A 55,776-nucleotide genomic window follows, 5' to 3' on the forward strand; every position below is an offset into this window, starting at 1 on the left:
GCGCCGACGTGGCGGCCGTGCTCGGCGGCACGCTGCTGGTGGGCCTGTGCTTCGTGGTGCTCAACACCGCGTCCGACGTGTTCGGCTACCTGATGGACCCGAGGGCCCGGTCATGATGCTTCGACAGGATTGGTGGCTCAGCGAGACGCCCGCGTCGGCCTTCCAGGCGCGCTGCGGGCGCTGGTACCGCATGGGCCTGCGCGCGGTGCGCAGCCCGGCCATGGTGTTCGGCCTGGTGATCCTGGCGGCGATGGTGCTGTCGGCCGTGTTCGCGCCCTGGCTCGCGCCCTTCGACCCCAATGCGCAGGACGTGCGGCAGCGCCTGCTGCCGCCGGGCGCCACGCACTGGCTCGGCACCGACCAGCTCGGGCGCGACCTGCTCAGCCGGGTCGTCTACGGCACGCGGCCCACGCTGCTCATCGTGTCGCTCGTGGCCTTGCTGTCGGCGCCGCTGGGGCTGCTGCTGGGCATGTGCGCGGGCTACTTCGGCGGCTGGATCGACACGGTGCTGATGCGCGTCACCGACGTCTTCATGGCCTTTCCGCGGCTGGTGCTGGCGCTGGCGCTCGTGGCCGTGCTGGGGCCGGGCATCGTGAACGCGGTGATCGCCATCGCCATCACCGCCTGGCCGGCCTACGCGCGCATTGCGCGCACCGAGACCCGCACCGTGCGCGGCAGCGACTTCATCCAGGCCGCCAGGGTGCAGGGGCTGCGCACATCGCGCATTCTGTTCGGCCACCTGCTGCCGATCTGCCTGCCCTCGACCGTGGTGCGTGTCACGCTGGACATGGCGGGCATCATCCTGACGGCCGCCGGCCTGGGCTTCCTGGGGCTGGGTGCGCAGCCGCCGATGTCGGAGTGGGGCGCCATGATCTCCACCGGCCGGCAGTACATCTTCGACCAGTGGTGGGTGGCGGCCGTGCCCGGCGTGGCCATCCTGCTGGGCTGCCTGGCCTTCAACCTCGTGGGCGACGGCCTGCGCGACGTGCTGGACCCGAAAAATGGCTGAGCTTCTCATCGAAGATCTCACGGTGACCTACCCGACGGCGAGCGGGCCGCTCGACGTGGTGAAGTCGCTGTCGCTGCGCATGGGCGCCGAGCGCATCGGCATCGTGGGCGAGTCGGGTTCGGGCAAGTCGATGACGGCGCGCGCCATCCTGGGCCTGGTGCGTTCGCCCGGCCGGGCCACGGCGCGCCGCATGACGTACGACGGTGTCGACCTGGCGCGGCAGACGCCTTCGGGTTGGCGCGCCATTCGCGGGCGCCGCATCGCCATGGTGCTGCAGGACCCGAAGTTCTCGCTGAACCCGGTGCTGCGCGTGGGCAGGCAGATTGCCGAGGCCGGGCTGCTGCACGGCGTGTTCAAGCCGGCCCAGGCGCGCGCCCGCGTGCTCGAGATGCTGCAGACCGTGGGCGTGGACCACCCCGAGCGGGTGTGCGACGCCTATCCGCACCAGCTCTCGGGCGGCATCGGCCAGCGCGTGATGATCGCCGCGATGATGATCGCCGAGCCCGGCCTGCTCATCGCCGACGAGCCCACCTCCGCGCTCGACGTGATGGTGCGCGGCCAGGTGCTGGAAATGATGGACCGCGAGATCCGCAAGCGCGGCATGGGCCTGCTCATGATCAGCCACGACCTGAAGATGGTGGCGAACTTCTGCGACCGCGTGCTGGTGATGTACCGCGGGCAGGTGGTGGAGTCGTGCGACGCGAAGGACCTGTTCCAGTCGCAGCACCCGTACACGCGCGGCCTGCTCAACTGCATGCCCACGGGCCGCAACCCCGGGCAGCCGCTGCCCACCATCGACCGGCAACTCATCCAGGAAACGGTGGCCCGCCATGCCCAGTGAAGCCGCCATCCGCTGCCAGGGGCTGGACGTGTTCTACGGCCATGGCGCCGAGCGCCACCAGGCGGTGAAGCAGGCCTCGTTCGAGGTGTTCAAGGGCGAATCTTTCGGCGTGGTCGGCGGCTCCGGCAGCGGCAAGTCGACCATCCTGCGCGTGCTCGCGGGGCTCGACGGCGACTGGCAAGGCAATGTCGACGTGCTGGGCCACCGGCGCGCGGCCGGCGTGGCGCCGCAGCGCGCCTACAGGCTGAAGGTGCAGATGATCTTCCAGGACCCGTTCGGTTCCCTGCATCCGCGCCACACCATCGACCGCTGCCTGACGGAAGCCATGCGCTTCCACGGCTTCGACCGCATCGAGCAGCGCGTGGTGTCCGCGCTCGAGCGGGTCGGCCTGGGCAAGAGCTTCCGCTTCAGGTTTCCGCATCAGTTGAGCGGCGGGCAGCGCCAGCGCGTGGCCATTGCGCGCGCCCTCGTGCTGGAGCCCGACGTGCTGCTGCTCGACGAGCCGACCTCGGCGCTGGACGCCTCCATCCAGGCCGAGGTGCTCAACCTGCTGATGGAAGTGCGCCGCGACCTGGGCACCACCTTCCTCTTCGTGAGCCACGACCTGGGCGTGATCGCCCACATGTGCGACCGCGTCGCGGTGATGCGCCAGGGCGTGATCGTGGAGACGCTGGCCGCGGCGCAGATCACCGCGGGCCAGGTGGCGCACCCGTACACCCGCGAGCTGCTGGCGAACTGCTACGCCGCGCAGCCGACGGACCTTGTCGTTGCCTGAACGGAGCTTTGCCATGACCGCTGCATCCTCGTACCGCACGCCCTTCGAAAGCGGCAACGGCAACCAGACCTCCACCTGGGCCGAGTGCATCGCCTTCTACGAAGGCCTGGCCGAACGCTTCCCCGGCGTGCTGCGGTGGCGCCAGATCGGCGTGTCCGACACCGGCGTGCCCATGCATGCCGGCGTGGTCACCGCGGACGGCATGTTCGAGCGCGAGGCGCTCCAGCAGCAGGGCCGGCCCGTGTTCTTCAACAACAACGGCATCCACCCCGGCGAGCCCGAGGGCATCGACACCTGCATGGCGCTGGTGCGCGACTTCTGCACGCAGGCCGAGCGGCTGGCGGCGCTGGGCGACACGGTCTTTTTGTTCATCCCGGTCTACAACGTGGACGGCTGCGTGAACCGCCAGAGCACCTCGCGGGTGAACCAGCTCGGCCCCGAGTCCTTCGGCTTTCGCGGCAACGGCCTGCACCTGGACCTGAACCGCGACTTCATCAAGTGCGACAGCCTGGCCGCGCAGGTGTTCAACCGCTTCTTCACCGCATGGGACCCCGACGTGATGGTCGACACCCACACGTCGAACGGCGCCGACTACGCCTGCACCATGACGCTGATCCCGACCCAGCCCGACAAGCTGGGCGGCGCGCTGGGCGGCTTCCTGCGCGAGCACATGCTGCCCGCCATCTACGGCGACATGGCGCAGCGCGGCTGGCCCACCTGCCCGTACGTGAACCTGCTGGGCGAGACGCCGGACGACGGCATCGAGGACTTTCTCGACCTGCCGCGCTTTTCCACCGGCTACGCCGCGCTGCACCACACCATCGGCTTCATGCCCGAGACCCACATGCTCAAGCCCTACGCCGACCGCGTGGCCGCCATGCGCACGCTGGTGGACGTGGTGCTGGCGTTCACCGTGGCGCATGCGGCGCGCATCCAGGCGCTGCGCCGCGACGCCCGTGCCGCCGCCGCGCAGCAGGCGCGCTGGCCGCTGACATGGCGCAACGACCACGCCCGCCCGGCCAGCCTGCGCTTCAAGGGCTACCAGGCGGTTCGCACGCCCAGCCAGCTCGGCAGCTACCAGCGCCTGGCCTACGACCGCAACCAGCCGTGGGAGAAGGACATCGTGCATTTCGACCGCTGCGTGGAAGACGTGGCGGTCGCCGCACCCAAGGCCTACCTGGTGCCGCAGGCCTGGCGCGAAGTGATCGAGCGGCTGGCGTGGAACGGCGTCGCGCTGCGGCGCCTCGATGCCGACCGGCTGTTCGACGCGGCCCGGGTCTATCGCGTGCAGAGCGTGACCTCCCGCGCGAACGCCTATGAAGGCCGCATGTTCCACGACCAGGTGGTGCTCGCCGCGCACACCGAGGCCTTCCAGGCGCGCGCGGGCGACGTGTGGGTGTCGCTGGACCAGCCCCAAGCGCGCTACGTGGTGGAGACGCTGGAGCCCGAAGCCCACGACAGTTTCTTTCGCTGGGGCTTCTTCAACAGCGTGCTGGATAAGAAAGAGGCCTTCTCTGACTACGTCTTCGAAGACACCGCGATGCAGATGCTGCAAGACGAGCCCGCGTTGAAACGCGCGTTCGAACAGTGGAAGGTGGACCACCCCGAGAAGCTGTCCGACCCGCAGGCGGTGCTGGGCTTTCTGTTCGCGCACGGGCAGCGCCACGCGGAGGCCGCGTGGCGGCGCTACCCGGTGGTCGCGCTGACGTAGGTCGGGTCGATCACGCGGGCCGGAACCCCGGCAGCGCGTGCATGCGCAAGCGCAGCGCCTCGATGAACGCCGTGACGCGCGCCGGCCGGTACAGCCCCGGCGGCAGCGCAACGTACACGCCGATCGGCTCCAGCCACCAGTTCGGCAGCACGCGCTTCAGGCGGCCGGCCTGCATGTCGTCGTGGCACATCCAGGGCGCCGCCGCGCCGATGCCCGCGCCGTTGAGCACCGCGCGGTAGCTTGCGAGCAGGCTGTCGGTGCGCATGGGCGTGTCCAGCGCCACCATGCGGGAGCGCCCGCCGCGGTCGATCAGGCGCACGTTGCCCGTCACATACGGCACCAGGCCCACGCAGGGCAGCTGCGGCAGCCGCGCCAGCGTGACGGGGCCGATGCGCCTGAGCAGCGCGGGCGTGGCGATCAGCACGCGTTCCATGCGGCCCAGCGGCCGGCTCACCAGCCCGGGGTCGCGCACCTCGCCCACGCACACCCAGCATTCGGCGCCGGAGGCCGCGAGGTCGACCACGCGATCGGTCAGCGTGAGCTCCACGCGCACTTGCGGATGCGCGGCGCGCAGGTCGGTCACCGCGTCGGTCAGAAAGCCGGTGCCGTACCCCGACGGGCCGATCACGCGCAGCGTGCCCTCGGGCCGGCTCTGCCCGCCCTGGAGCCGCTGCGACAGGCCCGACCAGCGGTCGGTCAGGTCGTGCGCCTCGGCCAGCAGCGAGCGGCCCTCGTCGGTGAGCGAGAAGTTGGCCGTGTTGCGAATGGCCAGCTTGCAGCCCAGCAGGCGCTCCAGCTCCAGCAGGCGGCGGCTCACCGTGGGCTGCGTGGTGCCGAGCAGGCGCGCCGCCCTGCTGAGCGATCCGCTCTCGCCGATCTTGATGAAGGTGTCGAGCAGGTCGAGCCGGTCGTGGGTGTTCTTCATGCGCCAGACGTATAGCACTTCATCGCTCCATACGTCTACCCATGTGGGCGGGCCGTGCCTATCGTCGGGCCGTTCAAGACATGCGAATGGAATTTCACCGATGAGCGCCACGATCGAAGACGCCGCCCGCACCGTGGGCGACACGCCGCAGGGCGGCTCCGTGCTCGGCTTCTACGCCGCCAAGGGCACGCCCCGGCCGCCGCGCATCGCGCGCGGCGAAGGCATCTACCTGTGGGACGCGGGCGGGCGCCGCTTCCTCGACGCGACGGCCGGCGCGGTGGTCGCCAACATCGGCCACGGCAACCCGCGCGTGCTGGCGGCCATGCAGGCGCAGGCGGCGCAGGTGACGTTCGCCTACCCGCGCTTCTTCGAGAGCGAGCACAGCATCGAGCTGGCGGACCGCGTGTGCAAGCTGGCCGGCGAGGGCTTCGACCGCGCCTTCTTCGTCTCCGGCGGCTCGGAGGCCAACGAGTCGGCCCTCAAGCTGGCGCGGCAGTACGCGGTGGTCACGGGCCAGCCGCGCCGCGCCAAGGTCATCTCGCGCAACCCGAGCTACCACGGCTCCACGCTGGGCGCGCTGGCCGTCACGGGCGACGCGCACACGCAATCCCTCTACGGCCCGATGGTGCGCGAGATGCCGAAGGTGGCCGCACCGCTGTCGTACCGCGTGCCCGACGGCCACACGGTCGAGTCGCATGCCATGGCCTGCGCCGACGAACTCGAGGCCGCCATCGTGCGCGAAGGGCCCGACACCGTGCTGGCCTTCATCCTGGAGCCCATCGGCGGGTTGTCGACCGGCGCGGTGGTGTCGGGCGCGGGCTACTTCCAGCGCGTACGGCAAATCTGCGACCGCCACGGCGTGCTGCTGATCTACGACGAGATCATGAGCGGCGCGGGCCGCACCGGCGCCTTCCTGGCCGCGCACCACTGGGCCGGCGCGCGGCCCGACCTCGTCACGCTGGCCAAGGGACTGGCCGCGGGCTACACCCCGCTGGGCGCCATGCTCGCACCCAACCGCATCGTCGACGCCGTCGCCGCCAGCGGCGGCTTCGTGCACGGCCACACCTACTTCACCAACCCGCTGTCGTGCGCGGTGGCCAATGCGGTGGTGGGCGAGGTGATCGCGCAGGACCTGGTGACCCGCGCGCGCGACATGGGCGAACTGCTGATGGCCCGCCTGCGCGAGGTCGCCGGGCGCTCGCCCATCGTGGGCGACGTGCGCGGCAAGGGGCTGTTCACCGCCATCGAGATCGTGGCCGACAAGGCCACAAAGCGGCAGCTGCCGGCCAGCTTCAACGCGCCGGCGCGGCTCACCGGGCACGGTCTGAAGCACGGCATCGCGCTGTACAACCGGCGCGCCAACCTGGGCGCCTTCGGCGACTTCCAGATGATCACGCCGCCGCTGACCATCACGCCCGCGGAGATCGACGAGCTGGCCGATCTGCTGGAGCGCTCGCTGCGCGACCTGGCGAACGAAGTCGCGGCCCAGGGCATGGCCACCTCCGCGTGATGGAGGCCACCCCGATGCCGCAGACGCTCCCACCTCACCGCAGCCTGCACGTGCCCGGCGTGCACGGCTACACCGACCGCAAGAGCGTGGCCGCCGGCGAGACGGTGCGCTTTCACCTCAGCAGCGACGTGCCGTACACGCTGTCGGTGTGCCAGCTCGGCCCCGACGTCGAGGGCCGCTCGGCCGACACGGTGCTGCACGCCTTCGCGCCTTCGCCCGCGCGCGCGCATCCGATCCATCCCGGTTCGTACGTGCAGGTGGCGCGCGGGCTCGACCAGCCGCTGCGCGCGCTCACGCTGGAGTGCTGGGTGCAGGTGTGGAGCACGGGCACGCGCCAGAGCGTCATCGGCCAGTTCGACCTGCCGGGCGCCTGCGGCTACGGGCTGTTCGTCGATGAAGACGGGCGCGCGGCGTTCCATCTCGGCGACGGCGGTGCGTTCCGCGCGCAAGGCCGGCTCGCGGGCGGCGTGTTGCACCCCCGGCGCTGGCACCACCTGGCGGCCACCTGGGACGGCAGCGAGACGGTGCTGTGGGTCGACGGCGAAGCGGTCGCGCGCGGGTCCTTCGCCGGCCCCGTGCAGCCGGGGCGCGCCCCCTTGCGGTTGGGCAGCAGCGGCGTCGACGGCCTGGCGGATGCGTTCCTTGAGGGCGACATCGTCATGCCCGCCATCTATTCGCACGCCTTGCGGCCCGACGAGGTGCGCGCGCGTTTCGCCGACCGCGGCCTGCACACGCCGCGCGGGCGCACGGTGCTGGCGTGCTGGCCGCTGCGCGAGGAGCGCGGCGATACGGTGGCCGACGCCAGCGGGTACCAGCGCACCGGCCGCATCGTCAACCACGGCACCTGGATGATCGTCGGCCCGGCCTTCGAGCCGCGGCGCGTGCACGAGTTTTCGGACGACGGCTACGACCCGCTGGCCGACCCCACGCGCGGCCACGGCCTGCGGCTGGCCAGCGACGACCTGTACGACTGCCGCTGGCCCGAGAGCCATGCCTTTCGCATTCCGGCGAGCGCGAAGTCCGGCGTGTACGTGGGCCGCGTGCGGTTTTTGCTCGACGGCCGCAGCGCCGACTACGACATCACCTTCATCGTGCGCCGCGCCGCCCACCAGGCCGCGGCGCCGGTGCTGGTGCTGTGCGCCACCAACAGCTGGCTGGCCTATGCGAGCACGCCCTTCGCGAAGAACGTGGCGAGCGACCCGGTCTGGCCTCGGCGGTCGGCCGGCCTGGAAAACAGCCACCCCGGCGCGCCCGCGTACAGCAGCTACACGTACCACCGCGGCGGCCAGCCGAGCTACCAGGTCGGCCTGCGCATGCCGTGGCCCAACGCCAGCCCCAACGCGCTGTACGACCCGGCCGACGCGGGCTTCGGCCAATGGACCCGGCTGGAACGCCGCCTGCACGTGTGGCTCGACCAGGCCGGCTACGACTACGACGTGGTGAGCGACCTCGACCTGCACCGCGACCCGGGCCTGCTGAAGGCCTACAGGACCGTGATCGTCAACGGCCACAGCGAGTACTGGTCGCTGCCGGCGTGCGACGGGCTGGACGACTACCTGTGCGGCGGCGGCACGGCCATCGTGCTGTCGGGCAACACCATGTACCTGCGTGTGAGCTACGACGAAGAGGGCACGGTGATGGAGCAGCGCAAGGTGCTCGGGCCGCAAGACCAAGACGGCAAAGACACCGAAGACGCCGAACAGGCTGCCAAGGTCCGCCCGCCCGCGGGCCCCTTCGGCGAGCAGTACCACGCGCAGGACTGGGCGCGCGGCGGCCAGTTTCGCCAGGCCGGGCGTTCGTGCGCCGAGCTCATCGGGCTGGAGTCGGCGGGCTGGGCCTTTGCGGACGGCAGCGACTTCGGCGTGTACCACGCGACGCAGCCCGGTCACTTCCTGTTCACGCAGCCGCATGCGCTGGGGCTGACCGACGGCGCCACCTTCGGCCATGCGCCGGGCGGCGGGCTGCCACGCGCCATCGGCCACGAGTGGGACCTGAGCGTGGCCACGCTGCGCCGCATGACGCATGTGCTGCCGGCCGGCGAGCAATTGCCCGAGGCGCAGCGCGGCATCGAGGTCATCGCGCAGGGGCGTCGGCTGCAACCGGGCCGCCTCGATGCGTACCTGGACTATTTCTCCAACGTGACCGAGTCGCTCGACGGGCTCTCGGCCGAGATGATCTATTGGGAGCGCCCGCGCGGCGGCCGCGTGTTCAACGCCGGTGCCGTCGGCGCGAGCTGGGTGCTCGGTGTCGATCCCTGTTTCGAAGGGGTGCTGCGCAACGTGCTGCATCACTTCGGCGTCCGGCCCGCCGCGGGCACGGACCTTCCGGTTCAACCATCCCTGGAGCACGCAGCACCATGAGCACCCTCGCACCACGCACCGCCGCCCTGTCCGAATCCGCGGACCCCGCCGACCCCGCCACACCCGCCGCCCGGCAAAGCACGCTCAAGGTCATCACCGCCATCTCCATCGGCAATGCGCTGGAATGGTTCGAGATCGTGATCTACGGCTTCCTGGCCGTGACCATCTCCAAGCTGTTCTTTCCGGCGGAGAACGAGAGCGTGTCGCTGCTCATCACGCTGGGCACCTTCGGCGTGACCTTCGTGATGCGCCCGGTCGGCTCGCTGGTGCTCGGCGCCTACGCCGACGCGCGGGGACGCAAGAACGCGCTGACGCTGTCGATGGCGCTCATGCTGTGCGGCACGCTGCTGATCGCGGTGTCACCGACCTTCGCGCAGATCGGGCTGTGGGCGCCGGGGCTCGTGATCGCGGCGCGGCTGCTGCAGGGCTTTGCCGCGGGCGGCGAGTTCGGCAGCGCCACCGCGCTGCTGGCCGAGCAGGACCCGCGCCGGCGCGGCTTCTTCGCCAGCTGGCAGTTCGCGAGCCAGGGCATCACCACCTTCCTGGCGGCGGGCTTCGGCATGGCGCTCAGCACGCTGCTCACGCCCGAGCAGCTGCTGTCGTGGGGCTGGCGCATTCCGTTTTTCTTCGGCCTGCTGATCGGGCCGGCCGGCCTCTACATCCGCCGCCACCTGGACGAGGGCCAGGAGTTCAAGCGCGCGGCGCAGGAAGCCACGCCGGTGCGCACCACGCTGGTCGACCAGCGCGGGCGCACGCTGACGGCCATGGGACTCATCATCCTGGCCACCATCGTGGCGTACACGGGGCTGTTCATGCCCACCTTCGCGGTGCGCCAGCTGGGCCTGCCCGCGACCATGGCCTTCGCGGGCACCTTCTGGTTCGGCGTGCTGCAGTTCGCGCTGGTGCCGCTGTTCGGCAGCCTGTCGGACCGGGTGGGGCGCGTGGCGATCATGCGCGGCGCGGCCCTGGTCATGGGGGTGATGATCGTGCCGCTGTTCTACCTGCTGGTGAACCATCCGTCGGTGCCGGCGCTGATGCTGGCGCTCACCGCCATGGGCGTGGTGGCCTCGGCGTACTGGGGGCCGATCTCGGCGGCGATGTCCGAGCTGTTTCCGGCGGCCACCCGCGGCACCGGGCTGTCGGTGAGCTACAGCTTCGGCGTGGCGATCTTCGGCGGCTTCGCGCCGTTCATCAGCGCCTGGCTCATCACGGCCACGGGCAGCAAGATCGCGCCGTCGTTCTACGTGGCCTTCGGCGTGCTGGTGAGCCTGGTGGCGCTGAGGGCGGCGCGGCGCTACGGCGTCAAGTGACCGCGCGGCGCGGTAGCCGCTTTCTGCTTGAACGAACCTGCAGGTGTGCGGCGCACCCCGGCCGCACAGGCGGCTGCCGGCCATGCCGGCCCGCCGCGGTGCTTCGGGTACAGTGGGCGCCCCTTGCCGCAGCCCACCCCGCCCGAACCCCGCGCCACGCACAGCATCCGCCTCGAGGCGGTCACGCTGGTGCGCGGCAGCCAGCACGTTTTCGAGGGGCTGACGCTCGGCCTCGACGAGGCGCGCATCGGCCTCGTCGGCGACAACGGCGCGGGCAAGAGCAGCCTGTTTCGCCTGATCGCCGGGCTCGATCAGCCGCAGCAGGGGCGCGTGGTCGTTCACGGCTGCGACACGCAGACCGACCGCAGGCAGCTGTCGACGCACGTCGGCCTGATGTTCCAGAACCCCGACGACCAGATCATCTTTCCCACCGTGGCCGAAGAGCTGGCCTTCAGCCTCACCGCGCGCGGTGAAACGCGGCAGGCCGCGCGGCAGCAGGCACGCGACTTTCTTGCGCAGCGCGGGTTGCAGGACTGGGCCGGTCGCGCGATCGGCGAGCTGAGCCAGGGGCAGCGCCAGCAGGTGTGCCTGCTGGCCTTGCAGATCGGCCAGCCCGCCACGCTGCTGCTCGACGAGCCCTTCGCCAGCCTCGACCTGCTGAGCCAGGCGCGGCTCTCGGCGCAACTCGAGGCCACGGACCAGCAGATCGTGTTGTCCACGCACCTGCTCGCGCACGTGCACGACTTCGAGCGCGTGCTGTGGCTCGAACAAGGCAAGGTGCGCGCCGACGGCCCGGGCCGGGACGTGTGCGAGGCCTATGCCGAGAACGTGCGCGAGCGCGCCGCAGGGGAGCGGGCCCGCCGTGCGTAGCCTCTATTCGGACCAGCCGACGTGGATGCACGCCATCGCGGCGTGGGTCAAGCTGGCGGTGCTGTCGGCGTGCGGCACGCTGCTGGTGCTGGTCGAGCGGCCCGTGGTGCTGGCCGTGGCCTGTGCGGCGGTGCTGGCCCTCTTCGCGTCGCTCGGGCGGCCGGCATGGCGCCGCGTGCGCATGCTGCTGGGCGTGGCCGTCGCCGGGGCGATGATCGTCGGCTTCCACTGGGCCATGGGCACCACGCCGCTCGGCGTGGCCAGCGCGCTGCGCCTGGCCAGCGCGGCCACGCTGGCGCTGATGCTGACGCTCACCACCCGCTTCGAAGACCTGCTGGCGGTGCTGGAGGCCGTGCTGCATCCGCTGCAGCGGCTGGGCGTGCCGACCGAGCGCATCGCGCTGGGCCTTGGCCTGATGCTGCGCTTCGCCGAAAATTTCTACGTGCAGTGGCAGCGCCTGGACGACGCCTACCGCGCGCGCACCGGCCACGGCGGCGGCCTGCGGCTGCTGGCGCCGTTGACCATCCGCACGCTGCAGACGGCCGAACGCGTGGCCGACGCGCTGGCCGCGCGGCTCGGGCGCTGACTTTTCTTCCTCTTATCGATTGCGACCGCCATGACCACCACCACCGGCTCCCTCACTTCGTCCCGTTCGCTCTCGTACATCGCGCTGTTCGCCGCGCTGATGGCGGTGTTCGGCCTGATTCCGAAGATCGACCTGCCGTTCGGCGTGCCGATCACGCTGCAGTCGCTGGGCGTGATGCTGGCGGGCTGCCTGCTGGGCCAGCGCCGCGGTTTCCTGGCCATGGCGCTGTTCCTGCTGGCGGTTGCGCTCGGCCTGCCGCTGCTGCCGGGCGGGCGCGGCGGGTTGTCCGTTTTCGTGGGGCCGACGTCGGGCTTCCTGTTCGGCTGGATGTTCGGTGCGTTCACCTGCGGCCTGCTGATGCGCCTGGCCGTGCGCCGCATGGCGGGCGCAACGGGCCTGCCGTTGCTGGCGGCGGCTTTCCTGTCGTCGGTGGTCGGCGGGATTCTGGTGGTCTACGCCGTCGGCATCGCCGGGCTCTCGTGGGTCGCCCACATGTCGCTGCCGCAGGCCGCGCTGGCCATGCTGGTCTTCATTCCGGGCGACCTGGTCAAGTGCGGCATCTGCGCCATGCTCGTGCAGACTGTCATGCGCGGCATGCCGGGCTGGCGGCTCGATCGCGACTGATCGTCCAGGCGACCCGGGTTACCCGTCCCGCCGCCTGAAGACGGTGGCCGACAGATAGTCCTTGCGCGGGCCGCGCACCGTGTGGCGGATGCCGAAGGTGCCGTCCGCCAGGAAGCGGTAGCTGCTGTCGTAGGTGTCGCTCGTGCACAGGTGCACGGCCGACCCGGCGAGCGCATTGCCGTCGCGCACCACCGCGATGGGATGGAACAGGCGCGGCGGGGTCTCGGCAAAGTGAACCAGGAAGCCGTCCGGGGTGCGCTCGAACAGGTATTCGCGGTGCCCGTCGAACTCCTTGCCGTCGGCCAGGCGGATGCGGCCCTCTTCGCGGTACTTCAGCAGGCCCGCCTCGAAGGGGCTGAAAACCGCAATGCCCGTCATCGATGCCTGGCCTTCGATGGTTCGTTCCAGATGCCATGCGCCCGCGAGACCGTCGAAGACGGTGCCGGGGGTGCCCCACGGGGAGATGGAAGGCAGGGTGGAGAGGTCCGGGGCGCGCATCCGGCCACTCTACGGCAAGGCCGGAATCCACCTTTGAATCGGGTGATTGTTTCCAGAGTGTGAACACCGTGGTTCTGTTCAATAAGGGTTTTTACTTAGATGCGGGAGCACAATTCATTCACAGACCGGCCCCCAAGCTGATCTGGATGAACAGGGCCCCGAGCGAGGTGGCCGCCCCCCCGCAGGGACGGTGACCCACCCAAGACCGGTTCGACATCATCCAAGTGCAAGCAAGAACAAACGAATTGAAGGAAATCAAAATGACCGCCTCGAAGCTCCTCTCCGCCGTCGCCCTCGCCCTGCTGGCCGTTGCCGGTGGCGCACACGCTGAAACCTACAACGGCGTGCACCCTCTGACCTCGGGCGCCAGCCGCGCCGACGTGGCCAGCCAGGCCGTGGTTGCCGCGCACAGCGCCAACCCCTACGCCACCGGTGCCAACGCCGGCCCGGCACCGGTGACCGTGTCGGTAGCCAACCGCGCCGTCGTCCGCGCCGAAGCCGTTGCCGCAGCCCACACCGCCGACCCGTATGCCGAAGGCGCTTCCGCTGGTGTCGCGCCGATCGTGGCCAGCTCGGTGGACCGCGGTGCAGTGCGTGCCGCAGCCCGCGCTGCCGCCCACGGCGACGCACTGCCGCTGTAATCGTCGGTGTGGTGCCCGCTGAAAGCGGGCCCCGATCCGGACACGAAGACCGGGCCTCGCGAAAGCAGGGCCCGGTCTTTTTTTGCGTGTGCCGTGCCGCTTCCGGCCTTGCCTCGGGCGCGCAGCGCCAAGTCAGCGCGCCGGCAGCAGCCGCAGCGCCGCGACGACGAAGGGCGCGCCGCCCTCCACGGCGGTGTCGTGCAGTTCGACCGACCATTGCACAGCATCGGCCGCATCGGCGGCAGGTGCCGGGCGCGCGCACAGTTCGCAGGCATAGAGCAGCCGACCCTCGCGCGCATCCTCCCGATGCGCGACGGCTTCGTCGCAACATTCGTCCACCAGCGCCCCGCCGCCTTCGACCGTGCCGGGGAGGGAGCGCCGCACCAGGCGCATCACGATGCGCTGCGGTGCCACCGTGCGCTCGCCGTCCTGGGCGGCGGCCACCGTTGCACGCAGGCGCACGGCAAGCGGCTCGCCGACGCGAAAGCCTTCGCCACGCTCCAGCGACATGTTCGCAAGCGCCACGCGAATCCGCCGGCGCTCGCGCAGCCGGCCCACGACCAGCCGCACGCTCGTCACCGAAAAAATGCCGAACACCGGTGGGCCGACCGCCATCCAGAGCCAATGCCAGCCACCGCGCAGCGCCCAGGTGGTTGCCTGGAAGCCGAACGTCGCGAAGAACAGCAGCACCGCCAGCGCGATCAGCCAGGCGATCCAGTCGGCGATCGGTTTCTGCGCGCGTTCGGTGGCCTGTGGCGCAGCGGAAGTCCACTCGGTGGGCAAGTGCGCTTCCAGCGGCGGCAGGCCGACGGAAGGCGTCAGGTCGGTGGAAGGATGGCGCTGCGGCATGAAGAGCCGCCGAGCATAGCCAGTCGCGCGGCGTCGATGTCCTTTGACCCGGCCTCCGCCAAAGGGCGCATTGCCTTGCCGGGGCGCATCCTTCATGATCGCGACGCGCAGGCGAGGGGCTCAAGCCTTCATGCTTTTGCATTACTGCGCCACCGTGGGGCGGTGGGCGAAAATACGAAGGCGTTTCCGCCCGCAAACAAGAAAGCATGATCCGTTGCCGCCGAGGCGGCAGCCCCACACGCATGGCCCTCACTCTAGCCCCCGAAGACACGCGCGGACGCATCCACGACCTGGTGTGGAGCGGCTTCCATCCAGACGCCGATGTCGAATGGATGATCACCGACGAGTACCTCGATCCGGACGAGCTCACCGCAGAAGACCGGGCCTGGGTGAAGGCCGAGACCGCGCGTGCCTGCGCCGCCAAGCGTGCCGACGAGGCCGGCTGGCCCGTGCACACCGAGTACGACCGGCTCGAAGCGGTGTTCGCGCAGTTGCGCGGCGAAAAGATCATTGCGCTGCACCGCGCGGGCAACACGCTCGCCGACGGCCACGACGACGTGCGCGAACAGTGGCGCGCCGCAGGCCGCCAGGACTCGGGCATTCGCGGCTGCTGCTTCTATCACGCGCAGGACCTGGACACCGCAGTGCGCACCGGCCGCCTGCACCTGGCGTTCAGCGGCGGGATGATTCCCGAGATCGAACAGCGCGAAGCCAACACCGTGGCGCTCGGCCGTCGCATCGTCGAGCTGCTGCGCGCGGCCGGCTTCGGCGCGCAATGGAGCGGCAGCATCGACGAGCGCATCGAAGCCGACCTCGGCCAATGGCGCAAGCGCGGCCCGTCCGCGTGAGCGCGCGGGCATTGCCGCCGTCGCACTGCATCGAACACGCACCGCGCACGCGACGGCGCGCCGCCTGCATTCCTTGAACGGAGAACACACCTTGGCATCGATCGAACAGGCCCGCGCGGCCCTGGCCCCCCATGGGGCGCTGGCACCGCAAACGGCCGCGGCGCATTGGCGCGGCGACTTCGCATTGCCACCGGCCATCGCCACCTTCTACGAACAGGTCGGCCCGCTGGGCGAGTGGATCAACGAGCGCGTGGGCCACGCGGGCCTCACGGTGCCGACCAGCGGCAACCCCTTCAGCATTCCGCCGCTCGCGCGCCTGTGGCAACTGCAGGCGGGCTACCGCTGGCAGGGCATCACCGGCGAGCGCCTGGGCGACTGGCCCGACCACTGGCTGGTGGTGGCCGACCAGGGCGCCGACCCGTTCATCTTCGACCTGCGCACGGGCGCGATCCAGTTCGCGATGCATGGCGCGGGCGCCTGGAAAGACAACGGGCCGCTCTTTGCCGACATCTTCGAGATGGCCGCGTGCCTGGGCACCGTCGGCCAGGTGTGGGACGAGGCGGGCGACGACATCTTCACGGACGAGGACGACTGCGAGGTCGACCCTGTGCATCGGGCACGCCTGATCGAACGGCTCACGCCGTTGCTCGGCAGCACCGGCGCGGCCGAGCATATCGCCGACACCTTCGGCTGGTGAGAAGCGCCGCATGACCATCGACCTCCAGACGCTCAAGTGCGGCGAGTGCGGCAGCAGCGTGCTCACGCGCACGGGCCTGAACGAATACACCTGCGCGCATTGCGGCTCGGTCACGCTGGTGGAGGACAAGGTGTCCGATCGGCTCGAGCGCGTGCTCGATCAGGTGAGGAACGAAGCCGGCCGCCAGCTTGCGGCCGAAGGGGCGTTGCGTCAGAAGCTGATGCTGCGCAAGGCGGGCATCGCGGTGGCCATCGTGCTGGGCGCGGTGCTGTTGTTCCAGGTGGCGGGGCTGTTCTTCTTCGGTTCCCGCCATGCATCGGATGCTCGCGGGCCGGCGGTCGCGGCGCTGGTCGATCGCACCATCCCGACCGACGGGCTGAAGCTCGGCGAACCGCGCCAGGTGCTCGTGGGCAGTGGCAGCTCCGCGCAACCCAAGCTGCTGGTGGTGGCGCGAAACGACACCGGAAAGCCGCTGTCGCGCGCCAGCGTGCGCGCCGTGTACTACGACGGCGACAGCCGCCTCGACGAGCGCAGCGAGACGCTGCCCATCGCCGTGCTGGAGCCCGGCGAAAGCGCGCCCGCGCTCATCGACATGCCCAGCGGCAAAAACGTCACGCGGCAGGAATTGCGCGTGCAGAAGCTGAGCGAGCCCTACGACGCGGTGCAGGGGCCGCGCCTGGCCTTCACGCGGGCGCGGCTGGTCCAGCAGGGCGATCGGGTGCGGCTGGTGGGCCGCGTGAGCAACGACCGCAAGGACGCTGTTTCGATCGGCGGCATCGAGGTGCTGGCCACGCTGTACGACGACGCGGGCCAGGTGATCGGCTTCGGCCACGGCTATGGCCAGTCCAATGAGCTGCAGCCCGGCGCGCGGACCTCGGTGGACGTGAGCATTGCGCGCTTCGGCCGCGCGGCGGCCATCGCGGCGTGGGACTACCGCATCGGCTACAGCACGCTCCAGAGTTCGGGCGGGCGCACCACGGTGCGCAGCATCGACCGCGTGATTCGCACGGCCGGCGGCCCCGAGAGCTTCAACCCCGACCTGCGCCTGGGCACCGACGACCTGCTGGCCGACGACAGCGAGCGCTTCGACGACAGGCAGCTCGAGCTGCTGCCGCTGGTCGACGGGCGCAACAACATCCAGCAGCGGCTGTTCCTGGGCGAGCTGGTCAACCGCAGCGCCGACGCGGTGGTGCTCGCGCCCGGCGGCGTGATCTCGCGCTTCAGCGGCGACAAGTTCCACGGCACCACGAACATCGCGGGGCTGGCGTATCTGTATCCGGGCGAGCGCTTCCCGATCTTCCTGGAGCCGCAGGACATGGAGCGCATCACCCAGACACGCATCGAATGGAAGCCCATGCGCCGCGCCGCGCTGCCGGGCCCGCGCAAGCCCATGGAGGTGAAGGTGACGGGCACCAAGGCGGAGACCGGCAGCGTGCTGCTCAACTTCAGCCAGCGCTTCAGCTACAAGAGCGTGCAGGTGACGGGCAGCGTGAAGAACCCGGGCGAGGGCATCGTCGGCAAGGTGCGCCTGTGGGTGAGTCTGCGCGACCGCAGCGGGCAGCTCACGGGCTTCAAGCTGGTGGACAACCTGCCGGCCATCGCGCCGGGCGAGAGCGTGCCGTTCCAGGTGAACGTGGAGCAGAACGGGCGCGACTTCGCGACCGTGACCACGCTATACCAAACCGAATAGCCCCTCCGGTGACGCCGCCGGGCGGTTCGGGACATGATCGACGCATGATTCCGTTATCGATCCTCGACCTTTCCCCGATCACCGAGGGCAGCGACGCCGCGCAGTCGTTCCGCAACTCGCTCTCGCTGGCGCAGCACGGCGAGAAGCTCGGCTACACGCGCTACTGGCTGGCCGAGCATCACGGCATGCCGGGCATTGCGAGTGCGGCCACGGCCGTGCTGCTGTCGTACGTGGGAGCGGGCACCTCCACCATCCGCATCGGCGCGGGCGGCGTGATGCTGCCGAACCATTCGCCGCTGGTGATCGCCGAGCAGTTCGGCACGCTGGCGTCGCTGTACCCGGGGCGTGTGGACCTGGGGCTGGGCCGCGCGCCCGGCTCCGACCAGCGCACCGCGCGCGCCCTGCGGCGCAACCTCGAGTCGGACTCCGACCAGTTCCCGCAGGACGTGGTCGAGCTGATGGACTTCATGTCGAAGAACCCGCAGCAGGCCGTGAGGGCCGTGCCGGGCGAGGGCCTCGAAGTGCCGGTGTGGATTTTGGGCTCCAGTACCTTCGGCGCACAGCTGGCGGCGCACCTGGGCTTGCCTTATGCCTTTGCCTCGCACTTCGCGCCGCAGCAGATCATGCAGGCCATCCAGATCTATCGCGAGACCTTCAAGCCCTCGGCGCAGCTGCAAAAGCCGCACGTGATGCTGGGCTTCAACGTGTTCGCGGCCGACACCGACGCCGAGGCCGAGTTCCGCGCCACCTCGTGGCAGCAGGCCTTCGTGAACCTGCGCAGCGGCCGCCCCGGGCGCCTGCCGCCGCCGGTGGAAAACTACCGCCAGAAGGTCGGACCGTCGGAGAACGCGCTGCTCGACTCGGTGCTGTCGTGCTCCGCAGTCGGCTCGGTCGAGACGGTGAAGCAGGGCGTGGAAGCGTTCATTGCGCGCACCGGCGCCGACGAACTCATGATCACCTCGCAGGTGTTCGACCATGCCGCCCGGCTGCGCTCCTACGAGCTGCTGGCCAAGGCATTCGGGCAATCGAAGTAAGGGGCAAGGGCTACGCCCGCTTGCGGGCTTCCTCGTCCACCAGGTCTCTCTTCGAGAGCTTGCCCACGGCCGTCTTGGGCAGCTCCGCGCGAATCTCGAGCGCGCCGATCATCTCGTGCTTGCCCAGGCGGTCCTTCAGGAAGCTCTTGAGCGCATCGAGCGTCAGCTCGCCTGCGCCTTCCTTCAGCTTCACGAAGGCCTTGGGCGACTGGCCGCGGTAGTCGTCGGGGATGCCGATCACGCAGACCTCGGCCACCGCCGGGTGCTCGTACACCGCTTCTTCGAGCACGCGCGGGTACACGTTGTAGCCGCCGCACAGCAGCATGTCCTTGGTGCGGTCGACGATGTAGAGGTAGCCGTCGGCGTCCATCTTCGCGACGTCGCCGCTGCGAAAGTAGCCGTCCGCCGTCATCGACTCGGCCGTGGCCTTGGGGTTGTTCCAGTAGCCCTTCATGACGTTCGGGCCCTGGATGCACAGCTCGCCCGGCTCGCCGAAGGCGGTGACGTCTTTCGCCGGATCGTCCAGGCTCACGAGCTTGATGCGCACCCGCGGCAGCGGCATGCCGCACGAGCCCGCCTTGCGCACGCCGCGCGCGGGCGTGAAGGTGCCCACGGGCGAGGTCTCGGTCATGCCCCAGCCTTCGTTGAGGTGGCAGCCGGTCAGCTCGAAGAAGCGCTGCTCCACCTCCACCGGCAGCGGCGCGCCGCCCGAGCCGCAGAACTTGAGCGAGCGCAGGTCCATCTCCTTCGCCTTGGGGTGCGCCAGGATGGCGGTGTACATCGTCGGCACGCCGGGAAACACGCTGATCTTGCTGGCCGCGAGCTCGTTCATCACCGCGTCGACATCGAAGCGCGTGTGCAGCACCAGCGCCGCGCCCAGCCGCACGCCCAGCAGCATCGCGGCGCTGAGCGCGAAGATGTGGAACAGCGGCAGCACCACCAGAAAGCGTTCCTTGCCTTCGTCGAGGATGGGCGGCTCGCCCTTGGTCGACTCGAAGTACTGCGCGCTGGCCGACGTGAGGTTGGCGTGCGTGAGCATCGCGCCCTTGGGCAGGCCGGTGGTGCCGCCGGTGTACTGCAGCACCACGATTTCTTCGGCCAGGTCGCCGAGCGGATGCGTCCGGTGCGTGCCTTCGCTTTTCAGCAGGTCGGTGAAGCGCACGTGGCGCTCGTCCACGGGCACGGGCGCGATCTGCCCGGCGGCCTGCAGCTGGGCCTGCACCTTGTCGCCGGCCGCGCCGTAGTCGCCGAGGCTGCCGACCACCAGCGTCTTCAGGCGCGAGTGGTCGAGCAGGCGCGCCATCAGTGGATACAGGTTGACGAGGTCGAGCGTGACCAGGATGTCGGTGCGGCTGTCCTCGATCTTGTGGGCCAGCACGCGCTCGGCGTCGAGCGGCGAGTAGTTCACCACCGTGCCGCCGGCCTTGAGCACGGCGAAGAAGGCGATCGGGTAGTGCGGTGTGTTGGGCAGGTAGAGGCCCACGTGCACGCCGGGCTTCACCCCCAGGTCCTGCAGGCCCTTGGCGGCGCGGTCGACCGCCGCGCCGAGTTCGCGGTAGGTGAGGGACTGGCCCATGAACTCGACCGCGGAATGGCCGGGCCAGCGCGCGACGGCCTCGTCGAGCATCTGCTGCACGGGCATGACGGGCAGATCGGCGTCCCAGCGCATGCCGGGCGGGTATGCGCGTGTCCAAGGGGTGTTGTCGCCAGAGGGGGCGGAGGAAGAAGAGGTGGCCATGCGTTGTCTCCGCTGTGCTGATGTTGCAAATCGCGTGGGCGGGTCTGCGCCGCCCTTCAGGGGCACTGTAGCGCCGGCCCTTCGCGCGGTGGGCCTGCGGCTGACAAGCTGGCGACACGGGTTTTCCCGATTTCCCACACGCGGGAAGCCCTTACCCCGAGGCTGGGACAATCGCCCTCTTATGGCAAAGCAACGGATCGTGGTGGGACTGAGCGGCGGAGTGGACTCCGCGGTCACGGCGCACCTGCTCAAGCAGCAGGGGCACGAGGTGATCGGCATCTTCATGAAGAACTGGGAAGACGACGACGACAGCGAATACTGCTCGTCGAACATCGACTTCATCGACGCCGCCAGCGTGGCCGACGTGCTGGGCATCGAGATCGAGCACGTCAACTTCGCGGCCGACTACAAGGACCGCGTGTTCGCCGAGTTCCTGCGCGAGTACAAGGCCGGCCGCACGCCCAACCCCGACGTGCTGTGCAACGCCGAGATCAAGTTCAAGGCCTTCCTCGACCACGCCATGCGCCTGGGCGCCGAGAAGATCGCCACCGGCCATTACGCGCGCGTGCGCCTGAACGAGGCCACCGGCAGGCACGAATTGCTGAAGGGGCTCGATGCGTCGAAGGACCAGAGCTACTTCCTGCACCGCCTGAACCAGGCGCAGCTGTCGAAGACGCTGTTCCCGGTGGGCGAGTTGCACAAGACCGAGGTGCGCCGCATCGCGGAAGACATCGGCCTGCCCAATGCGAAGAAGAAGGACTCGACCGGCATCTGCTTCATCGGCGAGCGGCCTTTTCGCGACTTCCTGAACCGCTACATCTCCAAGGAGCCGGGCCCGATCAGGGACGACCGGGGCCGCAAGCTGGGCGAGCACCAGGGGCTGAGCTTCTATACGCTGGGCCAGCGCCAGGGGCTGGGCATCGGCGGCGTCAAGGAAAAGGGCGCGCAGCGCGGCTCGGGCGACCATTCGCCCTGGTTCGTGGCGCGCAAGGATGTCGAGAAAAATACGCTGTGGGTGGTGCAGGGGCACGACCATCCGTGGCTGCTGTCGTCGGCGCTGAAGGCGGACGATGCGAGCTGGGTGGCGGGCGAGGCGCCCATTCCCGGCGCGTACGGATCGAAGGCGCGCTACCGGCAGGCGGATGCAGCCTGCGAGATGGGGGCAGGCGATGCGGGGGCCGCATTCAGCCTGCGCTTCGGCGCCCCGCAATGGGCGGTGACGCCGGGGCAGTCCGCCGTGCTGTACGACGGTGAACGCTGCCTCGGCGGCGGCGTCATCGTCTGAAGGTCGTCTGATTCAGGGTGCCGACCGCACCGATGGGTCGAGCTGGACGACGTCGAGCGGATACCGCTTGCCGGCCAGATAGTCCTCGATGCATTGCAGCAGCAGCGGGCTGCGGTGGCGGGCTGCACTCGCGCGGATTTCGTCCAGCGTCATCCACAGGGTGCGCACGATGCCTTCGTCGAGCGAACGGCCTTCCTCGAACGCACCCAGCGTGCCGGTGAACGCGAAGCGCATGTAGGTGATGTCCTCGCCCCGCTCGGCCAGCGGCCGCGCCCTGGCCATGTAGATGCCGACGAGAGCGGTGGGCGTGAAATGGTGGGCGGTTTCCTCGAGGGTTTCGCGCGCGCAGCCCTCGGCAGGCGATTCGCCGGGGTCGAGATGCCCAGCGGGGGTATTGAGCCGGAGGCCGTCGCCGGCATGCTCTTCGACGAGCAGAAAGCGCCCGTCGCGTTCGATCACCGCAGCCACGGTGACATTGGGTTTCCAGCGGGGACCGGCCATGACCCGGGGTTTTATCTCAACACGTAGCCGGTGAAGCGCCAGATGCGGTCGCGGTCGAGGTGAAAGCTCACGAGCTCGCGCAGCGTGCCGTCGGGCTTGTTGGCGAAGCGGGTTTCGTATTCGATGCTGACGTACTGGCCGGCCAGGTCGCCGTCGGGGTCCGTGGCGACCTGCCGGTTGACCGTGACCCAGGTGCGCATCTGGGGGGCGCCGAGCGCAGCCCGGCTCTTGGTGGTCTGACTCAGGAAGTCGGCGCGGGTCTCGCGTTTGCGGGCGGCTGCCGTGGCGCCGTCCCACAGTTCACCGGCCTTGCCCTGGTCGATCATCTGGATGGCCTGCATGCCACCGCGCACCATGTCGCTGGCCTCGACATCCTGGGCGGCGGCCGGGCCGAACAAGCCCCACAGCAACGTGGCGGCAAACAGCAGCCGGATCATGGGTTTCATTTGTCTCGTTCCTTTGAATGAGTCCGGGCCTCTTGCCCAGCGCCTTGCGATAAAGAAGCTGTTGGAGTTTGGCATGCGCGAGAGATTCCCCCGAGCGGTGTTCAGCCGCTCAGGGGGTGGGGCGCCGGTCCTTAACGCGGGCCAATTTTTGGCAAAGTGTTCTCATCGATGGCTTCCAGCCGGTATCCGAGGCCATAGATGGCCAGCAGCAGGAAGCCGTTGGCCGGACGCAGGTCCAGCTTGGTTCGCAGTCGCGAGACATGCGTGTCAAGCGAGCGTGACAACGCCTCGATGCCGAGTCCCCAGACGGCCTCGTGCAGATGCGCCCGCGAAAGCAGCCGCCCGAGGTTCTGGAAGAGGAACAGCGCAAGCTCGTACTCGCGGTTCTTCAGTTCGACCTGCATGCCCCGAACCTTCAGCACGCGCGAAGGCGGATAGAAGTGATACGGGCCGAAAATCAGCTCGGCCTCGTGGCGCGCCGGATAGGAGCGGCGCAGCAACGCGTTGATGCGGGCCTCGAGTTCGCCTGCGCGAACGGGCTTGGCCATGAAATCGTCGGCGCCCGCATTGAGACCTTCGACCATGTCGGCTTCGTCGCGCCGGTCGGTCACGAAAAGAATGGGAAGCCGGCTCTTGAGGTCGCGCCGGATGACTTTCACCACTTCCGGGCCGGGCATGTCCGGCAGGCCCCAGTCGAGAATCAGGAAGTCGTACGTTTGCCGGCGCAAGGCATGCAGCAGCGCTCGTCCTTCGTTGAACAAATGACACTCGTGTCCGAGAGTCGCCAAGGTTCGATGAATCAGCGCGAGTTGATCCGGGCCGTCATCGAGTACAGCAATACGCATTTCATCCCCCTTCTTCATCCCTTCGCCAGTCTCTTTGAACAGGCGATTTCGAGCAGAAGTGTATCTATCTGCGTCCGAGCCGGATTTTGGAGTTTGCAACTAATGCACGCAAATCAGGATTTAAAAAAGTGTGCTCGGAACAGTTAACAACAGTTAGATACAAAGGACGCTGGCAGCGGCGACCTTGGACGGCAAGCCCCGCCTTGGAAGGATGGTTCCGGGCTTTGCAAACAGACGATGGTGGTCACCACCGATCCCCGACCTGCCATTCCTCTGAAATTGCTATTAATTAAATAGCAAACTTTGCAGCATCCATCGGCGCTCGAAGCGAGACTCGGCGGGGTGTTTCGGCGACACCGTACGCCTGTAATCTTGCTGTAAGCTCTGCGCGCGTTCCGTGTGCCCCCTTGCTCTGAGGAGATCTCTATGCTGATAGGCGTGCCTGCCGAGACACTGGCTGGCGAAACCCGAGTGGCCGTAACACCCGAGACCGTGAAAAAGCTGGTCGCCTCGGGACATGCGGTGCGTGTGCAGGCGGGGGCGGGCATTGCCGCCAGCGTCACCGATGCCGCCTACCAGGCCGCGGGCGCGGAGATCACCGATCAAACGGGTGCGTTCTCCGCCGATACGGTGCTCAAGGTGCGCACGCCCACCGAGACCGAGGCCGCGCTGCTCAAGCCCGGCGCCGTCGTCATCGGCATGCTCAACCCCTTCGACGCGGCCGGCCTGCAACGCCTGGCGTCGGCCGGCGTCACCGGCTTCGCTCTCGAGGCCGCCCCGCGCACCACCCGTGCCCAGAGCATGGACGTGCTCTCTTCCCAGGCCAACATCGCCGGCTACAAGGCCGTGATGATCGCGGCGGACAAGTACCAGCGCTTCTTCCCGATGCTCATGACCGCCGCTGGCACCGTGAAGGCCGCGCGCGTCGTCATCCTGGGCGTGGGCGTGGCGGGCCTGCAGGCCATCGCCACGGCCAAGCGGCTGGGTGCCGTCATCGAGGCCTCCGACGTGCGCCCGAGCGTCAAGGAGCAGATCGAGTCGCTCGGCGGCAAGTTCATCGAAGTCTCCTACGACACCGATGAAGAAAAAGAAGCCGCCGTCGGCGTCGGCGGCTACGCCAAGCCCATGCCCGCGAGCTGGCTGGCGCGCCAGCAGGTCGAGGTGGCCAAGCGCGTGGCGCTGGCCGACATCGTCATCAGCACCGCGCTCATTCCCGGTCGCGCCGCGCCCACGCTCATCACCGAGGACATGGTCAAGGCCATGAAGCCGGGCTCGGTGATCGTCGACATCGCAGCCGGCAAGGGCCCTGGCGGCGTGGGCGGCAACTGCCCGATCTCCGAAGCCGACCAAACGGTGGTCAAGCACGGCGTGACCATCGTGGGCGAGACCAACCTCGCAGCGCTGGTGGCGGCCGACGCCTCGGCGCTCTATGCGCGCAACGTGCTCGACTTCCTCAAGCTGATCGTCACCAAGGAGGGTGCGCTGAAGATCGACCTCGAGGACGACATCGTCGCCGCCTGCCGGATGACGCAGGACGGCCAGGTCACCAAGAAATAAGCGAGGAGAGAAAAGCCATGGATCCCGTTTCCCATACCGTCATCAACCTGATCATCTTCGTGCTGGCCATCTACGTCGGCTACCACGTGGTCTGGACCGTGACCCCCGCGCTGCACACGCCGCTGATGGCCGTGACCAACGCCATCTCGGCCATCGTGATCGTGGGCGCCATGCTCGCAGCCGCGCTCACCACCACGCCGCTGGGCAAGACCATGGGCGTGCTGGCCGTGGCGCTGGCGGCGGTGAACGTCTTCGGCGGCTTCCTGGTCACCCGGCGCATGCTGGAGATGTTCAAGAAGAAAGAGAAGAAAGCCGTCGCCCCGAAGGCTGAAGAGGCAGACAAAGGAGTGGCCAAGTGAGCATGAACCTCGTCACGCTGCTGTACCTCGTTGCCAGCGTCTGCTTCATCCAGGCCTTGAAGGGCCTGAGCCATCCCACCACGTCCATCCGCGGCAACGTCTTCGGCATGACCGGCATGGCCATTGCCGTGCTGACGACCATTGCGCTCATTCATGGGCAGGCGAAATCGCTCAACGTCGATTTCGGCACCGGCATCGCCTATGTGCTGGCGGCCGTGGTGGTCGGCGGTGGTCTGGGCGCCTTCATGGCCAACAAGGTCGAGATGACCAAGATGCCCGAGCTGGTCGCCTTCATGCACAGCATGATCGGCCTGGCGGCGGTGTTCATCGGTGTGGCCGCCGTGGCCGAGCCCTGGGCCTTCGGCATCACGCCGGCACCCGTGGCGGCCATCATCGGCGCCAACACGCCCGACGGCGCGGTGCTGCTCGACGGCTTCGTGCGCTACGCCATTCCGTACGGCAACCGGCTGGAGCTGTTCCTGGGCGCGGCCATCGGCGCCGTCACCTTCAGCGGCTCGGTCATCGCCTTCGGCAAGCTCAGCGGCAAGTACAAGTTCCGCCTGTTCCAGGGCGCGTCGGTGCAGTTCAAGGGCCAGCACATGCTGAACCTGGTGCTGGGCCTCCTGACCCTCGCGCTGGGCCTGCTGTTCGTCGCCACCGAAAGCTGGACGGCGTTCTTCGCGATGCTGGCGCTGGCCTTCGTGATGGGCGTGCTCATCATCATCCCCATCGGCGGGGCGGACATGCCGGTGGTGGTGTCGATGCTCAACAGCTACTCGGGCTGGGCGGCGGCGGGCATCGGCTTCAGCCTGAACAACGCGATGCTGATCGTGGCGGGCAGCCTGGTGGGCAGCTCGGGCGCGATCCTGAGCTACATCATGTGCAAGGCCATGAACCGCTCGTTCTTCAACGTGATCCTGGGCGGCTTCGGCGGCGAAGCCGTCACGGCCGGCGGCGCGGCCAAGGAGCAGCGCCCGGTGAAGACCGGCAGCGCGGACGACGCGGCCTTCGTGCTCGGCAATGCCGAGACGGTGGTGATCGTGCCGGGCTACGGCCTGGCGGTGGCCCGCGCGCAGCACGCCGTGAAAGAGCTGGCGGCCAAGCTCACCGAGAAGGGCATCATCGTGAAGTACGCCATCCATCCGGTGGCGGGCCGCATGCCCGGCCACATGAACGTGCTGCTGGCCGAGGCCGAGGTGCCCTACGACCAGGTCTTCGAGATGGAAGACATCAACGGCGAGTTCGGCCAGGTCGACGTGGCGATCATCCTGGGCGCCAACGACGTGGTGAACCCCGCCGCGCACACCAAGGGCAGCCCGATCTACGGCATGCCCATCCTGGAGGCCTACAAGGCCAAGACCGTCATCGTCAACAAGCGCTCCATGGCCGCAGGTTATGCCGGCCTGGACAACGAGCTGTTCTACATGGACAAGACCATGATGGTCTTTGGCGATGCCAAAAAAGTAGTGGAAGATATGGGCAAGGCCATCGAATAGGCCGAAGGTCCACGCCCGCCACGCGGGCGAGTCTTCGCGGCGCCATCTCGTGCGCCGTTTTCGTTTTCAACTGTCCGACTCCGGAGGAGACAACCCCAATGACCGACCGCCCCTGGCTCAGCAGCTACCCGCAAGGCGTGCCCGCCGACATCGATGCCTCGCAGTACCCCTCGCTGGTCGCGCTCATGGAGGAGAGCTTCAGGAAGTACGCCGACCGCACGGCCTACAGCTTCATGGGCAAGGACATCAGCTACGCCGAGACCGACAGGCAGAGCAAGTCCTTCGCGGCCTACCTGCAGGGCCTGGGCCTGGGCAAGGGCGACCGTGTCGCCGCGATGATGCCCAACTGCCCGCAGTACCCCATCGCGGTGGCGGCCATTCTTCGCGCGGGCCTGATCCTGGTCAACGTGAACCCGCTGTACACGCCGCGCGAACTCGAGCACCAGCTCAAGGACTCGGGCGCGAAGGCGATCGTCATCATGGAGAACTTCGGCACCACGCTGCAGCAATGCATCGCGGCCACGCCGATCAAGCACATCGTGCTGGCCTCGGTGGGCGACCGCCTCGGCTTCCTGAAGGGCGCGCTCGTCAACTACGTGGTGCGCAACGTCAAGAAGCTGGTGCCGCACTTCAGCCTGCCGGGCGCGGTGCGCTTCAACGACGCGCTCGACAAGGGCGCGAGCCTGTCGCCCAAGCCCGTGGCCATCGGCCCCGACGACGTGGCCGTGCTGCAGTACACCGGCGGCACCACGGGCGTGTCGAAGGGCGCCGTGCTGCTGCATCGCAACGTGATTGCGAACGTGCTGCAGTCCGAGGCGTGGAACGAGCCGGCCATGAACAAGGTGCCGGCCAACGAGCAGCCCACCAGCGTGTGCGCGCTGCCGCTGTATCACATCTTCGCGTTCACGGTCGGCATGATGTTGAACATGCGCACGGGCGGCAAGCTGATCCTGATCCCGAATCCGCGCGACCTCGCGGGCGTGCTGAAGGAGCTGTCCAAGCACACCATCCACAGCCTTCCCGCGGTCAACACGCTGTTCAACGGGCTGGCGAACCACCCCGACTTCAACACCGTCAACTGGAAGAATCTCAAGATCTCGGTGGGCGGCGGCATGGCGGTGCAGTCCGCCGTTGCCAAGCTCTGGCTCGAAAAAACCGGCTGCTCCATCTGCGAAGGCTACGGCCTGTCGGAGACCTCGCCCTCGACCACCTGCAACCCGACCGACAGCACGGCCTACACCGGCACCATCGGCCTGCCGCTGCCCAACACCTGGCTCAAGCTGATCGACGACGAGGGCAACGAGGTGGCCACCGGCGAGCGCGGCGAGATCGCCATCAAGGGCCCGCAGGTGATGGCCGGCTACTGGCAGCGCCCCGACGAAACCGCCAAGGTCATGACACCCGACGGCTACTTCAAGAGCGGTGACATCGGCGTGGTCGACGAGCGCGGCTACTTCAAGGTGGTCGACCGCAAGAAGGACATGATCCTGGTGTCGGGCTTCAACGTGTACCCGAACGAGATCGAAGACGTGGTCGCACTGATTCCGGGCGTGCTCGAGTGCGCCGCGGTGGGCGTGCTCGACGAGAAGACCGGCGAGGCCGTGAAGCTCGTCATCGTCAAGAAAGACCCCGCGCTCACCGAAGCGCAGGTGCGCGAGTACTGCAGAGCAAACCTTACGGGTTACAAGCAGCCGCGAATCGTGGAATTTCGTACCGACATGCCGAAGACGCCGGTCGGCAAGATCCTTCGCCGCGAGCTGCGCGACACCAAGAAGTAGCCGCGGAGTAAGGGTTCGGCCCGGGTAGGGCCACGGCATCGATCTTGCATATTCGCGGGTCGATGATTCGATTCCTCCTGACCCGGGTGAGCCTGCTGGTGCCGACCTTCATCGGCATGACGTTGCTCGCCTTCTTTCTCATCCGGCTGGTGCCGGGCGACCCCATCGAGACGATGGCCGGCGAGCGCGGCATCGACCCCGAGCGCCACGCCCAGCTGCGCACGGCCTACGGTTTCGACAAGCCCGTGATCGTGCAGTACGGCATCTACATCGGCCGCGTGCTGCACGGCGACCTGGGCAAGTCGCTCATCACGCAGGACACGGTGATGAGCGAGTTCCTCGCGCTCTTTCCGGCCACCATGGAACTCGCGGTGTGCGCCATTCTTTTCGCGCTGCTGCTGGGGCTGCCCGCGGGCATTCTGGCGGCGGTGCGGCGCAACTCCATCTTCGATCACGGCGTGATGGCCACGTCGCTCACCGGCTACTCGATGCCGATCTTCTGGTGGGGGCTGCTGCTGATCCTGTTCTTCTCGGTGCAGCTCGGATGGACGCCCGTGTCGGGGCGCATCTCGGTGCAGTACTTCATCGAGCCCGAGACCGGCTTCCTGCTGATCGATTCGCTGCGCGCGGGCGACACCGACGCCTTCTGGTCGGCGCTGCACCACCTCGTTCTTCCGGCCATCGTGCTGGGCACCGTGCCGCTCGCGGTGATCGCGCGCATGACGCGCTCGGCCATGCTCGAGGTGCTGGGCGAGGACTACATCCGCACCGCGCGCGCCAAGGGCCTGTCGCGCTTTCGCGTGGTGGGGCTGCACGCACTGCGCAACGCGCTCATTCCGGTGGTCACCGTCATCGGGCTGCAGGTGGGCGTGCTGTTCACGGGCGCGATCCTCACCGAGACCATCTTCTCCTGGCCCGGTGTCGGCAAGTGGCTCATCGAGGCGATAGGGCGGCGCGACTATCCGGTGCTGCAGGGGGGCATGCTGCTGCTGGGCGGGCTCGTGATGATGGTCAACCTGCTGGTGGACGTGGCCTACGGCGTCATCAACCCGCGCATCAGGCACTGAGCCCATGGCGACCCCGCACACAGTCTCCACAAGCACCCGTAGCACAGCACCGCCCGGCCCCTGGCGCGAGTTCTGGACGGCCTTCTCGGCCAATCGCGGCGCGGTCATCGGGCTGGTCACCATCGCCGTGCTGCTGCTGGTCGCGCTGTTCGCGCCGTGGATCGCGCCGCACGCGCCCAACGAAACCAACAGCGCCGTCTTCCTGCTGCCGCCGGCATGGCAGCACGGCGGCTCGGTGAGCTACCTGCTCGGCACCGACGCCATCGGGCGCGACATCCTCTCGCGGCTGATGTACGGCGCGCGGCTGTCGCTGTCGATCGGTGTCGCGGTGGTTGCGATCTCGGTGGTCGTGGGCGTGGTGCTCGGGCTGGTGGCGAGCTTTTTCCGCGGCGTGCTCGAGATCGCGATCATGCGGCTCATGGACATCGTGCTCACGATGCCGAGCCTGCTGATGGCCATCGTGATCGTGGCGATCCTCGGGCCGGGACTCGTCAACGCGATGGTCGCCGTGGCCATCGTGGTGTTGCCGCACTACGTGCGCATCACGCGCGCAGCCGTCATCGCCGAGGTTTCGCGCGACTACGTGACCGCCGCACGCGTGAGCGGCGCCGGCACGCTGCGCCTGATGTTCCACGAGGTGCTGCCCAACTGCGCCGCGCCGCTGATCGTGCAGGCCTCGCTCGGCATTTCGACGGCCATCCTCGACGCGGCCGCGCTGGGCTTCATCGGTCTCGGTGCGCAGCCGCCCTCGCCGGAATGGGGAACCATGCTGGCCGATGCGCGCGAGTTCGTGCTGCGCGCGTGGTGGGTCGTGACCTTTCCGGGGCTCGCGATTCTTGCGGCGGTGCTGGCCTTCAACTTGCTGGGCGACGGCTTGCGCGATGCGCTCGACCCCAAGCTCAAGCGCTGAGGCAAAGGAAAGAAAAGATGCCTTTGCTTGAAATACAAGACCTGCACGTCGAGTTCCCCACGCAAGGCGGCGTGCTGCATGCGGTCGACGGCGTGAGCCTCACGCTCGAAGAGGGCGAGGTGCTGGGCATCGTCGGCGAATCGGGCTCTGGCAAGAGCGTGACGATGATGGCGCTGATGGGCCTCGTCGGCTTTCCGGGCCGCGTGCGCGCGAACCACATGCGCTTCGCGGGCAAGGAGCTGCTCGGCATTTCCGACAAGGCGCGCCGCGCGCTGGTCGGCAAGGAGGTCGCGATGATCTTCCAGGAGCCGACCACCAGCCTGAACCCCTGCTTCACCATCGGTTTCCAGCTGATGGAGACGCTGCGGCTGCACCTGAAGCTCGACAGGCGCGATGCGAAGAAGCGCGCGACCGAGTTGCTGGAGCAGGTCGGCATTCCGGCCGCGTCGTCGCGCCTGGGCAGCTACCCGCACCAGCTGTCGGGCGGCATGAACCAGCGCGTGATGATCGCCATGGCCATCGCCTGCAACCCGCGCCTGCTGATCGCCGACGAGCCGACCACCGCGCTGGACGTGACCATCCAGGCGCAGATCCTCGACCTGCTGCGCGAGCTGCAGAAGGAGCGCGGCATGGCGCTGGTGCTCATCACGCACAACATGGGCGTGGTGAGCGAAATGGCGCAGCGCATCGCCGTGATGTATGCAGGGCAGGTCGTGGAGCACCAGCGCGTGGACCGCCTCTTCGCATCGCCGCAGCATCCGTACACCGAAGCACTGCTGGCTGCGTTGCCCGAGCGCGCCGCGCCCGAGGGGCGGCTCGCCACCATCGGCGGCGTGGTGCCAGGCGTGCACGACCGGCCCGCCGGCTGCCTGTTCGCGCCGCGCTGCGGCTACGTGACCGAGCGCGCCTGCCAGGTGCGCCCGGCACTGCGCGAATGGCAGGGCGCGGGAGCGCAGGCACAGGTGCGCTGTCACTTTCCGCTCGGCGAACCGGGGCGCCTGGCGGCCATCGCGCAAGACCCGCCGAAGCAGCAGGCGGTCGAGGTGCCGTCATGAGCGACGCATCGACCGACGTGGTCGTCGAGGCGACCAACCTCCAGCGCACCTACGACATCCGCCGCGGCCTGTTCCGCGCACCGGCGCACCTGCGCGCGGTGGGCGACATCTCGTTTCGCATCGAGCGCGGCCGCACGCTGGCCGTGGTCGGCGAATCGGGCTGCGGCAAGTCGACGCTGGCGCGCATGGTCGCGCTGATCGAGACGCCCACGGCGGGCCGGCTCACGTTGATCGGCGCCGATGCCGTGAACCCGCCGCCCGAGCGCAAGCGCGAGCTGCGCCAGGCCGTGCAGCTGGTGTTCCAGAACCCCTACGGCTCGCTCAATCCGCGCAAGAAGATCTCGGCCGTGCTCGAAGACCCGCTGGCCGTCAACACCACGCTGGGCAAGACCGAGCGCGCCGCCAGGGCCCGCGACATGCTCGCGCGCGTGGGCCTGCGGCCCGAGCACGCCAGCCGCTATCCGCACATGTTCTCGGGCGGGCAGCGCCAGCGCATTGCCATTGCACGCGCGCTGATGCTGTCGCCGCGCCTGCTGGTGGCCGACGAGCCGGTGTCGGCGCTCGACGTGTCCATTCAGGCCCAGGTGCTGAACCTGCTGGCCGACCTGCAGGCCGAGCTGGGCCTGGCGTATCTCTTCATCTCGCACGACCTCGGCGTGGTGCGCCACATTGCGCACGACGTGCTCGTGATGTACCTGGGCCATGCGGTGGAGCAGGGCCCGAAGTCGCGCATCTTCGCGCGGCCGCTGCATCCGTACACGCAGGCGCTGCTGGCCTCGACGCCGGGGCTCGGCAGCCAGCGCATCGTGCTCAAGGGCGAGCTGCCGTCGCCGCTGAATCCGCCCGCAGGCTGCGTGTTCAACACGCGCTGCGCGCACGTGGCGCCGCGCTGCCGTGAAGAGCGGCCGCTGCCGCGCATGCTCGACGAGCGGATGGTGGCCTGCCACTTCTCGGAAAAGTTTCTTGGCGGCGTGCCGGTGGTGCGCGCCGATGTGCCGATGGTGACGAGTTCCTAGCGTTCGCCTGTTCCCCGTTTTCTCAACCGTGTTTCAACCGTGCCTCAAGGAGTCCACATGACGACCCAGTCCACCGTTTCGCGCCGCTCACGAAGCCTGGCGCTCCTGGCACCGACAGCGCTCGCTGCCTTGACCCTGGCCTGCGGCGCCGTGTCCGCCAAGACGCTGGTGTATTGCTCGGAAGGCAGCCCCGAGAATTTCTATCCGGGCATGAACACCACCGGCACCTCGTTCGACGTGACCACACAGGTCTACAACACCATCGTCGAGTTCGAGCGCGGCGGCACCAAGGTCGTGCCGGGCCTGGCCGAGAAGTGGGACATCTCCGCCGACGGCACGCAGTACACCTTCCACCTGCGCAAGGGCGTGAAGTGGCACAGCACCAGCAAGAGCTTCAAGCCCACGCGCGACTTCAACGCCGACGACTTCATCTTCATGCTCGAGCGCCAGTGGAAGGAGAGCGACCCCTTCTTCAAGGTCACGAGCCAGAACCACTCGTACTTCAACGACATGGGCATGCCCAAGCTGCTGAAGACGGTGGACCGCGTGGACGACTACACGGTGAAGATCGTGCTCAACCAACCCGAGGCGCCGTTTCTCGCGAACCTGGCCATGCAGTACGCGGGCATCCAGTCGAAGGAGTACGCCATCGCGATGCTGAAGGCCGGCACGCCCGAGAAGGTCGACCAGGACCCGATCGGCACCGGCCCCTTCTACCTCGTGCAATACCAGAAGGACGCGATCATCCGCTTCAAGGCCTTTCCGCAGTACTGGGGCGGCAAGGCGAAGATCGACGACCTCGTGTTCGCGATCACGCCCGATGCGTCGGTGCGCTGGGCCAAGCTGCAAAAGGGTGAATGCCACGTCATGCCGTACCCCAACCCGGCCGACCTCGACGCGATCCGCAAGGACCGGAACGTGCAGGTGCTGGAGCAGCCCGGCCTGAACGTGGGCTACCTGTCGTTCAACACCACGAAGAAGCCCTTCGACGACGTGCGCGTGCGCAAGGCCGTGAGCATGGCGATCAACAAGAAGGCCATCATCGACGGCGTGTACCTGTCGACCGGCGTGGCCGCGAAGAACCCGATTCCGCCGAGCATGTGGTCCTACAACGACGCGGTGAAGGACGACCCGTACGACCCCGAGGCCGCGAAGAAGCTGCTGGAGCAGGCCGGCTTTCCCGACGGCTTTTCCACCGACCTGTGGGCCATGCCCGTGCAGCGCCCGTACAACCCGAACGCCAAGCGCATCGCCGAGCTGATGCAGGCCGACCTGGCCAAGATCAACGTGAAGGCCGAGATCAAGAGCTTCGAGTGGGGCGAGTACCGCAAGCGCCTGCAGGCCGGCGAGCACCAGATGGGCATGATGGGCTGGACCGGCGACAACGGCGACCCGGACAACTTTCTCTACACGCTGCTGGGCTGCGCCTCGGCCAAGTCGGCCAGCGGCAGCAATGTGTCGAAGTTCTGCTACCAGCCGTACGAAGACCTCGTGGTGAAGGCCAAGAGCACGACCAGGCAGGCCGACCGCGATGCGCTGTACAAGAAGGCGCAGGTCATCTTCAAGGAGCAGGCGCCGTGGTTCACCATCGCGCACGCGGTGCAGCTGAAGCCGGTGCGCAAGGAAGTGGTCGACTTCAAGCTGAGCCCGTTCGGGCGCCATACGTTCTACGGCGTGGACATGAAGTAAGCCATGGCCGCACCCGTCGCCATCGTTGCGGCCATGCATGAGGAGTTGGGCGCGCTGCTCGCGCAGATGCCCGACGAGCAGCGCGTGCGTGTCGCGGGGCGCGACTTCTGGGTCGGTCATCTGCACGGCCAGCCGGTCGTGGCGGTGCTGTCGCGCATCGGCAAGGTCGCGGCGGCGGTCACGGCCACGGTGCTGCTCGAGCGCTTCGGCGTGCGGGCCATCGTGTTCACCGGTGTCGCGGGCGGACTGGCGCCGGGCGTGAATGTGGGCGACGTGGTGGTGGCGACAGCGCTGCTGCAGCACGACATGGACGCCTCGCCGATCTTTCCGAAGCACGAGGTGCCGTTGATGGGGCTGTCGCGCTTTGCGGCGGACGCTGCGATCAGCGACGCACTGTCGGATGTCGTCGCGGGCGTGCTGCGCGACCCGGTGGCGTTGATCGGGCAGGCGGGCGTCGACGAGTTCGGCCTGTGGTCGCCGAAGGTGCACCGCGGCCTGCTGGTGAGCGGCGACCGCTTCGTGTCGACGACGGCCGAGAGCGCGGCGCTGCAGCGCGACCTGCCCGACGCGCTGGCCGTCGAGATGGAAGGCGCGGCGGTGGCGCAGGTGTGCCACGACTACGGCGTGCCCTTCGCGGCCATGCGCACGATTTCCGACCGGGCCGACGACGCGGCGCATGGCGACTTCGCGCGCTTCGTCGCCGTGGTCGCGAGCCGCTACAGCCTGGCGCTGGTCGGCGCGTGGCTGGCCACGCTGCCTGCTGCCGACAGCGCGGCTACTTGAGCCAGCCGCGCCGGCGGAAGTACCACATCGGCCCCAGCGCGCTCGCCGCCATCAGCACGAGGGCGTAGGGATAGCCCATGGACCAGTCCAGCTCGGGCATGAACTTGAAGTTCATGCCGTAGATGCTCGCGATCAGCGTGGGCGGCAGCAGCGCCACGCTGGCCACCGAGAAGATCTTGATGGTCTTGTTCTGGTTGATGTTGATGAAGCCGACGGTCGCATCCATCAGGAAGTTGATCTTGTCGAACAGGAAGGCCGTGTGGTTGTCCAGCGACTCGATGTCGCGCAGGATCTGGCGCGCTTCCTCGAACTGCTCGGCGTTGAGCATCTTGCTGCGCATCATGAAGCTCACGGCGCGGCGCGTGTCCATCACGTTGCGGCGGATGCGCCCGTTCAAGTCTTCCTGCCGCGCGATGAGGCCGAGCACTTCGCCGGCCAGCTCGTCGGTGACGTTGCCCGAGAGCACCTTCTTGCCCGCCACTTCGAGCTCGTCGTAGATGTTCTCCAGCGTGTCGGCCGAGTACTCGGCGTCGGCGTCGAAGAGCTTGAGCATCACTTCTTTCGCGTCTTCGATCAGCCCCGGCGCGCGGCGCGCGCGCATGCGCAGCAGGCGGAACACGGGCACGTCCTCGTCGTGGATCGAGAACAGCACGCCGCGACTGCGCAGGTCGGAGTTGTGCTGGTTCAGGATGAAGGCCACGCGAACGGTGCGGGGGTCTTCGTCGTCGTCGATCAAGAAGTCGGAGCGGATGTGCAGCTCGCCGTTGTCTTCTTCATAGAAGCGGGCCGATTCCTCGATGTCCTCGTCCATCGCGTCTTCGGGAATCGACAGGCCGTAGTACTGCTTGATCCAGCGTTTTTCTTCGAGCGTGGGCGACTCAAGGTCCACCCAGATCGGCTGGAACTTGGAGAGCTCTTCGAGCGACTCGATCTCTTCCTGAACGAGGCGGCCGTTGGCGAGCGTAAAGATGTTGAGCATGGGCTCACTCCCGGGTGTGACTGGAAACGTGGGGCGGGGGAGGGGCGCTTTCAATTCCCGGGCCCGACGCGCGCGAAAAACGTGTCAGTGAAAGGGAGTTGAAAGCTGCCGAGACGGGGCGGTTTCCATGGGAAGAATCTCTGGTTGCAGCGAGGCGCGATTATGTCACCGGCCATATGACGGCCGACGGCCGGACTGGACAGGCATACAGTAAAGTCGGGCGCATGCAGACCGCTGCGCCCCTTGCTTTTCCCGCCGCGCCGAAGACCCAGGCCGAGCGCCTGGCCGCCGCGCTGTCCATGCTCAACGAGGCGCAGCGCGCGGCGGTCGAGCACGGCGTGGGCGCCGCCATCGGTGATGCCGCCACCGAGCGCGACGAACGTCCGCTGCTCGTCATTGCCGGCGCCGGTTCGGGCAAGACCAGCACGCTGGCGCACCGCGTGGCGCACCTCATTGCCGGCGGCGTCGATCCGCAGCGCTTGCTGCTGTTGACCTTCTCGCGCCGGGCCGCGCAGGAAATGGAACGCCGCGCCGGCCAGGTGCTGGCCAGGGTGCTCGGGCTGAAGTCCGAAGCGCCGCCCGTGCTGCCATGGGCCGGCACCTTCCACGGCGTCGGCGCGCGGCTGCTGCGCGAATATGCCCCGCAGATCGGGCTGGACGAGAACTTCACCATCCACGACCGCGGCGACGCTGAAGACCTGATGGGGTGGGTGCGCCATGAACTCGGGCTGTCGTCCACCGTGAACCGCTTTCCGCGCAAGGGCACCTGCCTGTCGATCTACTCGCGCTGCGTGAACACGCGCGCGCCGCTGGCGCAGGTATTGAAGGAATCTTTTCCCTGGTGCGCCGAGTGGGAGGCCGAACTCAAGAAGCTGTTCGGCGGCTACGTCGAGGCCAAGCAGCAGCAGAACGTGCTCGACTACGACGACCTGCTGCTCTATTGGGCCGAAATGGCCGCCGAGCCCGCGCTGGCCGCGCAGATGGGCGCACGCTTCGACCATGTGCTGATCGACGAATACCAGGACACCAACCTGCTGCAGGCGTCGATCCTGCTGGGGCTCAAGCCCGACGGGCGCGGCGTGACGGTGGTGGGCGACGACGCGCAGTCGATCTATTCGTTTCGCGGCGCCACGGTGCGCAACATCCTCGACTTTCCCTCGCAGTTCACGCAGCAAGCCCGCGTGGTCACGCTGGAGCGCAACTACCGCTCGACGCAGCCGATCCTCGACGTGTCGAACCGCGTGATCGCGCAGGCGGCCGAGCGCCACGCCAAGACGCTGTGGACCGACAAGCCCTCGGCCGGCAAGCCGGTGCTGGTGCTCGTGGCGGACGAAGCGGGGCAGGCGCGCTGGGTGGCCGACAAGGTGTTGGCGCACCGCGAGGGCGGGCTCGCGCTGAAGTCGCAGGCGGTGCTGTTTCGCACCTCCTCGCACAGCGCGGGCCTCGAGCTGGAGCTGGCGCGGCGCAACATTCCGTTCGTGAAATTCGGCGGACTCAAGTTCCTGGAAGCCTCGCACGTGAAAGACCTGCTCGCGGTGCTGCGCTTTGCACAAAACCCGCGCGGGCGCATGGCGGGCTTTCGCGTGACGCAGCTCATTCCGGGCATCGGGCCCGCCACGGGTGCGCGGCTGCTGGATGCGATGGACAAGGCGACCGACCCGGCGGCGGCGGTGCGCGACTTCGTACCGCCTTCCGCCGCGCGCGCGCAGTGGGCCGAGTTCGCCGACGCGTATGCGGCCCTGCGCGCGCCGTCGCTGCCCTGGCCGGCCGACGTGGAGGTGGCGGTGAACTGGTACCTGCCGCACCTGGAGCGGCTGTACGAGGACACCTCCGGCGTGCGGCGCGCCGACGTGGAGCAGCTGGCGCGGCTGGCCGCGGGGTACGGCTCGCGCGAGCGCTTCCTGACCGAACTCACGCTCGATCCGCCCGAGGCCACCAGCGACCGCCCGGGCCCGCCGTTGCTCGACGAGGACTACCTGATCCTCTCGACCATCCACTCGGCCAAGGGGCAGGAGTGGAATTCGGTGCACGTGCTCAACGTGGTCGACGGCTGCATGCCGGCCGACGTGGCACAGGGCGCGCAAGAGCTGGAGGAAGAGCGTCGGCTGCTCTACGTGGCCATGACGCGGGCGCGCGACCACCTGCACCTGCTGGTGCCGCAGCGCTTCCACATCACGCAGCAGGCGGCGCGCGGCGACCGCCACCTGTACGCCAACCGCACGCGCTTCATCGCAGACGCCGACCTCGCGGGCTTCGAGCATCAGACCTGGCCGCCCCCGCCGGAACGTGCGCCCGCGGTGCCGCCGCCGAGCGCGGTGATCGACCTGCGCAACCGGATGCGCGCGGCCTGGCGCTGAAACCGGCTGGCCCTGTCGGCGGGAGGGACACCGGGTTTTTCGCCCTGACACACATCTGCGCAAAAAGCCTGCGAGGCCTGCCCCGCGCGCGTGCATTGCTATGGATTGATGAGCATGTGAAAAGCTGCGCCAAAGGCAGCCAGCGCTGCGGGCAACCCTGGTATTGCAATACCGTGACAGCTTGGGCATAGTGAATTGACTGCTTCAACTTCTGTCTCATTTCTCTTCTTCTCCCCCCGTCTCCCACGCACACCAGTTCCCCGGCCGCGTTTCATTCCGGAGCGCGGTCATTTCCCCAACCGTCAATTCCAGGAGGTCATTCATGAATTTGACGATCAGCGGCCATCACCTCGACGTCACACCTGCCTTGCGGACCTATGTCACAAGCAAGCTGGACCGGATCACCCGGCATTTCGACCAGGTGGTCGATGTGAAGGTGATCCTCACGGTGGAAAAGCAGAAGGAAAAGGAACGCCGCCAAAGGGCGGAATGCAACATCCACGTCAAGGGCAGCGACATGTTCGCCGAAGCTAGCCACGCTGATCTCTACGCCGCGGTCGACGACCTGGTCGACAAGCTGGACCGCCAGGTGGTGCGCCACAAGGACCGCCTGCAGGATCACCATCACGCCGCGCCCAAGCGCCTGATGTAAACCGGGCGCCTCGCGCTCCACCCACAGAGCCGCCCCCGGGCGGCTTTTTGTTTTCCGACTGCCGCGCAAGGGCTTTGGCAAGCATCTCAGGCTCCAAGGGGCCTGCGGGCAACATGTAGATAAAAAGTAAGTAGAGGGACTGGGGGTTTTTACCAAGCGGGTGCATAATCGCCCCCGCCCTGCACCCACCATGAATCGCCTCGCGTCCATCCTGCCGCCCGCTCAAGTGCTCGTGAGCGTTGACGCCACCAGCAAGAAACGTGCTTTCGAAGAAGCAGGTCTGCTGTTCGAAAGCCTTCACGGCTTGGGCCGCGCCCTCATCACCGACAGCCTGTTTGCGCGCGAGCGCCTCGGCTCCACCGGCCTCGGCCACGGCGTTGCCATTCCGCATGGCCGCATCAAGGGCCTCAAGGCGCCGATGGCCGCCGTGTTCCAGTTGGCCAATCCCATCGGTTTCGACGCACCCGACGAGCAACCTGTCGCGCTGCTGATCTTCCTGCTGGTGCCCGAAGCGGCCACGCAGAAGCACCTCGAAATCCTGTCTGAAATCGCCGAGCTGCTGAGCGACGCCAGCCTGCGCGAACAGATCAAGTCCAGCACCGACGCGGCCGTCCTGCACGGCCTGATCGCCGGCTGGCAATCCACTCAAGTCGCCTGAGCGCATGCGTCGGCACGCGCGGCTGCTGATAAGCTGCGCGGCTCTCTCCGTCACTCCAACGCAATGCTGGCGCCCGTGCGCCGGCGCCTGAATGCATGAAGCCGACCGTCATCAGTGCCGATGCCATGTTCGAGGAGTTCCGCGGCTCGCTCCGCTGGGAGTGGCTCGCAGGGCTTGGCGCGTCAGAACGCCAGTTCGACCCCGAGGTCATCAGCCGCGCGCAATCGGCGGCCGACCTGGTCGGCTACCTCAACTACATCCACCCGTACCGCGTGCAAATTTTGGGCGCCCGCGAGGTGGCCTACCTGACGCGCGGCAGCCCCGAAGACTGCGCCCGGCGCATTGCCCGCATCGTCACGCTGGAGCCGCCGATGCTGGTGCTGGCCGACGGCCAGGCCGCGCCGGACGAGCTGCTGTCGATCTGCGAGCGTGCCCAGCTGCCGCTCTTTGCCACGCGCGAGTCGTCGGCGTTCGTGATCGACCTGCTGCGCGCCTACCTGTCCAAGCACTTCGCCGAGCGCACCTCGATGCACGGCGTGTTCATGGACATCCTGGGCATGGGCGTGATGATCACGGGCGAGTCGGGCCTGGGCAAGAGCGAACTCGGGCTGGAACTGATCTCGCGCGGCAATGGCCTGGTGGCCGACGACGCGGTCGACCTGTACCGCATCAACCAGAACACCATCGAAGGACGCTGCCCCGACCTGCTGCTGAACCTGCTGGAGGTGCGCGGGATCGGCCTGCTGGACATCCGCGCGATCTTCGGCGAGACGGCGGTGCGCCGCAAGATGCGGCTCAAGCTCATCGTGCACCTGGTGCGCCGCGACAGCTTCGAGCGAGACTACGAGCGGATGCCCTCGGCGCCGCTCACCCAGGACGTGCTGGGCATTCCGGTGCGCAAGGTGATCATCCAGGTGGTGGCGGGGCGCAACATCGCCGTGCTGGTGGAGGCGGCGGTGCGCAATTCGATCCTGCAGCTGCGCGGGATCGACACCTACGCCGATTTCGTGGCGCGCCATCACAAGGCAATGGAAACCGGCCAGGACTGACGCGGCTTCGACTGAGCGGCTTCAGCGTTTCTTGACGCAGTCTCCGCAAAGACCGTAGAGCGACATGGCGTGGTCCTGCAGGATCCAGCCCTTGTCCTTGGAGATCATCTGCTGGCGGCGCTCGATCTCGGCGTCGTAGAACTCCTCGACCTTGCCGCACGAGGTGCAGATCAGGTGGTCGTGGTGCGTGCCTTCGTTCAATTCGTAGACCGCCTTGCCGCTTTCGAAGTGGCTGCGTTCGAGGATGCCGGCCTGCTCGAACTGCGTCAGCACGCGGTAGACCGTGGCCAGGCCGATGTCGGAGCGTTCGTTGAGCAGCACGCGGAACACGTCTTCCGCCGTCATGTGCCGTTGGCTGCCGGTCTGGAAGATCTCGAGGATCTTCAGGCGTGGCAGTGTGGCCTTGAGGCCGGTGTTCTTGAGTTCTTCGATGTTGGCCATGTTGGTTCCTGCGCCCTGGGCTGCGGCAAAGGCCCCGGAAAAGGGGCAGCCGCTACAATGGCCGATCATATCGCTACCCCCTTTTCCTCCCATGCCTGCCATTCTCCAACGCCGTTCCTGGCTGCTGGTCGCCGCCGTGGCCGCCACGCTCTGCCTCGGTGCCTGCAGCGGTTTCAGCGATCGCACGCGCAGCGCGCTGTCTGCGGTCACGCCCTACAAGGTCGAAGTGGTGCAGGGCAATTTCGTGTCGAAGGAGCAGGTCGCGGCGCTCAAGCCCGGCATGTCGCGCCAGCAGGTGCGTGAAATCCTCGGCACCTCGCTGTTGAGCGACGTTTTCCATACCAACCGCTGGGATTACGTGTTCACCATCCGCCGCCAGGGCGTCGAACCGCAGGAGCGCCACCTGACGGTGTTCTTCAACGGCGAACTGATGGACCGCTTCGAGGGCGACGAGATGCCGAGCGAAGAAGACTTCGTCGCCACGCTCGACACCCGCAAGAAATCCGGCAAGGTGCCCTCGCTCGAGGCGTCGGAAAACGACCTCAAGAAGTTCGCGCCTTCCAAGGACGAGAAAAAAGCCGACACCGCCGACGCGCAGGCCTCGCTCCCGCCACTGCCGGCCGCCTACCCCCCGCTTGAAGCCGCGCGCTGAAACGCGCCAGCAGCCAGACAGACAGCCGTAGCGGGCGGCGCCCGCCGAGCCAGGCAGTGCCCGTCCCGTGTTCCCCGTGTTTTTGCATGACTGAATCCGCGTGACCGAATCCACTTCCGCCTCCTCCCCTTCCGCTTCGGGCGCGCGCCGCATCGCCATTGCCGGCGCATCGGGCCGCATGGGCCACATGCTGATCGAGGCCGTGCGCAACACGCCCGACCTGCGCCTGGCCGGCGCACTCGACATCGCAGCCAGCCCGGCCCTGGGCACCGACGCCGGCGCCTTCCTGGGCTTCGACAGCGGCGTGTCCATCGTGTCCGACCTGCGTGCCGGCCTGAAGGATGCGCAGGTGCTCATCGACTTCACCCGCCCCGAAGGCACGCTCGCGCACCTCGCGGTGTGCCGTGAACTCGGCGTGCAGGCGGTCATCGGCACCACCGGCTTCAGCGACGAGCAGAAGGCCGAGATCGCCGAAATCGCCAAGGACATCGCGATCATGATGGCGCCCAACATGAGCGTGGGCGTCAACGTCACCTTCAAGCTGCTCGAGATGGCGGCCAAGGCCATGTCTAGCGGCTACGACATCGAGATCATCGAGGCGCACCACCGCCACAAGGTCGACGCGCCCTCGGGCACCGCGCTCAAGATGGGCGAGGTGATCGCCGACGCGCTGGGCCGCGACCTGAAGGAATGCGCCGTGTACGCGCGCGAAGGCATCACCGGCGAGCGCGACCCCTCGACCATCGGCTTCTCGGCCATTCGCGGCGGCGACATCGTGGGCGACCACACCGTGCTGTTCGCCGGCACGGGCGAACGCATCGAAATCACCCACAAGTCGTCGAGCCGCGTCACCTACGCCCAGGGCAGCCTGCGCGCGGTGCGCTTCCTGGCCGGGCAGCGCGCCGGCCTGTTCGACATGTACGACGTGCTCGGTCTTCGCTGAAGACGTGCTGGGTCTTCGCTAAACCAAAGGACCGCCGATGAGCGTGCTCGAACTGCTGACCCATGGCGACGGCGTCAGCCGTTCGGTGGCCGCGCTGCTGCTCGCGATGTCGATCGCGAGCTGGGTCATCATTCTCTGGAAGGCCTGGCTGCTGCGCGGCGGCACGCGCGACGTGCTGCGCAGCATCGCGGCGTTCTGGCAGTCGTCCACGCTGGCCGACGCAGAGCACAAGCTCAAGGGCTTCGACAAGGCCATGCTCGTTTCGCCCGCTGTGTCTGCCATCAAGAGCGCCGCCGCCGGTGCGCCGGCCGGCACGCTGGGCGCCACGGTCGAGCGCAACCAGCGGCTCACGCGCGTCCTGCGCGACGCCCTGCACGGCGCACTGCGGCGGCTGCAGGCGGGCCAGATCCTGCTTGCCACGGTCGGCGCCACCGCGCCTTTCGTCGGCCTGCTGGGCACGGTGTGGGGCATCTACGGCGCGCTGTCGGGCATTGCGGGCCAGACGGGCGGCTTCACCATCGACAAGGTGGCCGGCCCCGTCGGCGAGGCGCTGGTCATGACGGCCTTCGGCCTGGCCGTGGCCATTCCGGCCGTGCTGGCCTACAACGTGTTCGGCCGCGTCATCGGCCGCATCGAAGCCGAGCTCGAAGGCTTCGCGCACGACCTGCTGGGCAGCTTCGGCACCGCGCCGGCACCGGCAGCGCCGCCGCCCGCGCGGCCAATGCCGGTTTAGGCAGGCAAGGCACGCCGCACCATGGCCTTCGGACGCACATCATTGGGCAGCAGCGCCGGCGGCGGCGGGCGGGCCATGGGCGCGGGCGCGCAGCGGCCACTGTCCGACATCAACGTGACGCCGCTGGTCGACGTGATGCTGGTGCTGCTGGTGATCTTCATCATCACCGCGCCGCTGATGGCCAGTTCGATCAAGCTCGACCTGCCGCAGACCGACGCAGGCCAGCCCAATGACGCGCCCAAGTTCGTGAGCCTGGCGGTCGATGCCGCGGGCAAGGTCTTTCTCAACGACCAGCCCGTGACCGACGAAGAACTTGCCGCCCGCCTCGAAAAGGCCGCGGCCGACAGCAAGGACACCGAGGTGCAGCTGCGCGCCGACCAGACCGTGCCCTACGGCAAGGTGGTGGCGCTGATGGGCATCGCGAACAAGGCGGGGCTGAGCCGCATCGGGTTCGTGACAGAGGCAGCAGCGGCCGCCGAAAAGCCGCGCTGACCCCTGTCTTGGTCTTGCCCCTTCCCCTTCCGGGGGAAGGTTGGGATGGGGGCAAGCGGCGTTCGTTCGGCGCAGTGCTTCATCCAATGCAGTCGTGCCCCCACTCCGACCCTCCCCCGGGAGGGGAGGGAGAAACACGGCTCAGCCGAGGACCACGGGTTTCGTGTGCCAGATCTCATGCGCGTACTGCGCAATCGTGCGGTCCGACGAGAACGCGCCCATTCCCGCCACGTTCAGGATCGCCTTGCGCGTCCACGCGTCCGAGTCGCGGTACAGCGCGTCCACCTCGCCCTGCTTGGCCACATAGCTCGCGTAGTCGGCCAGCAGCAGGTAGTGGTCGCCCCAGTTCACCAGCGCGTCGTAGATGCCCTGGTAGCGCGCCGGCTCGCCCGCCGAGAACGCGCCGTCGCGGATGGCGTCGAGCACGCGCTTGAGCTCGGTGTTCTGCTCGTAGATGTCGCGCGGCTGGTAGCCGTGCGCGCGGATGTCCGCCACTTCGGGCGTGGTGTTGCCGAAGATGAAGATGTTCTCCGGCCCCACGTTCTCGCGCATTTCCACGTTGGCGCCGTCCAGCGTGCCGATGGTCAACGCGCCGTTGAGCGCGAACTTCATGTTGCCGGTGCCCGAGGCTTCCGTGCCCGCGGTGGAAATCTGCTCCGACAGGTCGGCCGCCGGCATGATGATTTCCGCCAGGCTCACGCTGTAGTTCGGCAGGAACACCACCTTCAGCAGCTTGCCCACGCGCGCGTCGGCGTTGATGGTGCTCGCCACGTCGTTGATGAGCCGGATCACCAGCTTGGCCATCACGTAGGCGGAGGCCGCCTTGCCCGCGAACACCACCACGCGCGGCACGATGTCGATGGGCGTGCCCGTGGCCTGCGCGTCCAGGATGCGGTGGTAGCGCGCCACCACGTGCAGCACGTTGAGCAGTTGCCGCTTGTATTCGTGGATGCGCTTGACCTGCACGTCGAACATCGCGTCCGTGTCGATGTCGATCTTCAGGTTCTGCTCGACCCAGTTGGCCAGCCGCAGCTTGTTCTCTCGCTTGGCGTGGCGAAAGGCGCGCACGAAGGTCGGTTGCTCGGCCATCGGCCTGAGCGCCTCGAGCTGCGACAGGTCGCGCCGCCAGCCCTTGCCGATGCGCTGGTCCAGAAGCCCCGCCAGCGGCGGGTTGGCCTGCGCGAGCCAGCGGCGCGGCGTGACGCCGTTGGTCTTGTTGTTGAAGCGCTCCGGAAAGATCATGTCGAAGTCGGCAAAGATCGACTGCTTCATCAGCTCCGAGTGCAACCCCGACACGCCGTTGATCGAGTGGCTCGCCAGCACCGCCACGTAGGCCATGCGCACGCGCCGCTCGCCGGCCTCGTCGACCAGCGACAGCCTGCGCAGCAGCTCGACATCGTTGCCCGCCTTCTGCGTCACCGTGGCGAGGAACTTCGCGTTCATGTCGTAGATGATCTGCAGGTGCCGCGGCAGGATGCGCCCGAGCATCTCCACCGGCCAGGTCTCCAGTGCCTCGTGCATGAGCGTGTGGTTGGTGTAGCTGAACACCTTCTGCGTGTGGGCCCACGCGGTGTCCCAGTCGAGGCCGTGCTCGTCGAGCAGCAGGCGCATCAGCTCGGGCACCGCGAGCACCGGGTGCGTGTCGTTCAGGTGGATGCTGACCTTCTCGGACAACTGGTCGAAGGTCTTGTGGCTGCGCAGGTAGCGGCGCAGCAGGTCCTGGACGCTCGCGCTGCAGAAGAAGTACTCCTGGTGCAGCCGCAGCTCGCGGCCCGAGGGCGTGGAGTCGTCGGGGTAGAGCACGCGCGACACGTTCTCCGACTGGTTCTTGCTTTCGACCGCGCCCATGTAGTTGCCGCGGTTGAAGGCCGAGAGGTCGATTTCCTCGGTGGCCCGCGCCGACCACAGCCGCAGCGTGTTGGTGGCCTGCGTGCCGTAGCCCGGAATGATGGTGTCGTAGGCCACGGCGCGCACGTCGTGGGTGTCGACCCAGTCGGCCGCGCCGTAGGGGGCGTTGGTGCCTTCGCGCCTTTGCACGCGGCCGCCGAAGCGCACGCGGTAGTTCACCTCGGGCCGCTGGAACTCCCAGGGGTTGCCGCGCGTGAGCCAGTAGTCGGGCGTCTCGACCTGCTGGCCGCCGACGATCTGCTGGCGGAACATGCCGTATTCATAGCGGATGCCGTAGCCCATGCCCGGCACGCCGAGCGTGGCCATCGAGTCGAGGAAGCAGGCCGCGAGCCGGCCGAGGCCGCCGTTGCCCAGCGCCGCATCGGGCTCGCGCTCGGCCAGCGCGTCCATGTCGACGCCGAAGTCGGCCAGCGCCTGGCGCACGGTATCGAACAGGTCCACGGCCAGCAGCGCGTTGGTGAAGGTGCGCCCGATGAGGAACTCCATCGAGAGGTAGTACACGCGCTTCAAGTCTTGCGCGTAGTTGGCGCGCGTGGTCATCATCCAGCGCTCGACCAACTGGTCGCGCACCGCCTGCGAGGTGGCGTTGAGCCAGTCGTCCTGACTGGCGGCGACGGGGTCCTTGCCGACCGCATAGATCAGCTTGTTGGCCACCGCGCGTTTGAAGGCTGCCACGTCGCGGTCAGGGTGGTCGTAGGCGAAGTCTTTGATCGTCATGGTGGGCGCTCGGTAGGTGAGTGGTGGGGTGTGGTTTGCCGTGCGCGGATCGGGGCGTCACGCCGATGCCTGCCGGTAGACGTCGATGTACTGCGCGGCCGCGGTCGCCCAGTCGGCAGGCTGCCGCATGGCATGGCCGCGCACGCGGCGCCAGTCGGGCGCGCGTTGGTAAAGGGCGAAGGCACGCCGCACGGCGCGTTCGTAGTCGGCCACCTCGAAGCGGTCGAACACGAAGCCGGTGGCCTCGCCGCTTGCCAGGTCTTCGAGCGAGCTGTCGACCACCGTGTCGGCCAGCCCGCCGACACGGCGTACCAGCGGCAGGCTGCCGTACTTCAGGCCGTACATCTGCGTGAGGCCGCAGGGCTCGAACAGCGAGGGCACCAGCGTCACGTCGCCGGCACCGAAGAGCTGGTGCGCCAGCGCCTCGTTGTAGCCGATGGTCACGCTGACCGACTGCGGCGCCGCCACCGCGCGCTGGCGAAAGGCTTCCTCCAGCCAGGCCTCGCCGGCACCCAGCAGCGCGAGCTGGCCACCCTGTGCGAGCAATGCATCGAGCCCGCCCAGCACCAGGTGCAGGCCCTTCTGCTCGGTGAGCCGGCTCACGAGAATGAAGAGCGGCGCATCCGGCCGGTCGGCCAGCCCCAGCTGGTGCTGCAGCACCGACTTGCAGCGCGCCTTGCCCGCCATGTGGCGGCCTTCCGGCGCGTGGAAGCCCTGCACCAGCGCGGCGTCGCTCGCCGGGTTCCAGACCTTGTCGTCGACCGCGTTCAGGATGCCGCCGAGCACGCCGCTGCGCTGGCGCAGCAGGCCGTCGAGGCCGCAGCCCTGCTCGGGCGTCTGGATTTCCTGGGCGTAGGTCGGGCTCACGGTGGTGAGCCGGTCGGCGTAGCACAGGCCGCCCTTCATGAACGACACCTGGCCGTGGTACTCGAGCCCGTTCATCTGGAACGCCGTGGCGGGCAGGCCCAGGTCGGCGAAGTTCCACGGCGCGAAGACGCCCTGGTAGGCCAGGTTGTGCACGGTGAACACGCTGCCCACGCGGGGTGCGCCGGCCTGCCGCGCGAAGTGCAGATAGGCCGGGGCCAGCGCCGCGTGCCAGTCGTGCGCGTGCACCACCTCGGGCTGCCACAGCGGGTCCAGCCCCTGCGCCAGCTGCGCCGCGGCCCAGCCGAGCAGCGCAAAGCGGCGGTGGTTGTCGCCGTAGGGCTGGCGCGACGCGTCTTCATAAGGGTTGCCGGGCCGGTCGTACAGCGCCGGCGCGTCGATCACGTAGGCGGGAAGGGCCGGCGCGCCCTCGGTGGCGATGTGCCCGAGTCGCAGCGCGAAGCGCTCGCCCCAGGGGGCACTGAATTCGGCCACCGGCGCCAGGTCGCGCACGCCCGCCACGATGGCCGGAAACCCCGGCAGCAGCACGCGCGCGTCTTCGCCTTCGGCCATGAGCGCGAGCGGCAGCGCGCCGGCGATGTCCGCCAGGCCGCCGGTCTTGAGGAGAGGGAAGAGTTCGGCGCTGACCTGGAGGATTCGCATCGTGGAACGGCAGTCAGTCGGCGGTGAGCCGCTTGAGCATTTCGCGCGTGACCAGCACCACGCCGGTCTCGGTGCGCTCGAAGCGCGCGGCATCGGCCTCGGCGTCCTCGCCGATCACCATGTCCTCTGGAATGACGCAGGCGCGGTCGACGACCACCTTGCTGAGCCGGCAACCGCGCCCCACTTCGACGTCGGGCAGCAGCACCGCCTGCGAGATCGTGCAGAACGAGTGGATGCGCACGCCCGAGAACAGCACCGAGTCGGTCACGGACGACCCCGAGACGATGCAGCCGCCCGAGACGATGGTGTTGGTCGTGAGACCGGGCTTGCCGTCGCGCCCGAACACGAACTTGGCCGGTGGCAGCTGGCGCTGGTAAGTCCAGATGGGCCAATTGGTGTCATAGATGTCGAGCTCGGGGGTGATCGAGGCCAGATCGAGGTTGGCCGCCCAGAATGCATCAATCGTGCCCACGTCGCGCCAGTAGGTCGGGCTGTCGCCGCCGCGCATGGCGCGGGTCACGCACGACATTCCGAAGGGGTGCGCCAGCGCGCGACCCTCGGCCACGGCGCGCGGGATGATGTCCTTGCCGAAGTCATGGTCGGAGTCGGGGTCCAGGCTGTCTTCTTCGAGCAGGCGGTAGAGGTACTCGGAATCGAACACGTAGATGCCCATGCTGGCCAGCGCCACGTCGGGCTTGCCGGGCATCGCGGGCGGATCGGCGGGCTTCTCCAGGAAGGCGGTGACATTGCGGTTCTCGTCCACGTGCATCACTCCGAAGGCGGTGGCCTCCATGCGCGGCACCTCGATGCAGCCGACGGTGCAGCCCAGGCCGCGCTCGGCATGGTCCTTCACCATGATCGAGTAGTCCATCTTGTAGATGTGGTCGCCGGCCAGCACCACCACGTAGTCGTGCGGCGTGGAGCGGGTCTGGATGATGTCCAGGTTCTGGAACACCGCGTCGGCCGTGCCCCGGTACCAGTGCTCGTCGCCCACGCGCTGCTGCGCGGGCAGCACATCGACCATTTCGTTGAGCTCGGCGCGCAGGAAGCTCCAGCCGCGCTGCAGGTGGCGCATGAGCGAATGCGACTTGTACTGCGTGACCACCGCCATGCGCCGGATGCCGGAGTTCAGGCAGTTCGACAGCGCGAAATCGATGATGCGGAACTTGCCGCCGAAGTACACGGCCGGCTTGGCGCGCCGGTCGGTCAGCTGCTTGAGGCGGGAGCCGCGTCCGCCGGCCAGCACCAGGGCGATGGTGCGGCGAACCAGTTGATGGGCCTGCAACTCGTGCTGCGGCCGGGCTGGCGCCTGGGGTGTGAGCTTGTCCATCCTGTGTCTCCGTTCGTTCGTTGGAATTCGTCGTCAGAGTTTCTGCATCGAGACTAGCACCGCGCCGTGTCCCTGGCGCCTACGTTCTTGCAATCCCGAGGCTCGAGAACGGCACTTGTGCCGTGTCGCCGAGCCGTTGCGCAACATCGCCCGGATCGAGCCCGGGGTCGCTCATCAGGCAGCAGCGCCACGCGCCCGGCGGCAGCCTGAAAGTGACGTTCTCCGGGCCCGCATTCACCATCACCAGCCAGTCGCTTCCGTCGGTGTTCGTTGTCGTTGCAGCACTCGAAAAAAGGATTGCAAGGGCCGTGCCCGCGCGCCAGTCGTCGGGCGTCATCGGCGCGCCGTCGGGGCGCAGCCAGCGGATGCCGGGCGGCAGTCCCGGCGGTGGCTCGGCCGGCCACCAGCGCGTGCTGCGCAAGGCCGGGGCGTCGCGGCGCAGGGCGGCGAGCCGTGCGACGAAGGCGCTCAGCCGCGCCGCGTCGCCGCCGGGTGCCGACACGTCGGGCCATGCGAGCCAGGTGGTCTCGTTGTCCTGGCAGTAGGCGTTGTTGTTTCCCTGCTGGCTGTGGCCGATCTCGTCGCCGGCCAGCAGCATGGGCGTGCCCTGCGACAGCATCAGCGTGGCGAGCAACGCGCGCTGCAGGCGGGTGCGCAGCGCTCGCACGGCCGGGTCGTCGCTCGGGCCCTCGACGCCGCAGTTGTTGCTCAGGTTGTGGCCGTGGCCGTCGCGGTTGTCCTCGCCGTTGGCCAGGTTGTGGCGCTCGTTGTAGCTCACCAGGTCGCGCAGCGTGAAGCCGTCGTGCGCGGTCACGAAGTTGACGCTGGCCGTCGGCGCGCGGCCGTGGTGGGCGAACTGCGTGCTGGAGGCGGTGACGCGGTGCGCGAAGTCGCCAAGGCCGGCGGTGTCGTCGTGCGCCTGCCGCAGCCAGAAGCCGCGCTGCGTGTCGCGGTAGCGGTCGTTCCATTCGAGCCAGCCGGGCGGAAACTCGCCCAGGCGGTAGCCGCCGGGGCCGATGTCCCAGGGCTCGGCGATGAGCACGGTGCGCGAGAGCACCGGGTCTTGCGCGATGGCGGCGAAGAAGGGCGCGCGCGCATCGAACCCGCGCTGCGCGTCGCGCCCGAGGATCGGTGCCAGGTCGAAACGGAAGCCGTCGACGCCCATCTCGCAGGCCCAGAAGCGCAGGCTGTCCATCACCAGCCGCAGCACGCGCGGCTCGCCCAGGTTCAGGCAGTTGCCGCAGCCGGTCCAGTTTTCGTACAGGGCGCGGTCGTCGGGGCGCAGGTGGTAGTACAGGGCGTTGTCGATGCCGCGCAGCGACAGCGTGGGGCCGAGCTCGTCGGTCTCGGCGCTGTGGTTGTAGACCACGTCGATCACCAGCTCCATGCCGCGCGCGTGGATGGCGTCGGCCATCGCGCGGAACTCGCCGGCGGGCGTGGTGCCGGGGCGGCCGCTCCAGTAGCGGGACTCGGGCGCGAACCAGCCGATGGTGGTGTAGCCCCAGTGGTTGCTCAGGCCCATGCGCTGCAGGCGCTGCTCGTCGGCACGGTGCTGCACGGGCATGAGGCTCAGCGTGGTGACGCCCATGCGCTGCAGGTGGTCGAGCACGGCGGGCTCGGCGAGACCGGCGTAGGTGCCTCGAAGTGCTTCGGGCACCCGGGGGTGCAGCCTGGTGTGTCCCTTCACGTGGAGTTCGTAGAGGACGCGGTCTGCGGCGGGGATGCGGGCGCGTCCTGCGCGCGACGGGCTGTCTGCTCCTGGTGCTACACGGGCCTTCAGGGCGACGGCGGCGTTGTCGCGCGTGTCCCGCTCGGTCGGGGCGCCGGGGACGTGGCCCAGGAACAGGTCGCTGCCGTCGTAGCTGCCGACGATCTCGCGGGCGTAGGGGTCGAGCACCAGCTTGGCGGGGTTGAAGCGCTGGCCCTCATGCGGGGTCCACGGGCCGTGGACTCGGTAGCCGTAGACCAGGCCCGGTTGGGCGCTGGGGAGGTGGCCGTGCCAGACGCCGTCCGTGCATGCCGGCAGTCGCAGGCGTTGTTGCTCGTTCTTGCCGGTGCTGTCGAAGATGCAGAGGTCGACGGCCTCTGCAGAGGGGGCTGCCAGGGCGAAGTTGACGCCTTGGGGTGACAGGATCGCGCCCAGGGGGAAGGGGTTGCCTGGGCTCAGCATGCTTGCTTTCTTGGGAAGTTTTTTCCCGAGGCCGGGACTCGCCCCGGCGGGCGACCTGCTTTTCTTTGCTTCGCCAAAGAAAAGTAGGCAAAAGAAAGGCGACCCCACTGTCTGCGACCCCTTCGCTGCGCTACGGGGCAACCTGCGGTGCTCGCGTTTCGCGGGGTCTCGCAGAACTCGCTGCGCTCAAACAGCTGCGAGCCCTGATCCGCGAAACGCTCCGCTCCTCGGCGCAGCCAGAGGGGGTGGAGACCTGTCGGGCCATCGCTTTGCTCGGCCACCAAGCCGCAGCAGGCGCGAAGCGCCTGCTGCGGTTGGTACGAGTTCTTCGGTCTTGGCTGCTGGCTGTTTGGAGCCGAGCGCAGCGAAGGCGTGTCCGGTTCCCCAACCCCTTCTGGATGCGCCGAGGAGCGGAGCGTTTCGCGGATGAGGGCTCGCCCTTGTTTGAGCGAAGCGAGTTTGGGCGAGACCCCGCGAAACGTGAGCACCGCAGGTTGCCCGGAGCGAAGCGCAGGGACGCAGCCAGCAGGGTCGCCTTTTCTTTGGCTACTTTCTTTTGGCGAAGCAAAAGAAAGCAGTTCGCCCGCCGGGGCGAGTCCCGGCCCCGGAACAAAAACCAGGCCCAACTCCCTCAAACCAGAACCCACATCACCGTCCCCAACGGCGGCACGCTCACAGAAACAGAGTCCGCCTTCCCATGCCAGGGCAAAGAAGCGCTCTGAACCACACCGTTGCCAACCCCGCTCCCGCCATAAACCGACGCATCCGTATTGACGATCTCGCGGTAGGCCCCCGCACGAGGCACCCCCAGCCGGTACCCATGCCGAGGCACGGGCGTGAAGTTGCACACGGCGACCACGAACGACCCGTCGCGCGCCCGGCGCACGAAGGCAAACACCGACTGGTCCGCATCGTCGTGCACGATCCATTCGAACCCCGCCCCCTCGTTGTCCAGCTCGTGCAACGCGGGAAAGTGCCGGTACACATTGTTCAGGTCGCGCACCAGCCGCCGCACGCCCTGGTGCGAGGCATGCTCCAGCAGGTGCCAGTCCAGGCCCCGGTCCGCGTTCCACTCCGCGTACTGGGCGAACTCGCCGCCCATGAACAGCAGCTTCTTCCCCGGATAGGCCCACAGGTACCCATACAGGTTGCGCAGGCCGGCGAACTTCTGCCATTCGTCGCCCGGCATCCGCCCGATCATCGAGCCCTTGCCGTGCACCACCTCGTCGTGCGACAGCGGCAGCACGAAGTTCTCGCTGTGCGCATACATCAGCCCGAAGGTGATCTGCTGGTGATGGTGCCTGCGGTAGACCGGGTCGGTGCCGGCATACGCCAGTGTGTCGTTCATCCACCCCATGTTCCACTTGTAGTGAAACCCAAGCCCGCCGTCTTCCGGCGGCCGGGTCACGCCGAGGAAGCTGGTCGATTCTTCGGCCACCGTGATGGCACCGGGCCGCTCGACGCCCACCACATGGTTCATGCGCCGCAGGAAGTCGATGGCCTCCAGGTTCTCGCGCCCGCCGAGCACGTTGGGCACCCACTCGCCGGCCTTGCGGCTGTAGTCGCGGTACAGCATCGAGGCCACCGCATCCACCCGCAGGCCGTCCACGCCGTAGCGCTCCAGCCAGTACAGCGCATTGCCGACCAGGTAGTTGCGCACCTCGGTGCGCGCGTAGTTGAAGATCAGCGTCTGCCAGTCGTTGTGGAAGCCCTCGCGCGGGTCGGCGTACTCGTACAGCGGCGTGCCGTCGAAGTTGCCCAGGCCGTGCGCGTCGGTCGGAAAGTGCGCGGGCACCCAGTCGAGGATCACGCCCAGCCCCGCCGCATGCGCGGCCTCGACGAAGTGGCGAAAGTCGCCCGGCGTGCCGAAACGCGAGGTCGGCGCATACAGGCCGATGGGCTGGTAGCCCCACGAGCCGTCGAAGGGGTGCTCGCTGATCGGCAGCAGCTCGATGTGCGTGAAGCCCAGGTCGCGCACGTAAGGCACCAGCGTGTCGGCGAGCTCGCGGTAGTCCAGCCACTCGTGGCCGTTCTTGCGGCGCCACGACCCCAGGTGCACCTCGTAGATGCTGATGGGTGCATGGCGCTCGTTCGCCTCGGCGCGGCCTTCGGGCAGCTTCACCGGCGCGGGCAGCGGCTGCACCACGCAGGCGGTGTCGGGCCGCAACTGCGACGAGAAGGCGAAGGGGTCGGCCTTGCGCAGCACCTCGCCCTGCGCCGAAAGAATCTCGAATTCGTAGCTGTCGCCCACCGTCACGTGCGGCGCGAAGATTTCCCACACGCCGCACTCGCGGCGCAGCCGCATCGCGTGGCGCCTGCCGTCCCAGTTGTTGAAGTTGCCGACCACCGACACGCGCCGCGCGTTGGGCGCCCAGACCGCGAAGGCCACGCCCTTCACGCCGTCCATCTCGCGCAGGTGCGCGCCCAGCCGCTCCCAGGGCCGCAGGTGCGTGCCCTCGGCCAGCAGCCACACGTCGGTGTCGCCCAGCACGAAGGGAAAGCGGTAGGGGTCTTCGAGCCGCGAGGTGTGCGAGTCCCAGTCGACCTGGAACGAATAGCCCATGCGGGCCTCCGCCGCCGGCACGAGCCCGCTGAACAGGTCGGACTCCTCGTGCCGCGTGAGGATGGCCAGCGGCCAGCCGGTGCGCGAATGCACCACCGCCACGCGCTGCGCGCCGGGCAGCAGGGCGCGCACCACCAGGCCCTCGGGCGTCTCGTGCGGTCCCAGCACGGCGAACGGATCGCCGTGCTCGGCGCGCATCAATCGGTGGACTTCGGTTTCGGGCAGCGGCTTCAGGGGCATGGTGTTCAGTGGTGTCCTGCGTCGGCGGGCATGCCGATGAAGACGCCGTACGGCGCCAGCACCAGCATGCGCTTTTCGCCTTCGCCCTGCACGACGGCGGTGGTCGACAGCGGTTGTCCGACAAGGGGCAGCAGGCCCTTGGTACCAGGCATCGGCAGAGGAATCGACACCGGCTCGCCGGAGAAGTTGAAGATGGCGTGGAGCGATCGGTTCGCGTCGCGTCGCTCGAAGTGCAGCAGGGGCTCGGGCGCATCGAAGAAGGCGATGTCGCCGGTGCGCAGCAGGGGCTGGTCATGGCGCCAGTGCAGCAGGGCGCGGGTGAAGGCGAGCATCGAGTCGGGGTCGTCCGCCTGCCGTTCGACGGCCAGCGGCAGGTGCGGGCTGTACACCGGCAGCCAGGGCGTGCCGGTGGTGAAGCCGCCGTTCGGCGCCTCGGCGGTCCAGACCAGCGGCGTGCGGCAGCCGTCGCGGCCCTTGAACTCGGGCCAGAAGGCGCGGCCGTACGGGTCCTGCAGCAGTTCGAACGGCACCTCGGCCTCGGGCAGGCCCAGCTCCTCGCCCTGGTAGATGCTGGCGCTGCCGCGCAGCGTGAGCAGCAGCGTCAGCCAGAGCCGGTCGCGCCGGGTGTCGGCAGGGGCCGGGGCCAGGGCCGAAGTGTCGCCGCTCCAGCGCGTGGCCACACGCGGCACGTCGTGGTTCGACACCGCCCAGCAGCCCCAGCCGCCGGTGGGCGCCAGCGCATGGTCGAGCGCCTCGACCTGGTGGCGCAGGTGCCTGGGGCTGTGCTCGGCCGTCAGCAGGCTGAAGCTGTACGCCAGGTGCAGGCGCTTGCCGAGTTCGGTGTATTGCGCCATGACGGGCGGCGCGTTCTCGTCGCCGACTTCGCCCAGCGCCACCGCGCCGTAGCCGTCGAGCAGCCGGCGCAGGCTTTCGAGAAAGGCCAGGTTCTCGGTCTGGCTCTTGTCGTACAGGTGCTGCTGCATCGCGTAGGGGTTGTCGGCGCGCACCGTGCTGACCTCGTCGATGGACGCCAGCGTGGCCGGCGGGTTGTCGCGCAGCAGC

At 68.3% G+C, this 55,776-nt stretch carries 50 protein-coding genes (2 of these 50 cut by a window edge); 35 read left to right on the forward strand and 15 right to left on the reverse strand.

The annotated features are described in order from the left end of the window. The 5 genes in view from ACSFA5_RS25640 to ACSFA5_RS25660 are tightly spaced (at most 13 nt apart) and all read left to right on the forward strand, a layout consistent with a single transcriptional unit that may run on beyond the window. On the forward strand, positions 1–116 hold the end of the coding sequence (locus ACSFA5_RS25640; RefSeq protein WP_435446863.1) for an ABC transporter permease. The gene continues 907 nt to the left of window position 1, outside the view; the window shows 116 of its 1,023 coding nt (coding positions 908–1,023); the start codon falls outside the window, past its left edge; the stop codon is at positions 114–116. Then, positions 113–1,009, forward strand: coding sequence for a nickel transporter permease (gene nikC / locus ACSFA5_RS25645; protein WP_435446864.1), 897 nt, complete (start codon positions 113–115; stop codon positions 1,007–1,009). The genes ACSFA5_RS25640 and nikC overlap by 4 nt, the downstream gene beginning before the upstream one ends. After that, complete coding sequence (locus tag ACSFA5_RS25650) at positions 1,002–1,850, forward strand: ABC transporter ATP-binding protein (protein ID WP_435446865.1); 849 nt, start codon at positions 1,002–1,004, stop codon at positions 1,848–1,850. The genes nikC and ACSFA5_RS25650 overlap by 8 nt, the downstream gene beginning before the upstream one ends. Next, positions 1,840–2,625: an ABC transporter ATP-binding protein gene (locus ACSFA5_RS25655; RefSeq protein ID WP_435446866.1), complete on the forward strand. Its 786-nt coding sequence runs from the start codon at positions 1,840–1,842 to the stop codon at positions 2,623–2,625. The genes ACSFA5_RS25650 and ACSFA5_RS25655 overlap by 11 nt, the downstream gene beginning before the upstream one ends. Before the next feature lie 13 nt (positions 2,626–2,638). Next, entirely contained in the window at positions 2,639–4,336 is a 1,698-nt protein-coding gene (locus ACSFA5_RS25660; protein ID WP_435446867.1) for a M14 family zinc carboxypeptidase, read from the forward strand. A 10-nt stretch (positions 4,337–4,346) separates the two neighbouring features. Here ACSFA5_RS25660 and ACSFA5_RS25665 read toward each other — a convergent pair whose 3' ends face one another. Continuing rightward, on the reverse strand, positions 4,347–5,261 hold the full coding sequence (locus tag ACSFA5_RS25665) for a LysR family transcriptional regulator (protein WP_435446868.1): 915 nt from the start codon (positions 5,259–5,261) through the stop codon (positions 4,347–4,349). Between the two features lie 100 nt (positions 5,262–5,361). Between ACSFA5_RS25665 and ACSFA5_RS25670 the strand changes: the two genes are divergently transcribed. From ACSFA5_RS25670 to ACSFA5_RS25695, 6 genes are all read left to right on the forward strand, one after another. Further along, positions 5,362–6,771: an aminotransferase family protein gene (locus tag ACSFA5_RS25670; RefSeq protein WP_435446869.1), complete on the forward strand. Its 1,410-nt coding sequence runs from the start codon at positions 5,362–5,364 to the stop codon at positions 6,769–6,771. A gap of 14 nt (positions 6,772–6,785) precedes the next feature. Next, positions 6,786–9,131: a N,N-dimethylformamidase beta subunit family domain-containing protein gene (locus tag ACSFA5_RS25675; protein WP_435446870.1), complete on the forward strand. Its 2,346-nt coding sequence runs from the start codon at positions 6,786–6,788 to the stop codon at positions 9,129–9,131. Then, positions 9,128–10,441 carry an MFS transporter gene (locus ACSFA5_RS25680; RefSeq protein ID WP_435446871.1) on the forward strand — a complete coding sequence of 438 codons (1,314 nt, stop codon included), beginning with the start codon at positions 9,128–9,130 and terminating at the stop codon, positions 10,439–10,441. The genes ACSFA5_RS25675 and ACSFA5_RS25680 overlap by 4 nt, the downstream gene beginning before the upstream one ends. Before the next feature lie 123 nt (positions 10,442–10,564). Next, positions 10,565–11,311 (forward strand): energy-coupling factor ABC transporter ATP-binding protein, encoded by a 747-nt coding sequence (locus ACSFA5_RS25685; RefSeq protein ID WP_435446872.1) that lies wholly within the window; start codon positions 10,565–10,567, stop codon positions 11,309–11,311. Further along, positions 11,304–11,897, forward strand: coding sequence for a CbiQ family ECF transporter T component (locus ACSFA5_RS25690; RefSeq protein ID WP_435446873.1), 594 nt, complete (start codon positions 11,304–11,306; stop codon positions 11,895–11,897). Before ACSFA5_RS25685 ends, ACSFA5_RS25690 begins: the two co-directional genes overlap by 8 nt. Positions 11,898–11,927: 30 nt before the next feature. Then, positions 11,928–12,521: a biotin transporter BioY gene (locus ACSFA5_RS25695; RefSeq protein ID WP_435446874.1), complete on the forward strand. Its 594-nt coding sequence runs from the start codon at positions 11,928–11,930 to the stop codon at positions 12,519–12,521. An 18-nt stretch (positions 12,522–12,539) separates the two neighbouring features. Here the strand turns inward: ACSFA5_RS25695 and ACSFA5_RS25700 are convergent, their stop codons facing one another. Beyond that, positions 12,540–13,019 (reverse strand): DUF6314 family protein, encoded by a 480-nt coding sequence (locus ACSFA5_RS25700; protein ID WP_435446875.1) that lies wholly within the window; start codon positions 13,017–13,019, stop codon positions 12,540–12,542. 260 nt (positions 13,020–13,279) lie between these two features. Here ACSFA5_RS25700 and ACSFA5_RS25705 point away from each other — a divergent pair, with 260 nt between their 5' ends. After that, the gene (locus ACSFA5_RS25705) at positions 13,280–13,660 is read left to right on the forward strand and encodes a helicase SNF2 (protein ID WP_435446876.1); all 381 of its coding nucleotides are present in this window, start codon (positions 13,280–13,282) and stop codon (positions 13,658–13,660) included. A 132-nt stretch (positions 13,661–13,792) separates the two neighbouring features. On the opposite strand, the gene ACSFA5_RS25710 is transcribed toward ACSFA5_RS25705, so the two are convergent. Beyond that, complete coding sequence (locus tag ACSFA5_RS25710) at positions 13,793–14,605, reverse strand: hypothetical protein (RefSeq protein ID WP_435446877.1); 813 nt, start codon at positions 14,603–14,605, stop codon at positions 13,793–13,795. 146 nt (positions 14,606–14,751) lie between these two features. Between ACSFA5_RS25710 and ACSFA5_RS25715 the strand changes: the two genes are divergently transcribed. The 4 genes from ACSFA5_RS25715 to ACSFA5_RS25730 all read left to right on the forward strand — a co-directional run bounded on the left by ACSFA5_RS25715 (position 14,752) and on the right by ACSFA5_RS25730 (position 18,778). Next, the gene (locus ACSFA5_RS25715; RefSeq protein ID WP_435446878.1) at positions 14,752–15,357 is read left to right on the forward strand and encodes a DUF6891 domain-containing protein; all 606 of its coding nucleotides are present in this window, start codon (positions 14,752–14,754) and stop codon (positions 15,355–15,357) included. A gap of 91 nt (positions 15,358–15,448) precedes the next feature. After that, the gene (locus tag ACSFA5_RS25720; protein WP_435446879.1) at positions 15,449–16,054 is read left to right on the forward strand and encodes a hypothetical protein; all 606 of its coding nucleotides are present in this window, start codon (positions 15,449–15,451) and stop codon (positions 16,052–16,054) included. Between the two features lie 10 nt (positions 16,055–16,064). After that, a complete protein-coding gene (locus ACSFA5_RS25725) occupies positions 16,065–17,744 on the forward strand; it encodes an FxLYD domain-containing protein (RefSeq protein WP_435446880.1) in 1,680 nt (559 codons plus the stop codon). A gap of 44 nt (positions 17,745–17,788) precedes the next feature. Next, positions 17,789–18,778, forward strand: coding sequence for an LLM class flavin-dependent oxidoreductase (locus ACSFA5_RS25730; protein ID WP_435446881.1), 990 nt, complete (start codon positions 17,789–17,791; stop codon positions 18,776–18,778). 10 nt (positions 18,779–18,788) lie between these two features. Here ACSFA5_RS25730 and ACSFA5_RS25735 read toward each other — a convergent pair whose 3' ends face one another. Then, on the reverse strand, positions 18,789–20,516 hold the full coding sequence (locus ACSFA5_RS25735; RefSeq protein WP_435446882.1) for a long-chain-fatty-acid--CoA ligase: 1,728 nt from the start codon (positions 20,514–20,516) through the stop codon (positions 18,789–18,791). Positions 20,517–20,697: 181 nt separating this feature from the next. On the opposite strand from ACSFA5_RS25735, the gene mnmA reads away from it, so the two are divergent. Further along, positions 20,698–21,801, forward strand: a complete 1,104-nt coding sequence (mnmA, locus tag ACSFA5_RS25740) for a tRNA 2-thiouridine(34) synthase MnmA (RefSeq protein ID WP_435446883.1) — start codon at positions 20,698–20,700, stop codon at positions 21,799–21,801. Positions 21,802–21,813: 12 nt separating this feature from the next. Here the strand turns inward: mnmA and ACSFA5_RS25745 are convergent, their stop codons facing one another. The 3 genes from ACSFA5_RS25745 to ACSFA5_RS25755 form a co-directional block, all read right to left on the reverse strand. Further along, positions 21,814–22,302 carry an NUDIX hydrolase gene (locus ACSFA5_RS25745; protein ID WP_435446884.1) on the reverse strand — a complete coding sequence of 163 codons (489 nt, stop codon included), beginning with the start codon at positions 22,300–22,302 and terminating at the stop codon, positions 21,814–21,816. A gap of 11 nt (positions 22,303–22,313) precedes the next feature. Further along, on the reverse strand, positions 22,314–22,748 hold the full coding sequence (locus ACSFA5_RS25750; protein ID WP_435446885.1) for a DUF4019 domain-containing protein: 435 nt from the start codon (positions 22,746–22,748) through the stop codon (positions 22,314–22,316). Positions 22,749–22,879: 131 nt separating this feature from the next. Further along, positions 22,880–23,593 carry a response regulator transcription factor gene (locus ACSFA5_RS25755; protein WP_435446886.1) on the reverse strand — a complete coding sequence of 238 codons (714 nt, stop codon included), beginning with the start codon at positions 23,591–23,593 and terminating at the stop codon, positions 22,880–22,882. A 426-nt stretch (positions 23,594–24,019) separates the two neighbouring features. Here ACSFA5_RS25755 and ACSFA5_RS25760 point away from each other — a divergent pair, with 426 nt between their 5' ends. The 10 genes from ACSFA5_RS25760 (at position 24,020) to ACSFA5_RS25805 (ending at position 35,303) form a co-directional block, all read left to right on the forward strand. Then, complete coding sequence (locus ACSFA5_RS25760; protein WP_435446887.1) at positions 24,020–25,150, forward strand: Re/Si-specific NAD(P)(+) transhydrogenase subunit alpha; 1,131 nt, start codon at positions 24,020–24,022, stop codon at positions 25,148–25,150. A gap of 17 nt (positions 25,151–25,167) precedes the next feature. Next, the gene (locus ACSFA5_RS25765) at positions 25,168–25,509 is read left to right on the forward strand and encodes an NAD(P) transhydrogenase subunit alpha part 2 (RefSeq protein ID WP_435446888.1); all 342 of its coding nucleotides are present in this window, start codon (positions 25,168–25,170) and stop codon (positions 25,507–25,509) included. Further along, the gene (locus ACSFA5_RS25770) at positions 25,506–27,005 is read left to right on the forward strand and encodes an NAD(P)(+) transhydrogenase (Re/Si-specific) subunit beta (RefSeq protein ID WP_435446889.1); all 1,500 of its coding nucleotides are present in this window, start codon (positions 25,506–25,508) and stop codon (positions 27,003–27,005) included. Before ACSFA5_RS25765 ends, ACSFA5_RS25770 begins: the two co-directional genes overlap by 4 nt. A gap of 98 nt (positions 27,006–27,103) precedes the next feature. Next, on the forward strand, positions 27,104–28,783 hold the full coding sequence (locus tag ACSFA5_RS25775) for a long-chain-fatty-acid--CoA ligase (protein WP_435446890.1): 1,680 nt from the start codon (positions 27,104–27,106) through the stop codon (positions 28,781–28,783). 62 nt (positions 28,784–28,845) lie between these two features. Beyond that, positions 28,846–29,850, forward strand: coding sequence for an ABC transporter permease subunit (locus ACSFA5_RS25780; protein ID WP_435446891.1), 1,005 nt, complete (start codon positions 28,846–28,848; stop codon positions 29,848–29,850). 4 nt (positions 29,851–29,854) lie between these two features. Further along, a complete protein-coding gene (locus tag ACSFA5_RS25785) occupies positions 29,855–30,760 on the forward strand; it encodes an ABC transporter permease subunit (RefSeq protein WP_435446892.1) in 906 nt (301 codons plus the stop codon). 17 nt (positions 30,761–30,777) lie between these two features. Next, positions 30,778–31,815 (forward strand): ABC transporter ATP-binding protein, encoded by a 1,038-nt coding sequence (locus ACSFA5_RS25790; RefSeq protein ID WP_435446893.1) that lies wholly within the window; start codon positions 30,778–30,780, stop codon positions 31,813–31,815. Beyond that, positions 31,812–32,831, forward strand: a complete 1,020-nt coding sequence (locus tag ACSFA5_RS25795) for a dipeptide ABC transporter ATP-binding protein (protein ID WP_435446894.1) — start codon at positions 31,812–31,814, stop codon at positions 32,829–32,831. The genes ACSFA5_RS25790 and ACSFA5_RS25795 overlap by 4 nt, the downstream gene beginning before the upstream one ends. A 57-nt stretch (positions 32,832–32,888) precedes the next feature. After that, positions 32,889–34,520, forward strand: a complete 1,632-nt coding sequence (locus tag ACSFA5_RS25800; protein ID WP_435446895.1) for an ABC transporter substrate-binding protein — start codon at positions 32,889–32,891, stop codon at positions 34,518–34,520. Between the two features lie 3 nt (positions 34,521–34,523). Continuing rightward, positions 34,524–35,303, forward strand: coding sequence for a 5'-methylthioadenosine/adenosylhomocysteine nucleosidase (locus tag ACSFA5_RS25805; protein ID WP_435446896.1), 780 nt, complete (start codon positions 34,524–34,526; stop codon positions 35,301–35,303). Here the strand turns inward: ACSFA5_RS25805 and corA are convergent. Continuing rightward, positions 35,296–36,282: a magnesium/cobalt transporter CorA gene (gene corA, locus ACSFA5_RS25810; protein ID WP_435446897.1), complete on the reverse strand. Its 987-nt coding sequence runs from the start codon at positions 36,280–36,282 to the stop codon at positions 35,296–35,298. The genes ACSFA5_RS25805 and corA overlap by 8 nt on opposite strands. 224 nt (positions 36,283–36,506) lie before the next feature. On the opposite strand from corA, the gene ACSFA5_RS25815 reads away from it, so the two are divergent. From ACSFA5_RS25815 to hprK, 4 genes are all read left to right on the forward strand, one after another. Further along, positions 36,507–38,639: an ATP-dependent helicase gene (locus ACSFA5_RS25815; RefSeq protein WP_435446898.1), complete on the forward strand. Its 2,133-nt coding sequence runs from the start codon at positions 36,507–36,509 to the stop codon at positions 38,637–38,639. Positions 38,640–38,961: 322 nt separating this feature from the next. After that, the gene (gene hpf, locus ACSFA5_RS25820) at positions 38,962–39,291 is read left to right on the forward strand and encodes a ribosome hibernation-promoting factor, HPF/YfiA family (RefSeq protein ID WP_435446899.1); all 330 of its coding nucleotides are present in this window, start codon (positions 38,962–38,964) and stop codon (positions 39,289–39,291) included. 190 nt (positions 39,292–39,481) lie between these two features. After that, positions 39,482–39,949 (forward strand): PTS sugar transporter subunit IIA, encoded by a 468-nt coding sequence (locus ACSFA5_RS25825; RefSeq protein WP_124458504.1) that lies wholly within the window; start codon positions 39,482–39,484, stop codon positions 39,947–39,949. 95 nt (positions 39,950–40,044) lie between these two features. Further along, positions 40,045–40,998 (forward strand): HPr(Ser) kinase/phosphatase, encoded by a 954-nt coding sequence (gene hprK / locus ACSFA5_RS25830; RefSeq protein ID WP_108141382.1) that lies wholly within the window; start codon positions 40,045–40,047, stop codon positions 40,996–40,998. Between the two features lie 21 nt (positions 40,999–41,019). Here the strand turns inward: hprK and fur are convergent, their stop codons facing one another. Then, a complete protein-coding gene (gene fur, locus ACSFA5_RS25835) occupies positions 41,020–41,439 on the reverse strand; it encodes a ferric iron uptake transcriptional regulator (RefSeq protein ID WP_435446900.1) in 420 nt (139 codons plus the stop codon). Positions 41,440–41,530: 91 nt separating this feature from the next. On the opposite strand from fur, the gene ACSFA5_RS25840 reads away from it, so the two are divergent. The 4 genes from ACSFA5_RS25840 (at position 41,531) to ACSFA5_RS25855 (ending at position 44,259) form a co-directional block, all read left to right on the forward strand. Continuing rightward, positions 41,531–42,091, forward strand: a complete 561-nt coding sequence (locus ACSFA5_RS25840; RefSeq protein ID WP_435446901.1) for an outer membrane protein assembly factor BamE — start codon at positions 41,531–41,533, stop codon at positions 42,089–42,091. Between the two features lie 100 nt (positions 42,092–42,191). After that, positions 42,192–43,034 (forward strand): 4-hydroxy-tetrahydrodipicolinate reductase, encoded by an 843-nt coding sequence (dapB, locus tag ACSFA5_RS25845; RefSeq protein ID WP_435446902.1) that lies wholly within the window; start codon positions 42,192–42,194, stop codon positions 43,032–43,034. Positions 43,035–43,071: 37 nt separating this feature from the next. After that, entirely contained in the window at positions 43,072–43,767 is a 696-nt protein-coding gene (locus tag ACSFA5_RS25850; protein ID WP_435446903.1) for a MotA/TolQ/ExbB proton channel family protein, read from the forward strand. 21 nt (positions 43,768–43,788) lie between these two features. Then, positions 43,789–44,259 carry an ExbD/TolR family protein gene (locus tag ACSFA5_RS25855; RefSeq protein ID WP_435446904.1) on the forward strand — a complete coding sequence of 157 codons (471 nt, stop codon included), beginning with the start codon at positions 43,789–43,791 and terminating at the stop codon, positions 44,257–44,259. A 141-nt stretch (positions 44,260–44,400) separates the two neighbouring features. Here the strand turns inward: ACSFA5_RS25855 and ACSFA5_RS25860 are convergent, their stop codons facing one another. From ACSFA5_RS25860 to ACSFA5_RS25885, 6 genes are all read right to left on the reverse strand, one after another. Next, entirely contained in the window at positions 44,401–46,884 is a 2,484-nt protein-coding gene (locus tag ACSFA5_RS25860) for a glycogen/starch/alpha-glucan phosphorylase (RefSeq protein ID WP_435446905.1), read from the reverse strand. Between the two features lie 57 nt (positions 46,885–46,941). Next, positions 46,942–48,411, reverse strand: coding sequence for a glycogen synthase GlgA (gene glgA, locus ACSFA5_RS25865; RefSeq protein ID WP_435446906.1), 1,470 nt, complete (start codon positions 48,409–48,411; stop codon positions 46,942–46,944). Positions 48,412–48,424: 13 nt separating this feature from the next. Further along, positions 48,425–49,741 (reverse strand): glucose-1-phosphate adenylyltransferase, encoded by a 1,317-nt coding sequence (glgC, locus tag ACSFA5_RS25870; protein WP_435446907.1) that lies wholly within the window; start codon positions 49,739–49,741, stop codon positions 48,425–48,427. Between the two features lie 79 nt (positions 49,742–49,820). Next, entirely contained in the window at positions 49,821–51,911 is a 2,091-nt protein-coding gene (gene glgX / locus ACSFA5_RS25875; RefSeq protein WP_435446908.1) for a glycogen debranching protein GlgX, read from the reverse strand. Positions 51,912–52,542: 631 nt separating this feature from the next. Continuing rightward, positions 52,543–54,714 carry a 1,4-alpha-glucan branching protein GlgB gene (glgB, locus tag ACSFA5_RS25880; RefSeq protein ID WP_435446909.1) on the reverse strand — a complete coding sequence of 724 codons (2,172 nt, stop codon included), beginning with the start codon at positions 54,712–54,714 and terminating at the stop codon, positions 52,543–52,545. A 5-nt stretch (positions 54,715–54,719) separates the two neighbouring features. Next, on the reverse strand, positions 54,720–55,776 hold the 3' portion of the coding sequence (locus ACSFA5_RS25885) for an alpha-glucosidase (RefSeq protein ID WP_435446910.1). 653 nt of this gene lie beyond the right edge of the window; the window shows 1,057 of its 1,710 coding nt (coding positions 654–1,710); its start codon lies off the right edge, out of view — the gene reads right to left on this strand; it ends in the stop codon at positions 54,720–54,722.

This window comes from Variovorax monticola, assembly GCF_051216855.1.
Classification (GTDB): Bacteria; Pseudomonadota; Gammaproteobacteria; order Burkholderiales; family Burkholderiaceae_C; genus Variovorax.

What these genes read in the sequence shown, in the direction of transcription:
- fur (WP_435446900.1), bottom strand. Translation starts at nt 41,439, where the DNA reads ATGGCCAACATCGAAGAACTCAAGAACACCGGCCTCAAGGCCACACTG.
- ACSFA5_RS25695 (WP_435446874.1), top strand. Translation starts at nt 11,928, where the DNA reads ATGACCACCACCACCGGCTCCCTCACTTCGTCCCGTTCGCTCTCGTAC.
- glgC (WP_435446907.1), bottom strand. Translation starts at nt 49,741, where the DNA reads ATGGACAAGCTCACACCCCAGGCGCCAGCCCGGCCGCAGCACGAGTTG.
- ACSFA5_RS25730 (WP_435446881.1), top strand. Translation starts at nt 17,789, where the DNA reads ATGATTCCGTTATCGATCCTCGACCTTTCCCCGATCACCGAGGGCAGC.
- ACSFA5_RS25855 (WP_435446904.1), top strand. Translation starts at nt 43,789, where the DNA reads ATGGCCTTCGGACGCACATCATTGGGCAGCAGCGCCGGCGGCGGCGGG.
- ACSFA5_RS25795 (WP_435446894.1), top strand. Translation starts at nt 31,812, where the DNA reads ATGAGCGACGCATCGACCGACGTGGTCGTCGAGGCGACCAACCTCCAG.
- nikC (WP_435446864.1), top strand. Translation starts at nt 113, where the DNA reads ATGATGCTTCGACAGGATTGGTGGCTCAGCGAGACGCCCGCGTCGGCC.
- ACSFA5_RS25850 (WP_435446903.1), top strand. Translation starts at nt 43,072, where the DNA reads ATGAGCGTGCTCGAACTGCTGACCCATGGCGACGGCGTCAGCCGTTCG.
- glgA (WP_435446906.1), bottom strand. Translation starts at nt 48,411, where the DNA reads ATGCGAATCCTCCAGGTCAGCGCCGAACTCTTCCCTCTCCTCAAGACC.
- ACSFA5_RS25670 (WP_435446869.1), top strand. Translation starts at nt 5,362, where the DNA reads ATGAGCGCCACGATCGAAGACGCCGCCCGCACCGTGGGCGACACGCCG.
- ACSFA5_RS25710 (WP_435446877.1), bottom strand. Translation starts at nt 14,605, where the DNA reads ATGAAGGATGCGCCCCGGCAAGGCAATGCGCCCTTTGGCGGAGGCCGG.
- ACSFA5_RS25735 (WP_435446882.1), bottom strand. Translation starts at nt 20,516, where the DNA reads ATGGCCACCTCTTCTTCCTCCGCCCCCTCTGGCGACAACACCCCTTGG.
- ACSFA5_RS25675 (WP_435446870.1), top strand. Translation starts at nt 6,786, where the DNA reads ATGCCGCAGACGCTCCCACCTCACCGCAGCCTGCACGTGCCCGGCGTG.
- hpf (WP_435446899.1), top strand. Translation starts at nt 38,962, where the DNA reads ATGAATTTGACGATCAGCGGCCATCACCTCGACGTCACACCTGCCTTG.
- ACSFA5_RS25815 (WP_435446898.1), top strand. Translation starts at nt 36,507, where the DNA reads ATGCAGACCGCTGCGCCCCTTGCTTTTCCCGCCGCGCCGAAGACCCAG.
- ACSFA5_RS25755 (WP_435446886.1), bottom strand. Translation starts at nt 23,593, where the DNA reads ATGCGTATTGCTGTACTCGATGACGGCCCGGATCAACTCGCGCTGATT.
- ACSFA5_RS25705 (WP_435446876.1), top strand. Translation starts at nt 13,280, where the DNA reads ATGACCGCCTCGAAGCTCCTCTCCGCCGTCGCCCTCGCCCTGCTGGCC.
- ACSFA5_RS25805 (WP_435446896.1), top strand. Translation starts at nt 34,524, where the DNA reads ATGGCCGCACCCGTCGCCATCGTTGCGGCCATGCATGAGGAGTTGGGC.
- ACSFA5_RS25665 (WP_435446868.1), bottom strand. Translation starts at nt 5,261, where the DNA reads ATGAAGAACACCCACGACCGGCTCGACCTGCTCGACACCTTCATCAAG.
- ACSFA5_RS25650 (WP_435446865.1), top strand. Translation starts at nt 1,002, where the DNA reads ATGGCTGAGCTTCTCATCGAAGATCTCACGGTGACCTACCCGACGGCG.
- ACSFA5_RS25860 (WP_435446905.1), bottom strand. Translation starts at nt 46,884, where the DNA reads ATGACGATCAAAGACTTCGCCTACGACCACCCTGACCGCGACGTGGCA.
- ACSFA5_RS25660 (WP_435446867.1), top strand. Translation starts at nt 2,639, where the DNA reads ATGACCGCTGCATCCTCGTACCGCACGCCCTTCGAAAGCGGCAACGGC.
- ACSFA5_RS25800 (WP_435446895.1), top strand. Translation starts at nt 32,889, where the DNA reads ATGACGACCCAGTCCACCGTTTCGCGCCGCTCACGAAGCCTGGCGCTC.
- ACSFA5_RS25785 (WP_435446892.1), top strand. Translation starts at nt 29,855, where the DNA reads ATGGCGACCCCGCACACAGTCTCCACAAGCACCCGTAGCACAGCACCG.
- ACSFA5_RS25790 (WP_435446893.1), top strand. Translation starts at nt 30,778, where the DNA reads ATGCCTTTGCTTGAAATACAAGACCTGCACGTCGAGTTCCCCACGCAA.
- ACSFA5_RS25760 (WP_435446887.1), top strand. Translation starts at nt 24,020, where the DNA reads ATGCTGATAGGCGTGCCTGCCGAGACACTGGCTGGCGAAACCCGAGTG.
- ACSFA5_RS25745 (WP_435446884.1), bottom strand. Translation starts at nt 22,302, where the DNA reads ATGGCCGGTCCCCGCTGGAAACCCAATGTCACCGTGGCTGCGGTGATC.
- ACSFA5_RS25680 (WP_435446871.1), top strand. Translation starts at nt 9,128, where the DNA reads ATGAGCACCCTCGCACCACGCACCGCCGCCCTGTCCGAATCCGCGGAC.
- mnmA (WP_435446883.1), top strand. Translation starts at nt 20,698, where the DNA reads ATGGCAAAGCAACGGATCGTGGTGGGACTGAGCGGCGGAGTGGACTCC.
- ACSFA5_RS25775 (WP_435446890.1), top strand. Translation starts at nt 27,104, where the DNA reads ATGACCGACCGCCCCTGGCTCAGCAGCTACCCGCAAGGCGTGCCCGCC.
- ACSFA5_RS25700 (WP_435446875.1), bottom strand. Translation starts at nt 13,019, where the DNA reads ATGCGCGCCCCGGACCTCTCCACCCTGCCTTCCATCTCCCCGTGGGGC.
- ACSFA5_RS25655 (WP_435446866.1), top strand. Translation starts at nt 1,840, where the DNA reads ATGCCCAGTGAAGCCGCCATCCGCTGCCAGGGGCTGGACGTGTTCTAC.
- ACSFA5_RS25840 (WP_435446901.1), top strand. Translation starts at nt 41,531, where the DNA reads ATGCCTGCCATTCTCCAACGCCGTTCCTGGCTGCTGGTCGCCGCCGTG.
- ACSFA5_RS25825 (WP_124458504.1), top strand. Translation starts at nt 39,482, where the DNA reads ATGAATCGCCTCGCGTCCATCCTGCCGCCCGCTCAAGTGCTCGTGAGC.
- glgB (WP_435446909.1), bottom strand. Translation starts at nt 54,714, where the DNA reads ATGCCCCTGAAGCCGCTGCCCGAAACCGAAGTCCACCGATTGATGCGC.
- ACSFA5_RS25780 (WP_435446891.1), top strand. Translation starts at nt 28,846, where the DNA reads ATGATTCGATTCCTCCTGACCCGGGTGAGCCTGCTGGTGCCGACCTTC.
- hprK (WP_108141382.1), top strand. Translation starts at nt 40,045, where the DNA reads ATGAAGCCGACCGTCATCAGTGCCGATGCCATGTTCGAGGAGTTCCGC.
- ACSFA5_RS25715 (WP_435446878.1), top strand. Translation starts at nt 14,752, where the DNA reads ATGGCCCTCACTCTAGCCCCCGAAGACACGCGCGGACGCATCCACGAC.
- ACSFA5_RS25725 (WP_435446880.1), top strand. Translation starts at nt 16,065, where the DNA reads ATGACCATCGACCTCCAGACGCTCAAGTGCGGCGAGTGCGGCAGCAGC.
- glgX (WP_435446908.1), bottom strand. Translation starts at nt 51,911, where the DNA reads ATGCTGAGCCCAGGCAACCCCTTCCCCCTGGGCGCGATCCTGTCACCC.
- ACSFA5_RS25765 (WP_435446888.1), top strand. Translation starts at nt 25,168, where the DNA reads ATGGATCCCGTTTCCCATACCGTCATCAACCTGATCATCTTCGTGCTG.
- corA (WP_435446897.1), bottom strand. Translation starts at nt 36,282, where the DNA reads ATGCTCAACATCTTTACGCTCGCCAACGGCCGCCTCGTTCAGGAAGAG.
- ACSFA5_RS25750 (WP_435446885.1), bottom strand. Translation starts at nt 22,748, where the DNA reads ATGAAACCCATGATCCGGCTGCTGTTTGCCGCCACGTTGCTGTGGGGC.